Source organism: Streptomyces sp. 5-10 (assembly GCF_014712245.1).
Classification (GTDB): domain Bacteria; phylum Actinomycetota; class Actinomycetes; order Streptomycetales; family Streptomycetaceae; genus Streptomyces; species Streptomyces violaceusniger.
Genome location: NZ_JACVYG010000003.1, coordinates 1 through 57,671 on the forward strand (window position 1 = coordinate 1; position 57,671 = coordinate 57,671).

A 57,671-nucleotide genomic window follows, 5' to 3' on the forward strand; every position below is an offset into this window, starting at 1 on the left:
CTCATGGCCGCCGAAGCGGCCGAGGCCGATGACGGCGAAGCGGGTGGGCAGCTCATCGCCCCAGGTGTCGCGGACGGCGGCGCGCAGGGCCCCGGCGAGGGTCGCGGCGTTCAGATCGGAGAGGGCGTCACCGACCATGTCGACCAGCGCCCCCGGACCGGCGGGCTCCTCGGGCAGCGCCGTACGGTTCGAGAGGCGGACCGGAAGGTGGGGCGCGCAGTCGCGCAGCGCGCTGGGCACCTCCACCGCGGGCCGCACGCCGCGCGGGAAGCGCGCCGTCGGCGGGATGGCCGGGGCGCCGCAGCCGCCCGGCGGCGGCCAGCTCACGGTCGGCTGGGCCACCTCGTTCAACAGCCGCGCGCTCGCGATCACATCCGCGGCCGCCGTACGGAACATCTCGCGCCGCCGCACCCCGCGCACCACCGCCAGTGCCTGCTCGGCGCCGTCGGCGCGGCCGACCGCGGCCAGCACCTCCTGCTCCAGATGGGCCCGGCCGCGTGGCCGCAGCCCCTCCGGGGCACTCAGCACGGCCACCGCCTCGGGGGCGCGCAGCAGAAGATCCGGGGCGAGCCGCCCGGCCGACAGCACCCGGGCCAGGTTCTCCGCGGCGGCGCCCTCGTCGCGCAGCAGCCGCAGGTACCACGGCGTCTTGCCCAGCGCGTCCGACACCTTCCGCAAGCCCAGCAACCCGGCGTCCGGGTCCGCGGAGTCGGCGAACCAGCCCAGCAGCACGGGCAGCAGCGTCCGCTGGATCGCCGCCTTACGGGTCACCCCGGACGCCAAGGCCTCCACATGACGCAGAGCGGCGGCCGGGTCCGCGTACCCCAGCGCCTCCAGCCGCTGCTCCGCCGCCTGCCGGCTCAACCGGACCCGGCCGGACTCCAGCCGGGCCACCGCGTCCAACAGCGGTCGAAAGAACAGCTTCACATGCGGCCGCCGCACCTCACGCGCGTACCGTCGCCACGCCGCACCCAGCTCGCTCACCGGATCGGCATGACGGTCCCAGCCGTAGACGGCGCCGAGCGAGCGCCCCAGCCGCCGCAGATCCGCCTCGTCCCGCGGTACACGACGGGTACGGCGCAGCAGGTACAGCTGGGTACGCTGTTCCACCGAACGCAGGAAGCGATAGGCCTCGCTCAGCGCGGCCGCGTCCGAACAGCCCACGTAGCCACCCGCCGCCAGCGCCGCGAGCACCTCCAGCGTGGTACCCCCGCGCAGCGACTCATCCGACCGGCCGTGCACCAACTGCAACAGCCGCACGGTGAACTCGACGTCCCGCAGGCCCCGGGTGCCCAGCTTCAGCTCGCGGTCGGCCCCGACGCCGGGGATGTCCCCGCCGGGGATGTCCCCCACCGCACAACGGCACACCTGCCGCACGTACGACACCAAGTCCTCGCGCCCCACCGCCCGCCACACCAATGGGCCCACCGCGTCCACATACGCCTTCCCGAGCGCGCTGTCCCCCGCCACCGGCCGGGCCTTCAGCAGCGCCTGGAACTCCCCGATCCCGGCCCGCCGTTGGTAGTACGCCAGATGGCCGGAGAGCGTCCGCACCAGCGGGCCGTCGCGCCCCTCCGGCCGGAGGTCGGCGTCGACCGGCCAGATGGTGCCCTCGATCGTGACGTCCGAGCAGATCCGCGTCAGCCGGGAGGCCAGCCGGGTGGCCGCCCGCACCGCCTTGGCCTCCTCCGTCCCGTCCACGGCCTCGGCGACGAAGACGACGTCCACGTCCGAGGCATAGTTCAGCTCGCGCCCGCCGCACTGTCCCGTACCGATCACCGCCAGCCGGCAGGACGCGGCCTCCTCGGGCCGTTCCTCCGCCGCGATCTGCAGCGCGGCGCGCAGTGTCGCCGTCGCCAAGTCCGTCAACTCGGCGGCGACTTGGGTGACATCGATGGTGCCGCACACATCGCGCGCGGCGATGGCCAGCAGCGCACGACGGTACGCCACCCGCAGCGCGTCCGGCCGCGGCAGTCCCGCCCCCGGCTCGCCCCAGACCCCCTCGGCCAGCGCCCGCTCGAAGTCGCGGGTGGTCGGAGGCAGGTCCGCCGCCTTGTCCGTCACCAGCGCCTGCCAGTGCCGCGGATGCCGGGCCAGATGATCGCCCAGTGCCTCGGACACCCCCAGCACCCCCAGCAGCCCGTCACGCAGCGGCCCGTCGGTGATCAGCGCGTCCAGCAGCGCCTGCCGCGAGTCGATGCGCTCCTTGTCGCCCCCGTCCCCCGGAATCTCTGATATCTCCGAAGTCTCCGGAACCTCCGGAAGCGCCTCCACCAGCCGCACCAGTCCACGCAACGCCAGATCAGGATCGGCAGTCGCCCCCAGCCCCTCCAGCAACACCGAACCGCTGCACACCCCGGCCAGCTCAGGCGCGTCCAGCAGCCGCCGCGCGACCGAGACGTCAGAGAAACCACACCGCAACAGCCGACTGACTTCGCTGCTCCTGCGCCCCTGCGGTAGGGCCATGCGTGCCGCCTCCGTCCCTGTCATTGCGGAATCCCCTTATCCCGAATTCATCTCATATCGATTGGGCCACATGGTCGCGTTTTACAGGGCCATCCGGCCCTTTACACGAGGCGAGCCGACGGTTGCCCCGCCCACCTTTGCCTCGTTGGCAAAAGTGAGGCCCCAGACGGCCTTGAGATCTTCTTCATCGCATCCTCTTCTTGATTTTTGCGGCAGACGTTCCCCGTTCCCCGAATCAGGTGGAACGCCTCAATCCGGCGGCAAAAAAGTAGGAGGCCCAGTCGATAGCGGTCAAGGCTCAGGCAATAAAACCTTGAGTCATACATTGATGCGCGAATCGGGACAAAATGGATGCGCTCGACACTCCATCCACGAGGTTCTGGCCAGCACATTCCTCATGGACTACCCCCACTTCCCGGCGGCTCTTTTAATCAACATTCACCAGGCATTTATCTGTATTTTAATTTATGGCGGAAGTAGTGGCCGGCTCCGAGTCGACTGCCCGCGTTAGTTCCCCATGAGCGGTCAAGTGATCCCCATCGCGGTAAAGAGATCCCCATCGCCATGACCGTGATGACCCAGGTTCGGCAGGGACCGAACTGACGAGTTGGCCGGAAAGCGAGGTGCGAGACATGGCGCAATGTGAACGCGCCATCAGTGCCTCTCAGGGAGTGGATGTCGTTGATCAGCGCGTCGGAGCTGGTGAAGTCGCCGGCCGAGGTGTTGTCGGTGCGCAGGACCTCGCCTCGCACGGTGACGGTGGCACTGTCGGGCACACCCTTGAGTTCGAGGTAGCGGAAGCCGTGGTAGCCGAAGCGCGGGTGCCAGGTCTCGCTGCCGCCGCCGCGGGTGGGGTAGAGCGCCAGCTCGTCGAAGGTCTTCGCCGTCTTCAGGTCGAGAGTGAGGGTGATGGGCTCGCCGGAGACGTCGGCGCCGGGGTGTGCCCCGCTGGAGTAACCCGCTGCGGTCTGCAGGGCGCTGTTGGTCAGGCCGTCCACGGCCAGGGCGGGTTCCCAGGTCTTGCGGACCGTGTTGCTCTCGGAGGCGGTGACCGCGGCGCCGCGGGCGAGGCCGGTGGTGGAGGTAACGGAGTCGCGCACCCTTGGACCGGAGGTCGGCAAGCTGGCGATCCACCAGGTCGGGGGTGACGGGACCGTTCCGGTACCAGTAGGCGGTGGGGCGGCTGTCGCGCGCGGGTTCGACAAGTACGGCGAGGACTCCGCCCCCGAGCAGTGGAAGGGCGCCGTGTGGCCACCGATGAACGCCACCGTGTACGACGGCGTCAAGCGGTACGGCTTCGACGACGCCGCCGGCCGGTTCGCCGCCCGGAGCACCGCGATGTACCTCGACGCCTGGGACAAGGAGAACTGATTCCCCGAGTCCTTCGACCCCGTCCCCGGCCAGTCCGTCATGGCCTCCGCCGTCGACACCGCCTGGCGCACCTACTCCTGGTCCAACGCGATGGCGGTACAGGGCCTGCACGAGCTCATCTCCGACAACCCCTGGGACGGTGACCCTTCGGCCCTCATGTTCGGCGGTCTCGGGCTGCCCGGCACCAATACGGTCGCCAACGTACAGCTGCGGGGACCACCTGCACCGTCACCGCCGGACCGGACAGGACCGCGCTCGTCCGGGACGGCCGGACCGTGTTCCGGGCAACCGGTGCCCGCGTCGCGGTCCGCGATTTCGTGCTCCGCGCCTCCGGTGCCTCCTTCGACATCAACGCCGGCGGACCCGCCCGCGTCGAGGTCCCCGGGCGGGGCGGCGGCTCCCGCGAACGGAAGGTGCCCGCCGGCCGCAGCCACGTCGAACTCTGAAGTCACCTCGATCGATTGTCAGTGGTGGGTGAGAAGGTAGGAGCATCGACAGGGAAAAAAAGGGGGAGCGGTCATGTCCGGAAACCAGAACTACATCAATCACGTTGCTCTCGTGCTGGATGCCAGTTCGTCCATGTCACACCTGAGCGGCAAGGTTGTCGAAGTCGCCGACCAGCAGATTGCGTATCTGGCTCGCCGATCGAAGGAACTGGACCAGGAAACCCGCGTCACGGTGTACGTCTTCGCGGACAAGGTGGAGTGCGTCATCTACGACAAGGACGTGCTGCGGATGCCGTCCCTGAAGCAGCTTTACCGGGTCGGGGGAATGACGGCTCTGCTGGCGGCCACACTGAAGTCGCAGCGGGAGCTCGCGCAGACCGCTCAACTGTACGGCGACCACAGCTTCCTGACGTTCGTGCTGACGGACGGCCAGGAGAACGCAAGTCATCGCTGCCCGGATGCCCTTACCAAAAACCCGCGTGAACTGGTCCAGGCCGTGGCCAAGATGATGGGGTCACAGGAGGACAACTGGACGCTGGCCGTCCTTGTGCCGGACCAGATGGGCAAGCGCGAGGCCATGCAGTGCGGCTTCCCGAAGGACAACATCGCCATCTGGGATGCCACGAGCACACAGGGCCTGGAGGAGGCAGGGCAGGTTATCCAGCAGGCCACCGAGAACTTTATGATGGGCCGGGCCCAGGGCATTCGGGGATCGCGGGCGGTGTTCTCCACGGGCGCGGAGGCGGTCAACAAGGACACCATCAAGGCAGCCGGCCTCACACCGGTGGACCCGTCGGAATACCAGCTGATTCCGGTGGCCCGCGAAGCGGCGATCCGGGACTGGGTCATCGAATGCGGGCACACTTTCCGTACCGGTTGTGCGTTCTATCAGCTGAGCAAGTCGGAGAAAATCCAGGCGCGGAAGCAGATCGCGGTGCTGGAGAAGAAGACGGACCGGGTGTACACGGGGCCGGAGGCGCGATCCCTGCTCGGCCTGCCGGACACGGAAGTTCGCGTCAATCCGGACCGCAACGACGACTTCACGATATTCGTGCAGAGCACCAGCGTGAACCGGAAACTGGTACCGCACACGCGGCTGCTGCTCATGATCTGAGGCCTTGGAGGCCCCGCCGGTCCGGCTTGGCGGGGCCTCCTCCCCATGCGTCACAGCGGCCGGCTGCCCTGGCAGACGGCGGCCCGGTCCTGATCGCCTTGTACGGGCTCCGGGGCAGGTTCATACCGGCGAGCCGGTGCCTGGTTGGAGGATGCCGCGGGACGGACACCGGCGCGGGTGGCACCGACACTGGCCACGACCACGAGAACCAGGCCGAGTGTCGCGGCCACCCCGGGGCGCTGGCCGAGAACGAGGAGACCGACCATGAGGGCGATGGCGGGCTCAAGGCTCATCAGAGTGCCGAACGCGGACGTGGTCAGATGACGCAGGGCGAGAAACTCGAGGGCGAAGGGGATGACGGGGCTGAGCACCGCCAGAGCCAGCATGGTCCACAGCGGTGTCCACGCGAGGCGTTCGGCGAGGTCCGGGGCGGCGACGGCCAGCCCCACCACCGCGGCGACCGGCATGGAGACGGCCAGTCCTTTCAGGCCGGTGACGCGATCACCGACCCGTTGGGTCAGCAGAATGTACGCGGCCCAGCACCCCGCGGCGAGCAGCGCGCTCCCTACCCCCACGAGGTCGGCGCCGCCGTGCCAGGGCTCGGTCAGCAGTACGACGCCCGTCGCCGCCGCGGCCGCCCAGACGAGGCGTCCCTTCCTCGGCCCGAAGAGGGAGACGGTGAGCGGTCCCAAGAATTCCAGTGCGCTTGCGGTCCCCAGCGGGAGGCGGGCGATCGCCAGCATGAAGAAGACCATCATTCCGGCGGTCACAAGGCCGAGCCCCATGCAGGCGAGAAGGTCCCGGGAGGTGAAATCACGAGGCCGGGGACGGATGGCCACCAGCAGAATCAGCCCCGCCCAGCCCAGGCGCAGCCCCGCGGTTCCCAGCGCGCCGAGCTGTCCGAACAACGGAACCGTCAGAGCCGATCCGAGCTGCACGGTGCACATCGAAGTGGCAGCCATGAGGAGACCGGCCCCGGCGCCGGCATGGCGCGGGCGATGGGAAGGACGAGCATCAGGCGGTTCGGGAGCGTTCATGGGCTCCAGTACAGATCCTCGACACCGTTCACGTCCACGTGTCGATCCCGAATGATTCGTTCGGCATTCATGGACAATGGGCCGGATGGAAACACGTCGCCTGCAGATGCTGGCCGAGCTGGCCCGGCGAGGCTCGATGCGCGCCGTGGCCGAGGCCACCGGCGCTACCACCTCGACGGTCTCTCAACAGATCGCCGCTTTGGCTCAGGACATGGGCACGGCACTGATCGAGCCGCATGGGCGCAGGGTCAGGCTCACGCCGGCGGGCCGTCGTCTGGCGGAACACGCCGTGACCATCCTTGCGGCGGTCGAGGCCGCACGGCGGGACTTGAGTCCCGACGCCCCGCCGACCGGCACGGTGCGCGTGGCAGGCTTCGCCACGGCTATCCGAGCCCAACTGCTGCCCATCATCAGCAGGTTGTCCACCAGCCATCCTCAGCTCAGCATCCTGGTCCGCGAACACGAACCCGCCGAAGCCCTCCATCTGCTGGCGAACGACGAGGCCGACCTCGCGCTCACCTACGACTACAACCTGGCACCGGCCGAGCCGGACCCCGCGGTCGCGGTCACCCCACTGTGGACCGCTCCCTGGGGTCTGGGCATCCCTGACCGCGCCGCCCGTCCCTCAGCACCGGGCGCCCCGGAGGTCTTCCGCTGGTTCCGCACGGCGGATTGGATCGGCAACTCGCGCAACACCGGTGACGAGACCGTCATTCGGACACTCGCCTCCATGGCCGGCTTCACCCCCCACCTCACTCACCAGGCGGACAACCTCGACCTCGTCCAGGGCATGATCGCGGCAGGAATGGGCGTAGGGCTGCTGCCGATGGGCACCTCCACGTTGCCCGGTGTCCATCTGGTGCCGCTCACCGCGCCGGACGTTGTCCTGCGCGCCTTCGCCGTCGCCCGCCGGGGGCGCGACAGCTGGCCTCCGCTGGCCCTGCTGACCGACCTGATCATTCGGCAATCAGCGCAGCGCGCATAGCCTCGATCGCCGTGTCGGTGTGCTGCTCCGGACAGGGCCTGTGAGTGTCGGTGGCCTCATCAACGGGTGCGCCTGCGGGCGGCTGATTCGGACCGGCGTGGACGCTGCGCCGGGGGCGTGGAACGTCATGGCAATGACCCGTCCGGACTCTGTGCGCCCTCCCCTGGGCCACGGGACGCGGCAATGATGAGCGGACCGCGCGTGATCCACACGACTCCGCACACCTGCCCCCTGGGCAGAGGGCATGCGGTGGAAGGAATCCACGTTGTTGCTTCTCATCTCCCCGGACAGCGTCGAGGAGGCCCTCGACTGCGCAAAGGCGGCGGAACACCTCGACATCGTCGATGTCAAAAAACCCGACGAGGGCTCGCTCGGCGCGAACTTCCCCTGGGTCATCCGGCAGATCCGCGACGCGGTCCCGGCGGACAAGCCGGTCTCCGCCACCGTGGGAGACGTCCCGTACAAGCCCGGCACGGTGGCCCAGGCGGCGCTGGGCGCGGCGGTCTCCGGAGCCACCTACATCAAGGTCGGCCTCTACGGATGCACCACACCCGAACAGGCCATCGACGTCATGCGCGGGGTCGTCCGGGCCGTGAAGGACTACCAGCCGGAGGCGTTCGTCGTCGCCTCCGGCTACGCCGACGCCCACCGGATCGGCTGCGTCAACCCGCTCGCGTTGCCCGACATCGCCCGCCGCTCCGGCTGTGATGCGGCCATGCTCGACACCGCGGTCAAGGACGGGACACGGCTGTTCGACCACGTTCCGCCCGACGTCTGCGCGGAGTTCGTCCGGCAGGCGCACGAGGCCGGTCTGCTCGCCGCCCTCGCGGGCAGCGTCAAGGCCGCGGACCTCGGCGCGCTCACCCGCATCGGCACCGACATCGTGGGGGTGCGCGGCGCGGTCTGCGAAGGAGGCGACCGCGACGCCGGAAGGATCCAGCCGCAGCTGGTGGCCGCCTTCCGGGCGGAGATGGACCAGCACGCCCGGGAACACGCGGCGTCCGTCGCCACCGCGGGCTGAGGCCCGGCATGCCCACACCCCGGCCCCGTCGGGCGCCCGGGACCCACGGCGGGTGCTTCGCGGTCCTCGACCCGGCCACGGGCGAGGACTTCGACGCGGCCCCCGACCAGGGCCCGGACGAGCTGGACACCATCGTGGGCCGGGCCCACCAGGCCTGGCGCCGCCGGCGCGCCGATCCCGCCGCCCGCACCACCGCGCTGCTCGCGGCAGCCGACGCCGTGGAAGCGGCCAACGACACCGGCTTCGGGCTGGGCAGCTCGGTATGGGGACCGACCTGGACCGGGCCGAGGCGGTGGCCGGCCGACTGGAATGCGGGACGGCGTGGATCAACCACCACGCCGAAACCTCCCTCGCCCAGCCCTTCGCGGGCAGCAAGGACAGCGGTGTCGGCGTGGCGGGCAGGCCGTGGGGGCTGTACGGGGACCTCAGCCCGTTCGTCGTGCACCGCCCGGCTGAAGGGTGACGGATGAGGTTCACCGCGGCGGTACTGCGCTCCTACGAGAGCCGGTTCACCCTCGAGGAGGTGATGCTGCGCGCGGGGCCGGGCGACGGCGAGATCCTGGTGAAGATCGCGGGCTGCGGGATGTGCCGGACCGATCTCGCGGTCCGGCACTCGGCCGGCCGCTCACCACTCCCGGCGGTGCTCGGCCACGAAGGGGCCGGGATCGTGGTGGAGACGGGTGGCCCGGACACCGGCCTGAGCACCGGTGACCACGTCGTGCTGAGCTTCGACTCCTGCGGCCACTGCCGGAACTGCATGAGTGCGGCCCCCGCGTATTGCGACTCCTTCGCCACGCTCAACCTCTTCGGAGGACGCGAGGAACACGCGGCGCGCTTCACCGACGCGGGCGGAAGCGCGTTGGCCCCCCGGTGGTTCGGCCAGTCCTCCTTCGCCGAATACGCGATGGTCCCCGCCCGCAACGCCGTCCGGGTCGATCCCACACTGCCCATCGAACTCCTCGGACCGCTCGGCTGCGGCTTCCTCACCGGCGCCGGAGCGGTCTTCCACTCCTTCGGCGTCGGCCCCGGCGACACCGTCGCGGTCTACGGCGCCGGAGCGGTCGGCCTGGCCGCGGTGATGGCGGCCACCGCCGCCGGGGCGGTGACCGTGGCCGTCGACCGGCACCCCGAGCGGCTGGCCCTGGCCGAGCGGCTCCACGCGATCCCGCTACACGCCGCACCGGCCGACCTGCCCGACCTGCCCGACCGCATCCAGCACCTGACCGACGGCGGTGCACACTACGCGCTGGACACCACCGGCTCCCCCCAGCTGATCAACCACGCCCTCCGGGCCCTGCGCCCGACCGGCCACCTCGGCCTCGTAGCGCGCCTCCGCACCCCGCTGCCACTCGAACCGGGGACCTTGGACCGGGGCCGGAGGATCTCCCACATCTGTGAAGGGGACGCGGTGCCGGGGCTGCTGATCCCTCGGCTGACCAGGCTCTGGCAGGCCGGGCGGTTCCCCTTCGAGCAGCTGATCCGCACCTACCCCCTCGCTGACATCAACCAAGCCGAACGCGACTGCGACGCGGGCCGCGTGGTCAAACCCGTCCTGATTCCCGCGGGAAAGGGCCGATGAGCCATGACCGACACAACGCATCACAACACCGGTGTGGAAGGCGTGGAAGGGGGTGTCGGCCTGACCGCTCTCATGGTCGCCGCAGCCCGGGCGATCGAGACCCACCGCCACGACAGCCTGGCACAAGACATCTACGCGGAGCACTTCGTGCACGCCGCACCGGCCTCCGCGGACTGGCCGGTGCGCATACACCAGGTCGAGGACGGAGACGCGAACCCCCTGTGGGGACGCTTCGCCCGGTACTTCGGCCTGCGCACGAGGGTCCTCGACGACTTCCTCCTCCACTCGGTACGCGCGAGAGGAGCCCGCCAAGTGGTCCTGCTCGGGGCGGGGTTGGACGCACGGGCGTTCCGGCTCGATTGGCCTCCCGGCTGTGTGATCTTCGAGATCGACAGGGAAGGCGTGCTGGCGTTCAAGCACAAGGTACTCGGCGGACTGCCGACCACCCCGAAAGCGGCCCGCGTACCGATCCCGGTCGACCTGCGCGCCGACTGGGCCGCAGCACTGACCGACGCCGGCTTCGACCCCGCCGCACCAAGCGCCTGGCTGGCCGAAGGGCTGCTGTTCTACCTCCCCAACGCCTCCGAAACGAACCTCATCCACACGGTGGACCGGCTGAGCGCAGGAGGAAGCTCGCTGGCCTTCGAGGTCAAACTCGACAAGGACTTGCTCGAATACCGCGACAGCCCCCTCTACACCGCGACGAAACACCAGATCGGCATCGACCTGCTCAACCTGTTCAGCCGAGAACCACGCCCCGACTCCACGGGCGACCTCGCGGGCAAGGGCTGGACCACGACCGTCCACACCCCCTTCGAGTACACCCACCAACACGGACGCGGCCCACACCCCGAACACAACGACGCGCTAGCAGGCAACCGATGGGTCTTCGCCCACAAGCCCCGCCCCTGACCCCGCCGCCAACCCGCTGGGCGGCGGCGATGGCACGGCACGAACGGGGTACCGGCGGCCCCATGCCTGCCACATCGAGTCCGACGAAAACCCGCACCGCGCTCCGCCCGTCACCTGGCCACTTGGCCTCGGCCTGCTCCTCACCACCCTGACCTGGCCCCGGCCACGGTGTCGGTCACATATCGGTGGCTGTCGGTCCGTTGTCGGTGGCTTTTCGGCGGGGCCTGGAACCTTTCACGCAGCCATTGCGTGCGAACGGACAGTCATAGGCCTGGCCACGCGCTCGGTCTCGCCTCGGCCCGAGTAGTCCCCACCGGACGTTTCCGTATATGGATCCCGAACCGGACTGGAGTACTAGGAGCGGGTCCGGCACAGTTCCCGGCCCACGAGTGTGCTCATGGCCTGCTGGGTGTCCTGGCCGCCGTCGCTGGTGGTGTACACCACGGCGGTCCGGGTGCCGTCTCGGGTGACGCCACCCCAGGTGTGATAGCCGAGCAGTTCGCCCGGGTGTCCGAAGTAGCTGCCGCCACAGGGCAATGGGATCTCGCCCAGCCCGAGGCCATACCTCACGCCCAGCTCGGGCGCGGGCGTGGTGGTCGTCATCTCGTCGAGCTGCGCCGGAGCCAGCAGACGGCCGCCGAGCAGTGCGGTGTAGAACCGGTTCAGGTCGTGTGTGGTGCTGATGATCGAGCCGGAACCGACGGCCATGCTCGGATTGAGCGCCGTGGCGTCAATGCTGGTGTCGGTGTCCGAACGCGGCGTAGCCCTGGGCGTGCGGGCCCAGGATGAACGGGAAGGTGCCGGGCGTACTGGTGTGCTCCAGGCCGAGCGGGCGGATGATCCGGTCGTTCACCTCGTGTGCCCAACTCCGGCCGGTGACCTCGTGGATGATCATCGCGGCGAGAATGTAGTTGGTGTTGGAGTACGACCAGCCGGCGCCCGGGGAGAATTGGGGCGGGTGCCGCATCGCCAGCTCCACCAGCTCCTCGGGGGTGTAGGTGCGGAACCGCTCGGCTCGATAGCCGTCCGCGCTGTTCAACGCGGGTATCTGCGGCAGGACGTCACGGATCCCGCTGGTGTGCTGCAGCAGCTGCCGCACGGTGATCCAGCTGCCGTCGTTGCCGTTGCCCTGGACCACTCCCGGAAGCCACTGCTCGACCGTGTCCTCCAGGGACATGCGTCCCTCGCCGACGAGTTGCAGCACGACCGTGGCGGTGAAGGTCTTGGTGGCGCTGCCGATCCGGAACCTGCCGTTGTGCGGCATCGGCCTCCCGGTGCTGCTCTCGGCCGTCCCGGCGCGCGCGCTGTCACGTGTGCGCGGTGACGTCACCTCGGCGAACACACCGACGGCCCCGGTGTCGTGGATCGCGTCCACCCGCTGTTGGAGCGGATCGGCCTGCTGCGGCTTCGCCGCCGCCCCCGTCAGCCCGGTCGATGCGGCGAGGAGGACCGCGGCCAGGCCGGTCAGGACAAGTGGGCCTCGCCGGCGCGTTCCTGACCCATGCATGGTGTTCCCTTCGCTGTTCAGGCTGCCTGAGCGGTCAGGGACCGCTCAGACCGCGGCCTGCGGCGGTTCCGCTCCCGGAACCAGTGGTCGACGACCATCCCACCAGCGGAGAGGGGATCGGCCCACCCGGCTTTCCCCCTGACGTGCCGATGCGCTGTCCTCAGGGCGGTGCCTGGGGCTATCCCCCCCGGGTAAGGACGCAGCATGGCTCCGCCGCCGGGTGGGCCAGCTCCACGGACCCAGCACGTCACGACGAACCTCGCGATCGAGGTCGACGAACAGGCGGGCACGGCAGTCTCGCGTTCGTACGTGACCGTCTTCCAGGCGCTGCCCGACCTACCTTTCCAGCCCATCGCCGGCGGCCGGTACCACGATCGCTTCGAGCGCCGTGACGGGCATTGGCGCTTCGTCGAACGACGCGTCCGCATCAACCTCGTCGGCGACGTAAGCCGCCATGTGCGTCAGGCCGCCACATGTAGACCGCATCGCGGACCCGATCGCGCTCTACAGGCGGCGGCAGAACGTCATGTGCGACCTGCTCCAGCAGCGCGTCAACCGCGGCGCGCTGAACAACGATGCCGAGCCGAGGCTCTTCGCGGAGGTGCGGACCGACGCGTGGCCGTCTCGGGCACACTCACGGAGTGCGGAAGCCGCGAAAGGTCACGTGCTTCCGGCTCGCGAAGCCGAGCCGTTCGTAGAGCGCGATCGCGCCGGTGTTCGTCTCGGCCACGTGCAGGAAGGGGCGTTCGTCCCGCGCCAGGACGCGGGCGACGAGCGTGCTGACCAGGCGGGCGGCGTGGCCCCGCCCGCGCGCCTCGGGGGCCGTGCAGACGGCGCTGATCTCGGTCCATCCCGGGGGCCGGAGCCGTTCGCCCGCCATGGCCACCAGCCTGCCGCCGTCGCGGATGCCGAGGTAGGTGCCGAGTTCGAGGGTGCGCGGCCAGAACGGTCCCGGCCGGGTCTGTGCCACCAGGTCGAGCATCTGGGGCACATCGGCCGCACCCAGTTCGACCACGTCGGCCCCGGTCACGGCATGAGCCTGGTCGGGGTGGCTGCTGCCGGTCCAGAGCATCTGCCGGCCTTCGAGGACGAAAACCTGCTCCCAGTCCGGAGGTGGGGGCGCCTGGCAGCTGAACATGTCGGCGAACGCGTCTCGGCCGAGGAGCCGCGCGAGACCGGCCCAGTCCGCCGCGTCCGCGTCGGCGGGTACCGCCGAGAAGGTCGCGACTCCGGGCAGGTAGGTGGCAGCCCGGCCGAGTCGGCGCCCGAGAGCCGCGTGGCGGCCGCGCAGCGACTCCCCCACCGGGTCGTCGAGCGCCGCGGTGTCACCGCCGTCACCGCTGTCACCGCTGTCACCGCTCGTCATCGTGATGTGCCTTTCCCACTGTGCGCGGTCGGCCGGGCGGCGCGATACCGCCCGGGCGCGTTCCCCGGTCTGGATTCCCGCCGGCGCGCGTCCGGTCGTGGCGCCGGGGTGATGGAACCATAACCGTCGCCGGGCCAGCCGCTTCGCGAGGGGGGTGGGCCCCCTCCCTGCCGCTCTACGGCTCGTATCGGGGCCTCCGCTCAGGCAGAGGCGATCGATATTGGATCGCCCCAGACGGATGTGTGCTGGCAGGCTGCCCCCATGGATCACGCGGAAGTACTGCTCATCGGAGGGCGGGCCGGAGTCGGCAAGACGACGGTGGGGTGGGAGGTATCGGCCATACTGCGGGCCGCGGCCGTCTCGCACGCGGTCATCGATGGCGACTTCATGGGGCAGGTCCATCCGGCCCCGGAGGGAGACCCCCACTGCTCGGAAATCACCGAAAGCAACCTGACGGCCGTGTGGGGGAACTTCGCCCGACGCGGCTACCGCCGACTGATCTACACCAACACCGTGAGTGTGCTTCCTGAGTCCACGGGAATGTTCGAGCGGGCTATGGGAGCGGGGGCACGGATCATACGGGTTCTGCTCACCGCCTCCGATGCCACCGTCCGAGAGCGGCTGGTGCGCCGGGAACTCGGCTCGGAGCTGGAGCACGAACTGAAAGGCAGTGCTCGCAAGGCACGGCTGCTGGACCAGCAGGTCGGCGCGGAGACCGTGCGGGTGATGACGGACAAGCGTGGTGTCGTGGATATCGCGCGCGACGTGGTGACCGCCACCGGCTGGGCCACGCCACACTCCGCCGGCCGACCATGACAGCTGCGGCGAGTCACACATCGCGGCGGAATGCTCAACCGCACCGCTTTGGTTGGGACGTGAGTTCAGGAGCCGCTGGTCGCCGTGACGAGTCCCAATTCGTAGGCGCTGATGACCAGTTGCGCACGGTCGCGCGCCGCCAGCTTGCTCAGCAGCCGGCCGATGTGTGTCTTGACGGTGCCGTGGCTGAGGTGGAGGTATTCGGCGATGTCGGTGTTGGAGAAGCCGCGGGCCACCAGCAGCAGAACCTCTCGCTCGCGGTCTGTGAGGTTCTCCAGCGAGGAGCCGGGCGTCGGGCAGGCGTGGGGAAGGCGGGCGAACGCGGCGATCAGGCGCCGGGTCACCGAGGGTGCCAGGAGGGACTCTCCGGCGGCGACGGTGCGGATGCCGGCCAGCAGGACCTCGGGTGAGGTGTCCTTCAGGAGGAACCCGGCCGCCCCGGCCCGCAGCGCGCCGTACACGTACTCGTCGAGGTCGAAGGTGGTCAGGATGAGGATGCGTGTCTGGGCTGTCTCGGGCGACCGGGCTATGTGCCGCGTGGCCTCGATCCCGTCCATGACGGGCATGCGGATGTCCATGAGCACCACGTCCGGGCGCAGCCGCCGGGTGCTCTCGACCGCTTCGGCGCCGGTGCCGGCCTCGCCCACCGTGGTCAGCCCGGGTGCGGTGTCGATGAGCACCCGGAAGCTGCCCCGGAGCAGGGACTGGTCGTCGGCGACCAGGACCCGGATCGGTTCGGTCACGCGGTCGGCTCCCTTCGGTCCGGTGCGGTGCCGTGCGCGGGTTCGGCCGGGAGGCGGGCCGAGACGGCGAACCCGCCGCCGGGCCGCGGCCCGGTCTGAAGTGTCCCCCCGTACATCATCACCCGTTCCCGCATCCCCACCAGTCCATGACCGCCCCTGAGGTCCGCCCGGCCGGGCCCGGGCGCCCTGCCCGCTCCGTCGTCGACCACTTCGATGTGCACCTGACCGCGCGTGTCCGCGGTGATGGTGGCCTCGCAGTGCGTTCCGTCGCCGGCGTGCTTGATGACGTTGGTCAGCGCCTCCTGCACGATGCGGTAGACGGTCAGCGCCGTCCCCGCGGGGAGGTCGGCCGCCAGGCGGGTACGGAGCCTGGCGCGGATGCCCGCCTGCTCGGCGCGCCGGATCAGGGCGGGCAGGTCGTCCAGTCCGGGAGGGGGTGTCAGCTGCGCCGAGCCGGCACCTGGCGTGGGCGGTGCGGCGTCGGCACCTGGCGTGTGCGGTAGGGCGGTGTCGCCGCGCAACATGCCCAAGGCGCGCCGCATCTCGGTCAGCGCCTCCCGGCCGGTCCGCTCGATCGCGCCGATGGCATCGCGGGTCTCCTCGGGGCGTTCCTTGGCCACGTGGTTGGCGACGGACGCCTTGACGACGATCACGCTGAGGCTGTGCGAGACGATGTCGTGCAACTCCCGGGCGATCCGCAGGCGTTCCTCGGCCAGCGCCTCCTCGGCCAGGCGCCGCTCCCGCCGCACCGCCCGGGCCCGCAGCTGGCGTACGGCACGGCCCGCGGCCCAGGCGCCACCGGCCACCAGCCACACCAGCGCCGCGGTTCCGACCGCTTCCGGCCACGGGCCGGACGGGGTCAGCACCGCCTCCCCGGTGACCACGGCGGCCGCCGAGACGACCAGGGTCAGCGCCAGCGCCGCCACGGCCCGGCGAGGCGGCGCCAGGAGAGCCACCGCGTAGAGGGCCAGGGCCGAGGAGAGGTAGGGGTCGCGGGTGATGTCGAAGAGCGTCGCCGCTGCCGTGGCGCCCAGCACCACCGCGAGGGCAGACAGGGGCCACAGGCGCCGAACGGCCAGCGGTACTCCGACACCCGCCGCCACCAGCCAGCCCGCCCATGCCGGGCCGGAGAACCGGGGCGACCCGTCGGGCCCGCCCTGCCCGGCCAGCGCCACATACGCTGCCGTCACCACGCCCGCCACGCAGGCGTCGACGGCCAGCAGATGCGGCCCGGTCCGCGGGCGCCACCGCACAATGCGCACCGCACGACAATACCGAGCGCTCATCCCGCCCGCCCGAAGCAGAACATCGCGGTGCCCACCACACTCACCAGCACGAGCCTCCCAACGACCGTGGCCGCTCGTGGAGTCGGCCCTGTGCGCCACGCGGCCACGCCCAGCGGAACGAGTGCCACGCACAGCCCCGCGGCAGCCGCGACCGACCACGCGGTCGTCCCCTTCAGCACCCCCAGTGGCATCACCGATACCAGGCCCAGGGCCGCCGCACGCAGGGGTCCGAGCACCCGTGCGCGGTAGGCGCCGACGGCCAGCAGGATCCAGCCGCCCATGATGGCGGCGTTCAGCGCGCTGAAGACGTGGAAAGCGCCATAGGTCTCACTCACGGTCCGGGCCGCCGACGCCGCGCCATGGGCGGTCACCAGCTGGAAGTCCGCGTGGTCCACGCCTGCGTGAAACGCCCGGGCGAACAGGCCCAGGACCGTGAGAACACCGCCCCACACAGCCAGCTCCCGGAAACGCGTACCGATCCGGTCGGCCAGGAGCACCACTCCCGGCCAGAGCAACACCCACCCCGCCGCGACAAGGCTGTACGAGGCGGTCATGAGATGCGGATGGCGCTCGTAGGCGTTCAGTTGGGCGGGAAAGAAGAAGCTGAAGCGCACCCGGAGCAGCACACCGGCGAGCACCAGCAAGGGCCCGGCGACGAGGGATGCCGCGCCCACCCAGCGTCCCGGAAAGAAAGCCCGCGGCGCGGCGATTGACGAGGAAGTGACGGTCATGAGGCAACGATGTCGCCACCGCACACGCCATGTCGTCGGAGCACGGACCACACTTCCGGATCGGACCGTGGTCGTACCTCCCCTGCCGCGCCTCTGCCCCTGGTCCGACCGCGTGGTCATGGCCGGCCTCGGCACCAAGACCACGACCTTCTCCAACGGCAAGGTCCGCGGCCGCCTGATCACCCGCCCGACGGGCTGGCCTCGGCCTCGTCGCTGATCGTCCGGAGCGCTCGCACCGCTGGGCGCGGTGGGCCACGACGGTCTGCGGCACCGCTCCCGGTCACGCGGAACGGGAGAGCTGTTCGCGTACCCATGCGGGGTCGGGGTTGGTGTGCGACTGGCCTGCCACGACGACGGTCGGTACCGTCTCGTCGCCGTCGTTGGCCGCCCTCACCGCTGCCGCTCCGGCCGGGTCGCGCCAGATGTTGACCCAGTGCACCTGGCGGGCGCCGCGGCCCAGGCGGATGCGCAGGCGGAGGCAGTACGCGCAGCCCGGCCGCCAGAAGACGACGGGGCGGCCGTCTGCCGCGCTGCGTCGTTGTGCCTCCGGTGCGCTGATCGACCTCGGGAAGATCAGCGGCGAGTTCACGCCCGCGAGCAGTACGAACACCAGCAGGAGCGCTGCGGCTGCGCCGGGGTTTCCGCTGGAGATCAGCCCGGTGGCAAGGGCTGCGCCGCTGAGAACGAGGAGTGTCGGCAGGGTCCAAGCGCGCGTCATAGCGGCCCAGGCTACCGGTGCGTCGGGCTCCGGCTTCGCGGGCTACGAGGTCAGCGAAAAGTCCCGCTGCACGACGGGCAGGGCCACCGTCACCACCAGACCGTCGAGGACGACGAGGAAGTTGGTGACGGCCGCCAGCGCGGTCAGCGGGCGTGCCCTCGGCGCTCCGGCCCCTGGGGCATCGCGGTGGGGGCTTGACGTCATCCGGCCAGTGTCGGCTTCCGGTGCCGGCCGGGGGCCGCGGGTGTCGGCGTGTCGCCTCATGAGGCCTCGAAGTGACGACCGCCGGCCTCTTGCTCATGACGTCGGCTTCCCGGTCTCTCGACCGCCGACGTAGGTTGCCACCACCTCGATGTCCCCGATACGCGATGTATCGACACGCCGGGGGTCGTCGCCGAGCACGACCAGGTCGGCGAGCTTGCCCGGGGTGAGGCTTCCCAGGCTGTCCTCCCAGCGGCAGGCGAACGCGCCTGCGACCGTGTAGGCCCGCAGGGCCTCGTCGAGGGTGATCCCCTCGTCCGGGCCGATCACCTGACCGGACTCGGAGGTGCGCTCGACCATGAACTGGATGGCCCTCAGCGGGGATCCGTCCGTGACGGGACGGTCGGAGCTGCCGACGAGCGGGATGCCGTGGTCCAGGAACGCCTTGCCGCGGTAGAGCCACGGGGCCCGTTCCTCGCCCATGATCGCCGCGTAGTCGTCGCCGAAGTAGCGCAGAAAGTTGGGCTGGACGACCGCGCTGATGCCCAGTCGCGCGAAGCGCGGAAGCTGGTCGGGGCGGATCAGGCCGGCGTGCTCGATGCGGTGCCGGGCACCGGGGCGTGGCCGGAGGCGCTGGGCCCGTTCCAGGGCGTCCAGGGCCACGTCAGCGGCGCGGTCGCCGATCGCGTGGACCGCGAGCTGCCACCCGGCCAGGTGGCCGTCCACGATCGTGTCCGCGAGCACCTCCGGGTCGTCCTGTAGCTCACCCATGTGATCCAGCCCCTCGTACGGGCGGCTGAGCGCGGCGGTCCGGGCCATCATGCCGCCGTCTGTGTAGACCTTCAGCGCGCCCACGGAGAGCCGGTCGTCGCCGAACCCGGTACACAGTCCGAGGTCGAGGGCTCGGGGAATGCCGTCGGCTTCGTGTGCGGCGACCGGGTGCAACCGGTCGGCGGACACCATGACCTGTACGCGCAGCGGCAACAGGCCGGATTCGCGGGCGAGTTGGTAGGCGCCCAGCTCGACCGGGCTGTGGCCGAAGAGGGCGCCGCCGATGCCCGCCTCGGCGCAGGCGGTGACGCCCTCGGCCAGGCAGGTGCGGGCGGCGCGGGCGATCGCCTCGGCCAGTTCCCGCTGGGAGTACGGGAGGCGCAGCGCGCGGGCGGCGCCCATGGCGCCCTCGGCGAGGAAGCCGCTCTCGTGCGGGATGTCGGCGGGGAGCAGGTCGAGGACGGCGGAGTTGACGAGGCAGCCGTGCCCGGAATCGTGCATCACCAACAGCTTGCGCCCGTGGCTGACCTTGTCCAGTTCGGCGGCGGTCAGGTGGCGTCCCAGGGCTCGCTGGTCATAGCCAGCGATGCTCACCCAGGCTCCGGGCGAGCCGTTCCGGGTGACGGCCTCCTCCACGGTGGCGAGCACGTCGTCGATCCGAGTGCGCCCCGCGATGCTCGGGGTCTTCTGCTTGAACCCGGTCCAGGCCAGGTGCACATGGGGATCGATGAACCCGGGCAGCACGGTGGCGCCCTGAAGGTCGATCACCTCGCGGGCGGGCAGGGAGGCCACGGCCTCGTCCAGGCCCACGGTCCGGCCCCGCCAGATGCCCAGCTCGTGGGCGACGGGGTGGTCCGGGTCCATGGTGAGGAAGCGGGCGTTCGTCAGTCTGGTGCAGAGCATCTGCCAGGGCTCTCCTCGGTGCCTGGGCGGCTTGCGACGACGAGGGGTCGCCTCCTACGAATCCCCGACTTAGGTTAGGCTCGCCTAATTGGCGGGAGTTTAGCTCTGTCCCTTCCCTCTCACAAGGAGACGTTCATGCGCCTGGGCGCGGTCGATGGGGAGAACGCCTTCGTCGGGTTCGGGTTGCCCGGCGCACCCGGCACCGACGAGTTCTGGGCGGCGGCGAGGACACCCGCGTCGGTGCCCGCCGACGGCGGCGGTTGGGTGACCTTGTTCCTGTGGCGCGGGTCCGAGGCGAGCATCGGCTTCGAGAGCTGGTCGGAGCCGGTGCCCCTGCGCCGGTGGGGTGATACGGACTGCTGGTACGCCGAGGTGCGCATGCCCGAGCGGTTGCGGGTGACCTATCAATTCCTCGTGGGCGACGCGGCGCACGCCGACCCGTTCAACCCGGTCGGTGCGGGCGGTGACCGGTCCATCGCCGCGACCCCGGACGCTCCGGTCCAGCCGCACTGGCCCGTCATCGGCGCCGGCTCCGACGCCGTACTGCCACTCCCCCGCACCCGGATCCGCTGGAGCAGCGAACGGCTCGGCGGGCGGCGCACCGTGCGGGTCCACCCGGCGGGCGGTGGCGGACCCGTGGTCCTGCTGCTCGACGGGGACGACTGGCTGTATCTGCACCCGGCCATGACCGCGTTCGAGTCGGCCGTCGCCAGTGGCGCGATGCCCGCCGTCACGCTCGTCTTCCTGCCGAGCAGGGACAGGGAAACCGAGTTCGGGTGCGGACCCGCCCTGTGGGAGGCGATCCGGGACGAACTGCTGCCACTGGTGGCGGAATCCGGCGTACCCGCCGATGTGGACCGGCTGGTGGTCGCCGGGCAGAGCATGGGCGGCCTGAGCGCGATGTACGCGGCGCTGGAGTTCCCGGACCTGGTGTCCCGCGTCGCCTGTCAGTCGGGGTCCTTCTGGTGGACACCCGACGCCCCGGACCTGCCGGACCCCTTGGGCGGCCCGGTCGGCGGCACCGTCGCCGCGCGTCTGCGGGAGCATCCCGACCTGTCCGGTCTGCGGGTCGCGTTCGACGTGGGGGAACACGAGACCCGGATGCTCCCCCACTGCGAGCTGATCGAGACCCTGGCGACACGAACCGGCGCGACCGTACGGGTCTCACGGTCGGCGTCGGGCCATGACCGGGCGGGCTGGCGGCACGCCCTGCTCAGGGATGTCGCCTGGGCACTCGACGAGCAGGCATTGCGTTAGCCGGTCGGTTCACCGGGCCACCGCCGCGCAGTAGTCCTCGTTCGTGGCGAGGAGGTTGCGATGGGTGTCCTCGGCGGTGATGACGCCGTCGTCCAGTACGAGGACACGGTCGGCGGCGTCCAGGAGGGCCGGGCTGCTGGTGATCACGATGGTGGTCCGGCCCCGGCGCAGCTTCGCGACGTTGCGCGCGATGAGCTGCTCGGTGACCGCGTCGACGGCCGTCGTCGGGTCGTGCAGGACGAGGACATCGGTGTCGGCGGCGAGGGCGCGGGCCAGGGAGAGCCGCTGGCGCTGGCCCCCGGAGAGGTTCGCACCGCGGTCGCGGACACCGTAGTCGAGTCCTTCGCGGTGGAGGGCGACCACGTCGGTCAGCATGGACGCTTCGATGGCCTCGGGGACCATCCGGCTGGTGCCCAACGGGTCGATGTTCGTACGGAGGGTGCCCGCGAAGATCTCCCCGTCGTACGGGTTCACCAGCAGGTACGCGCGGACCGCCTCGACCGACAGGTCCCTGAGCTCCTGCCCGCTCACCCGCACCGCTCCCTCGTACGTGTCCGGCGGGACGGTCATGGCCAGGATCGACGCCAGGTCGGCCGCCGCGCGTGGCTGGTAGGCGGCGATCGCCACGAACTCACCGGCGCTCACCTGGAACTTCAGCTTGCGCAGGGAGCCGTACCGGACACAGTCGATGTCGAGGTCTCCGCCCGCGGCCGGGTGCTCCGACCCCGAAACCGTCACCGGCGGCGCGGCCAGCACCAGCGCCATCCGCTCGGCCGACGCGCGCGCCATCATCACGTACTTCGGCATCTCCGAGAACAGCTTGAGCGGTTCCATGATGAACTGCGCCAGCCCCACCGCCATGACGAGCTGGCCGATGTTGATCCGGCCGCTCCACGCCAGCGAGCCCGCCGTCAGGGTCACGGCGGCGGCGAGGACCGCGTTGAGCGCCAGCGCGGTGCCCGCGTACACGCCGTTGACCTTGGCGACCGTGATCGCCTGGTGCTTCGCCTCCGTGCTGACCTCACGGTAGGACCGGAACGCCGCGTGGTTGCCGCCGAAGCCGTGCAGCGGGCGCAGCCCGGTGATCAGGTCGGCGACCTTCGCGCCCGCCCGCGCCACCCTGGCCTGCTGTTCGCGGGTGCTGGAGCCGATCCGCTTGGACAGCACGCTCAGGGCCGACAGGATCGCGACGGTTCCCACGATCACCAGCAGGCCGAGCCGCACGTCGGCCATGCCGAGGGCGACCGCCGCGACCAGCACCGCGACCAGCGAGCTGATCAGCAGCGGCACCACCTCGATGATATCGGCGGTCTGGTCGGCGTCCTCGGTGGCGATGGTCAGCACCTCGCCGGACTTGAGGTCCACGTCCCTGGCCACCGGCTGAAGGCCACAGGCCGCGACCTTCACCCGCCAGCGGTGTGCCTCGGTCGTGTTGGCCTTCTGGAGGATGCGCATTCCGAACCGCCACGACAGCGACACCGTCGTGATGATCAGCGCCAGTGCGGCGATCGACAGGCCCAGCGCGCCGAGGCTCCGGTGGCGCATCGTGTGCTCGACGATCAGGCCGAGCGCGATGGGGAAGGCCGTCTCACCCGCCTGGTACAGGCCCATGAGGACGGTGCCCCAGGCCATGGCACCGATGTTGCGGCGCAGGGCGGTCCGGAGGATGGCGGACCCCGGTCGGGGCCGCCGCGGGTCAGGAGTTGTCATCGAGGACTCGGGCATCGAGGTGGCGGGCCATCGCTTCCGGGGTGCGCAGGGTGAACAGGTCTCGGATGGTGATCACCGGACCGTACTCGCGGCGGAGCAGCCCGATCAGCCGCACCGCCAGCATGGAGTGCCCTCCCAGGGACACGAAGTCGCTCACCGCGCTCACCTCGTCGTCGTCCAGGTCCAGTGCCTCGGCGAAGAACTCGCACACCACGGTCTCGGTCGCGGTCGCGGGCCCCCGCTCTCCCGCTGTGGTCAGCGCGCCCAGCGGCTTGGCCTCCGGCAACGCCTTGGTGTCAGCCTTCCCGTTCACCGTCAGCGGGATGCTGTCGACCTGGGCGTAGTGCGTCGGGCGCAGGAAGTCCGGCAGTCCGGTGCCCACTTCGGTGGCCACCGTCGCCAGCTCCGCGCCCTCCAGCACCAGATAGGCGGCCAGCCGGTACGCGCCGTCGACCTGCGGATCGGGCTGGGCGACCGCGGCGACGAACCGGACCGCGGGGTGTGCCGCGAACACGGCCTCGACCTCGCCCAGTTCGACCCGGTGTCCCCGGATCTTGACCTGCTGGTCGGTGCGGCCCAGGTACATCAGGTGGCCATCGGGCCGGCGGACCACCAGGTCCCCGGTGCGGTACATGCGCTCGCCGGGTTCGCCGAACGGGCACGCCACGAAGCGGTGCGCGGTCTGGTCGGGCTGCCCGAGATAGCCACGCGCGATGCCGATGCCCGACACATACAGCTCGCCGGGCACTCCGTCCGGCAGCGGCCGCAGCCATGGATCCAGTACGTAGACATCGGTGTTGTCGATGGCCACACCCACCACCGGGTCCTGACATTCGAAGGTGCCGACGCCGAGGGTGTTGATGGTGTACTCGGTGGGTCCGTAGAGGTTGTAGCCGACCGTCCCCTCGGTCTCCGCGAGCCGCTGCCACAGCGCCGGGGTGACGGCCTCGCCGCCCAGCAGCACCAGCGCCGGCCGCCGTTCGGGGTTGTCGAGCAGGCCCTCGGCCACCAGCTGCTGCGCGTAGGTCGGGGTCACGTTGATGACGTCGATGCCGTGCTCGAGGCAGTACTCGACCAGCCGGGGCGCGTCACGGCGCAGCTCCTCGTCGCAGATGTGCACCTCGTGGCCGTCGGCGAGCCACAGCAGCTCCTCCCACGACATGTCGAAGGCGAACGACACGGTGTGCGCGATCCGGAAGACGCGGTGGCCGTGCTCGGCCAGCACCGGTTCGAAGATCCGGCGCTGGTGGTTGATCAGCATGTTGGTGAGCCCCGCGTACTCGGTCACCACACCCTTGGGCTTCCCGGTCGAACCGGAGGTGTAGATCGTGTACGCGGGATGCCGCAGCCGGTCCGGGTCGTCCGGCGCGAACGTCACGTACGGCTTCCCCTCGGGGAGGGGCCGGTCCAGTTCGATCAGGTCACCGGTGAGCCGGGGCGACACCGCGCTCACGGTGAGGATGACGTCCGGGCGGGCGTCCGCGACGATCGCGGCGATCCGCTCGTCCGGGTGGTCCAGCTCCAGCGGAACGTACGCGGCGCCGACCCGCAGCACCGCGAACAGCGCCACGATCGAGTCGAGGGAGCGCGGGATCGCGAGGCCCACGGTCGTCTCGGGGCCGATGCCGCGCCCGGCGAGCACACCGGCCACCGCGCGGCTGCGGTCCCGCAGCTCGGCGAAGGTCATGGTCGAGCCGTGGGCGACCAGCGCCACCCGCCGCGGGTCGCGGTCCGCCGCCTGGTCGAACCGGTCGACCACGGTGTCCGTGCCGATGTCCGTACGCTCGCTCCGCGCAGGCTCCGGTCCCAGCCCCCGCAGCGCGCCGACCGGCCCGGTCGACCGGGCCAGGTCTTCGAGCACACGCAGGTAGTCGTCGAGGAGACGGCGGGCGTTGCCGGTGTCCTCGTCGCGGTACTCCAGCTTGACCGTGAGCCGGTCGCCGGGCGTGACGACCCAGGTGAACGGGTAGTGGGTGGAGTCATCGGCCGACACCGAGGTGATGCCGTGCCGGGCGTTCATCTCGGCGAACGCGTCCATGTCCAGGAAGTTCTGCAGCACGAACAGGTTGTCGAACAGGGTGTCGTGCCCACTGGCTCGCTGGATCTCCCCGAGTCCCAGGTGCTCGTGGTCCATCGCCGCGACCCTGGCCGCCTGTACGGCCGACAGATACGCGCCGACCGTGGCGTCCGGCCGGGCCCGCGTCCACATGGGCACGGTGTTGAGCAGCACCCCGACGATGCCGTCCAGGCCCTCGCCCTCCCGGCCGGAGACGGTCACGCCGAACACGGCGTCGCCGCGGCCCGTGTGGGCGCCCAGCAGGAGGCCGAACGCGCCGGTCAGCACCGTGTTCAGCGTGACGCCGTGTGCTTTGGCCGCCTCCCTGAGCGACTCCGACTGTTCGGCGGACAGCGTGTGCACGAGCGCGCGCGGCAGGTCGTCCGAGAGGGAGGGAGCCGGTCCGGCGAGCAGCGTCGGGCCGGGGAGACCGGCCAGGTGCTCCGCCCAGAAGCGCTCCGATACGGCGGAGTCCCTGGCGTCGAGTGCCCGGGCGTGGTCCTCGAAGCTCGGCGTGGCCGGGGCCGGGGCGGGCAACGCGCCCTCGAGAGCGGCCTGGTAGGCGTCGAACAGGTCCCGCAGCACGATCTCGCGGGACCAGCCGTCCCACAGCAGCAGGTGGTAGCTGAGCAACAGCCCATCGCGGTCGTCGGGCAGCCGCACCACGGTCATCCGGATCAGCGGTGGCTCACCCGGGTCGAATCCGGTGTCGCGGTCCCGGGTGCGCAGGACGTCGACCTCCGCGTCCGTGGAGAGGGCGACCGTGCGGACATCGACCCGTCGGCCCACGCCCAGGACCTGGACCGGGTTTCCGTCGTCGTCGGTGGTGAATCCGGCGCCCACGACCGGGTGCCGCGCGATCACGTACGCCATCGCCTCGGCCAGCGCGTCGGTGTCCAGGCGCCGGTCGAAGGTGAACCAGCTCTGCGCGACATAGTGTCCGGCCGGGCCCGCCATCTGTGCCTGGAAGAACAGGCCCCGCTGGAGCGGGGTGACCGGTGCCGTGCGCTCGGCCGTCGCGGAGGCGTCCGCGATGTGTTCCAGTGCGCGCCGCCAGTGTTCGATGATCTCGTCCGGGATGCCCTCGGCGAGGGTGAAGTCCGCGTGCAGGCTTCCGGTGGGGGCGTCGGTCCAGGCGTTGACCTCGACGGCGTACGGGCTGCCCTGATCGCCGCCGGTGAGGCGCGGCGCCTGGGACTCGTCGCCCCGGCCGAGGTAGTTGAACAGCACCTGGGGACGTGCGGTGAGCAGCGGGGCCGTCTGCGGGTTGAGGTATCTGAGCTGCCCGTACGCGATGTGTCCGCGCTCGTCCGGCTGGCGCTCGGCCACCTCGTACGCCGCCGCGACGGGGTCGGTGTGTGCCGTGAGCCGTACGGGCGCGATGGCGGTGAACCAGCCGACCGTGCGGGTGTAGTCGTGGTGTTCCAGCGCCGGGACCCGGCCGTGCCGCTCCAGCTCGATCGCGAGATCGGTGGGCGATGGCTGGACGCGGGTCAGCGCGGTGCGCAGCGCACCGCACAGCAGCTCGGTGAGGCCGACGCCGAGTGCGGCGGGCGCGGTACGCGTCACACGGTCGCTCACGTCGGGGGCGAGCACGACGGTGGTATCGCGCAACGCGCCGACCGCCGACAGCAGTTGGGGCGCCTGGAGGGTGGTGACCCAGTGTCCGAGGTCGTCGATGGCATGGGTGGCCCCGAGGGCCAGCGCCTCGGCGTACTCGGCGTACGACGTGGTCGGCGGCGGCAGGGTCTCCCCGCGCAGGGCGGCGACCAGGTCCTCCAGCAGGACCAGCCAGGACACCGAGTCGACAGCGAGGTGATGCACGGTGACCACCAGGGTCCGGCTCGCCTCCAGCCACGAGAACGCGACCACGTCCCCCGACTCGGGATCGAGCCGTCCGGCGGCCTCGTTCGCCACGGCCGTCGCGTCGGCCGTGTCCGCCCGTACGACCGTCATCTCGTGGGCGGGCTCGGTGCGCAGGGCCCACACTCCATGCTCGACGCGCAGCCGCAGCCGGAGGGCCGGGTGCGCGGCCACGACGGCGTTCGCGGCGCGCTCGACGTCGGCGAATCCGGTACCCTCCGGGGCCACCAGCGTTCTGGCCTGGGCGAACCGGGCGAGCGAGCCGCCCAGTTCCCGCTGGCGCAGGATGATCGGGGTCGGCGTCAGCGGGCCGTCCGCGCGGCGGGCGGGCGCGGGCGCCGGGGCGGCAAGCGGTGTGCGCCTTCCCAGGTGCTCGGCAAGCGCACGCGGTGTCCTGAACAGGAACACGTCCCGTGGCACGATCGCCAGGCCGAGCGCCCTGGCCCGGTTGATCACGGTGATGGCGACGATGCTGTCGCCTCCGGCGCGGAAGAAGTCGGTGTCGGCGTCGGCAGCGGCGCCTGGCAGCGTCTCGGCGAAGATACGGACCAGCGCGTCGAGCGCGGCGTCTTCGGCCGCGGGTGCGCCCCGCAGGGGCGCGGGGAACTGCGCGCCCAGCCACGACGCACGGTCAGACGGAGAAGGCCCTGTCGCGGCGCTCTCTGTCAACGCTCTCCGGTCGAGCTTGCCGTTGACGGTCAACGGCAATGCCTCGACCGGCAGCACCCGCCCCGGCACCATGTGCGCGGGCAGCTTCGTGGACAACAGCTCGGTGAAGTCGTCCGGCACCCGGCCCACGATGTGCGCGACCAGGTGGTCGCCGCTGTCCGCCACGGTGACGGCCACGTCGACCACACCGTCGAGCTCCCTGACCGCCCCTTCCACCTCGGCCAACTCGATCCGGAATCCCTTGAGTTGGACCTGGTCGTCGGTGCGTCCGGCGAATTCCAGCTCACCGTCGAGGGTGCGGACGGCGAGGTCGCCCGTGTGGTACATGCGGGAGCCGTCGCCCAGGAACGGGTTCGCCACGAAGCGGCCCGCGGTGAGCCCCGGCCTGCCCAGGTAGCCGAGCGACACCTGGTCGCCCGCGACGTAGATGGCGCCCACTCGGCCCGGCGGCACCGGCCGGAGCCGGTCGTCGAGCAGATAGCAGACCAGGCCGGGGATCGGGCCGCCGATCGGGCTCACGTCGTCACCCGCGCCGAAGTCCTCGTCGGTCAGTACCCGGTGGGTGACATGGACGGTGGTCTCGGTGATGCCGTACATGTTGACCAGCTCGGGCGATCCGGTGCCGTGCCGCTCGATCCAGCCGCGCAGCCGCCCGAGGTCCAGCGCCTCGCCGCCGAAGATGATCCGGCGCAGCGCGGGCAACGGCTCGCCCGTCTGCCGGTCGGCCTCGATGAACTGGTAGAACGCCGACGGGGTCTGGTTGAGCACGGTCACTCCGCGCTCGCGGACCAGCCGGTGGAAGTCGACCGGCGAGCGGGTCAGCCCGTACTCCGGCACCAGCAGCTCACCGCCGTTGGCCAGCGCGCCCCACAGCTCCCAGACCGCGAAGTCGAAGGAGAAGGAGTGGAACTGGACCCATACGTCGTGCGGTCCGAAGTCCATGTCCGGCCGGGTGTTCGCGAGCAGCGTCACCACGCTGGAGTGCGGGACGACGACACCCTTGGGCCTGCCGGTCGATCCGGACGTGTAGATGACGTACGCGGGGTCGTGCCACCTCACCTCCGGCCCGGCCTCCGTATCGGCCGGCGGCAGCTCGTCTCCCTGTACGAGCACACGGGCCGGCACGCCCGCCCGGGCCAGCAGCCGCGTGAAGCGGTCCCGCTGCGCGCGGTCCACGAGAAGGACCTGCGGAGCGGCGTCGGCGAGGATGTACTCCAGCCGTCCGTCCGGGTACGCCAGGTCCAGCGGTACGTACGCGCCGCCCGCGGTGACGACCGCGACCGAGGCGACCACCTGCTCGACGGAGCGTGGGAGGGCGATGGCGACCCGCTTGCCGGGCCGGACACCTGCGGCACGCAGGGCCCGGGCCAACTCGTCCTTGGCGTGGGCCAGTTCACCGTAGGTCAGTGATCGGGTACCGCCGTCGAGGGCGCACTGGGTCACGGCGGTGGCGGCCGGGCCGCGGTGCGCGGCGGCGTCGAACAGTGCTCCCAGGGTCGTCGGGGTGATCCGCTCGGGACGCCGGTCGCTCTCCGGTGTCAGGTCCTCCACGGGGACGTCCGGCCGGGTGAGCAGGCGGGAGAACGTGTGGGCGAACGTGCGCAGGATCGCCCGGGCGCTCGACTCCCGCAGCAGTTCGCCGTCGTAGATCAGGTTGAAGCGCGGACGGCCGTCCAGTGCGCGCTCCACCACCAGCGTCAACGGGTAGTGCGGGGCGCCCTCGTTGACGATGTCGGTGATGACCAGCGTGTCGCCGGGCCGCCGCAGGGCGTCCACATCGGTCGCCACGTCAAACACCACCAGGGTGTCGAACAGGGTGCCCAGGCCGGTCTGGCGGCCGATCCTGGCCAGCGAGACGTGCTGGTGCGGCAGCACCGCGCTCTGGTGTTCCCGCACGGAGGCGAGCAGATCACGCGCCGTGGTGGTGCGGGCCCAACGGGCCCGCACGGGGATGGTGTTGATGAACAGGCCCACCATGTCCTCGATGCCGGGCACCTCGGCATCGCGCCCGGACACCGTGGAACCGAACACCACGTCGCTGGCGTGCAGGATGGAGCCCAGGGTTACCGCCCAGGCGCTGTGCACGGCCACGCTCAGCGGCACGCCGGCCGCCCGGACGGCCGCGTCGATGTCGTCCTCCGGCTCCACGGCGGTGTCGGCGAACCGGTCGGACGGGCTGTGGCCCTCGGCGACCAGCGAAGGGCCGGGCAGCCCGGCGAGCTCTTCGCGCCATACGCGGTCGCTCTCGTCGTCGTCACGTCCGGCGAGCCGGCGCACGTATTCGGAGAAGCCGACGACCGGGTGCACGGTCCCCGGCGCGTGGTACTCGGCGAGCAGCGCCCGGAGCATGGGCGGCACCGACCAGCCGTCGGCGATGATGTGGTGCACGGTCTGCACCAGGACGTTGCGGCCGGGGCCCCCGCGGATGAGCGTGTACCGCATCAGCGGACCGTTGGCCAGGTCGAACCCGGCTCGTCGGTCCCGCTCGGCCAGGTCGCGGATCTCGTCGTCGGTGATGCCGGGGCGGTCCACCGTGCTGAAGGGCGCTTCCACACCGCTCTCCAGGATGGAGACCACACGGCCGTCGGCGAGGGCCACGAACCGCGCTGCCAGGTTCGGGTACAGCGTGAGCACCCGGGTGGCCGCCGCCGCGAGCCGGTGGGCGTCCACCGCGCCGTCCAGTGTCAGCAGCTGCTGTTCGACGTAGGCGCCGGCCGAGTCGTCGTCGAAGACGGAGTGGAAGTACAGGCCCTCCTGCAACGGGGTCAGCGGCAGGATGTCGCGCAGGGCCGGGCCGTCCAGGGCATCGACGTCGGCCTGCGTGAGGGGCACGAGTGCGAAGTCACTGGGAGAGTGGCCGCCCCGGTCGAGCGAGGCCAGCCCGGTCAGGGCCGTCCGGAAGTACTCGCCGAGGGTCGCGATGTCCTCGTCGGTGAACATGCCGTCGGGCCAGGAGATCGTGGTGACCAGCTCGTACTCGCCGGTGGCGGCGGGTTCGGCGATCGCGTTGAACTCCAGGGGGCGCGGCAGCCGCATCCTCGGGTCGCGCTTTTCACCCAACTGGGCTGTGCTACCCGCGAGTTGCCAGTCGCCGGTGGCTCCCGCCTCGAAGCGGCCCAGGTAGTTGAAGAGCACCTGTGGTGCGGGCGTGTCGAATTCGACGTGGGTCAGGTACCGCAGGGCGCCGTAGGAGACGCCGTTGTCCGGCACGCGGGCGAGGTCCTCCTTGACCGCCTTGAGCGCGGCGGTCAGGTACTCGGGGGCGGTGAAGTCGGCCGCCGCGCCGGGATCCACGGTCACCGGGAACAGGGTGGTGAACCAGCCCACGGTCCGCGACAGCGCGGGCTCGAAGCCGGCCGAGTCCGCCACGAACTGTCCTTCGCGGCCGTGGCCCTCCAGCTCGATGTGGGCGAAGGTCTGCTCCTGCCCCAGGTCGCGGCGCCACCGGGCCAGGGCGACGGCGAGTCCGGTCAGCAGTACGTCGTTGACACCCGCGTGGAACTTCCCGGGGATCTCGCCCAGCAGCGCGGCCGTGACCTCGGGGCCGACCGAGACGGCCCGGAGCCGCTCCGTCGCCACGGTGTCGGCCGTGGAGAGCGCGCGCCGGCCCAGCGGCTGGTCCTCTCCCGGCAGGGGACGCCAGTAGAAGGAACTGTCCGCGTCGAACGCCGCGCGCTCCAGCAACTGCGTCCAGCGCCGGAACGACGTGCCCACCGGGGGCAACTCGATCGGCGCACCCGAGGCGAGCTGCCGCCATGCGGTGGCCAGGTCGTCCATCAGGATCCGCCAGGACACTCCGTCGATCACCACGTGATGGGCGATCAGAACCAGCTGCCGCGCCGCGCGGCGCCAGACCGCACGCAGCATCACGCCGCCCTCCGGGTCCAGCCCCTCGGTGGCGAGCGCCACACACTCGTCGAGCGACCGGTCGCTCTCCTGCCATCCCAGGGTGGCCTGGTCCGCCTCCGGGATGTCGAAGCTCCAGCGCTCGCCGCGCACCAGCTTGGCGCGCAGCATGTCGTGCCGCTGGATCAGGGCGGTGAGGATCGCGTCGAGCGCGTCGGCGGTCAGGTCCGCCGGGGTGTTCAGCACGACCGACTGTACGAAGCCACGAATCGCGTCCGTGGTGTCGCCGAGCCACCGCACGATGGGCGATCCCACGACGGAACCGGTGGCGACATCGCGGTGGTCCACGGTGGAGACGTCTTCGCGGCTCGCCACCGCGGCCAGTGCCCCCACGCGGCTGTGGGTGAAGATCTGCCGTGCCGTGACGTGGAGCCCCGCGTCGCGCAGTGCGCTCAGCAGGGAGATCGCCAGGATGCTGTCTCCGCCGAGTTGGAAGAAGTCCTGGTCGACACCGACCTCGTCGAGCCGCAGCACCGCCGCGACGGCCGCGCACACCGCGTGCTCGTTCTGGGTGGTGGGTGGTGTGAGCGAGCCCGCCGGGACCACGGGCTCCGGCAGCGCGCCCCGGTCGAGCTTGCCGTTCGCGGTGAGCGGGAACTCCGTCATCACGACGATATGGGTGGGCACCATGTACTCCACCAGGTGTTCGGTGGCCCACGCCTTGACCTCGTCCGCCCGCAGTTCCTCGCTTCCGGCGGCCGGGATCACGTATCCCACCAGGTAGGTGCCGCCGGTCGCGTTCTTCTTCGCGACGACGCAGGTGTGCCGTACTCCGGGGTGCTCCGCGAGACCGACCTCGACGTCCTCGATCTCCAGCCGCATACCGCGGATCTTGATCTGGTTGTCGGCCCGGCCGAGGAAGTCCAGCGATCCGTCCGGGGTGTACCGCGCGAGGTCACCGGTCCGGTACAGCCGGGACCCGTCCGCGGCGAAGGGGTTCGCCACGAACCGGGACGCCGTCAGGCCGGGCGCGCCCACGTATCCGCGTCCCAGCAGGAACCCGCCCACGTAGAGTTCGCCGCCGACCCCGACCGGGACCGGGCGCAGTTCATCGTCCAGCACATACAGCTGGGTGTTGGGGTTGGCCCTGCCGATCGACGTCGACAGCCGTTCCGCCGCCCCCCGGTAGATGACGTGCGAGACACCGATGGTCGTCTCGGCCGGGCCGTAGCCGTGGTACAGGGGGATGTCGAGCGTGGTGCGGAACCTCTCGTACAGCTCCGGGGTCAGCACCTCCCCGCCGCACCACACGTGCCGCAGGCTGTCCAGCCTCCCGGAGTCGCCCGCGATCTCCAGCAGCACGTCCATCATGGACGACACCAGGTAGGTGAAGGTGACGCGCTGTTCGGCGATCACGCTCAGCAGGTGGTGCGGATCGCGTTCGCCGTCGGGCCGCAGGATCACCAGCCTGGCGCCGGACACCAGCGGCAGGAAGATCTCATTGATGGAGATGTCGAAGGACAACGGCGCCTTGAACAGCGACGCGTCGTCGTGGCCGAAGCCCAGGATCTCGTTCATCTGCCACAGCAGGCGTTCGCTGATCGCCGCGTGCCGGATCATCGCGCCCTTGGGCCGCCCGGTCGAACCGGACGTGAAGATCACGTATGCCAGGGCGTCGCCGGGGACGGTGACCCCGGTGTCCTCGGTGGGGTGGGAACCGAAGCGCCAGTCGCCGAGGTCGACGGCCACGGCGTCCGGTTCGGCCGGGTCGTGTTCGCCCGAGTCGTTGAGCTGCATCACGACCTGGGCGTCATCGATGACGACGGCCCGGCGCGCGGCCGGCCACTTCGGATCGAGCGGCACGAACGCGCACCCCGCCTGGAGTACGGCGAGCAGCCCGATCACCATGTCGGCCGAGCGGCGCAGTGAGATGCCGACGACCTGTTCGGGGCCCAGTCCGCGTGCGATGAGGTGGTGGGCCAGCTGGCCGGCCAGCCCGGCCGCCTCACGGTAGGTCAGCGACCGGTGCTCGTCGACGATGGCGACGGCGTCCGGCCTGGCCCGCGCCTGCTCATGGAACATCTCCACGATGGTCGGGCGGACCCGGTCGGCCTCGGTGTCGTTCCACCCGGCCAGGGCCTCGAGCCTCGCCGCCGCGCCGTCCGGGCCGATGGTGCCGATGGGCCGGTCCGGGAAATCGGCCAGGTCGTCCAGCGCGAGCTGCGCATCGGCCGGCCCGACGCCTCCCGGCAGGACGATGCTCCGCCCGTCCGCGCCGATCTCCCAACCGTCAGGCGCCGTACCGCCGTTGTCGGCCCATCCCAGGACGTCGGCGAACAGCGTGCCGGGGGTGAGGTCGATGCCGTCGGGGCTCCGGCCCGACGCCCAGTACGACAGCCCGATGGCGCACGCTTCGGCGATGGTCCGGTCGGAGAAGTCACCCATCCGCCGGCGTACGCCGGCGATATGCGTGGGAGAAAGCAGTACGCGACGAGCGCCCGGTTCCACCATCGAGGACTCAGCATCCCTTCCGCGTCATGAAAAGCTCATCCGAAACAGGGGTGGCTAACTGCCTTCTCGCCAGGCCCGCCACAGTCGCGCGTACCGGCCGTCCAGGGCCACCAGTTCCTCGTGGGTTCCCTGCTCCACCACGCGTCCCGTATCCAGCACGGCGATCCGGTCCGCCGCCATCGCCTGGGTCAGCCGGTGCGCCACGAACAACGTGGTCCGGCCCGAGCACGCGGCCAGCACGGCCCGCTCCAGCTCGGCGGCGCCCTCGCTGCCCGCCTCCGCGGTCGACTCGTCGAGCACCACCACCGGCGACCGGGCCAGCACCAGCCGGGCCAGGGAGATCTGGGCGACCTTGGTGACGTCCAGCCGCTCTCCGCCCTCGCCGACCATGGTGTTCAGCCCCTCGGGCAGCGCGTCGACCCACCCGTCGGCGCCGACCGTACGCAACGCGTCCATCAGCTCGGCGTCGGTCGCCTCCGGCGCGGCCAGCCGCAGGTCGTCGGCGAGCGGACCGGAGAACACATGCGTGTCCTGCGTCAGGATGCTCACCATGGCTCGCGCCCCGGCCTCGTCCAGACCGGCGAGGTCGGTCGGCCCGATGCGCACCGACCCGGCCTGCGGGGTTCCGATGCCCGCGATCAGCGCGGCGAGCGTCGTCTTGCCCGCGCCCGTCGCCCCCACCAGCGCGAGCGAGCGGCCCGCCGGGATCGTCAGGCTGACGTCCCGGAGGACCGGCTCCTCGGCGTCGGGATAGCGAAACGTCAGCCCCTTCACCGTCACCGGGTACGGCCCGGCGTCCACCGGTGCGACGGCCGCGTCGCCCACCAGCCGGTCCTCCGCGGCCTCCCCGGCCACCCCGACCAGCCGGGTCAGGCTCGCGCCCGACTTCTGTGCCTCGTCGAAGGTGAACATGATGGAGCCCAGCGGGGTGAACAGCCGGTGGAACATCAGCGGGGCCGACGAGACCTCGCCCAGGCTGGCGGCATCGGCCTCCAGCAGGGCGTAGCCCACCACGATGATGAGCACCAGCCCGATGAACTCGGCGCGGTTCTCCCTGCCGACGAACCGGCCGAAGAACCGGAACACCTCGATACCGAAATCGCGCACTCGCCACGACTCGCTGGTGACCTGCTCGCGGAAGACGCCCTCGAGGCGGTACGCCCGGACCGTGTCGATCCCGTTCAGGCCGCTGATCAACGCCTGTGCGCGGTCGGCCTGGGCCGCCCGCTGCTTCTGGTAGAGCGGGGCGGACCGGGGGAGGTACCAGCGCAGGGCCAGCGCGTACGCGGGCAGCGCGCCGGCGCCCGCCAGGCCGAGCCGCCAGTCCAGTCCGAACATGCCGACCGTCGCGATGAGGACCAGCACTCCCGCCGAGAACACGGTGGGGACGGCGGTGCGGATGCCCTTGGACAGCACCGCCACATCGTCACCGACCCTGGACAGCACGTCTCCCCGGCCGACCTGCTCGATCCGCGTGCTCGGCATCCCCAGCACCGCGCGGACGGCGCCTTCCCGCAGCCCCGCGAGCAGATCCGCGCCGAGCCGCCCGATGAGATAGGTCGACACCGCGGTGGCCGCAGCGCCGAGCAGCGCGGCGGCCCCCATCAGCACCCCGATCGTGACCAGGGCCGAGCGCGGTTCGCCCTCGACCACACCGTCGACCACCCTGCCGAGCAGCAGCACCGGGAGCACCTGGAGCGCCGCCCCGGCCACCGTGGTGAGCACGGTGGCGGCCGTCAGCCAGGGCACCTCGCGGCAGTGCGCCGTGACCCATCGGGTGGCCACGCGCCCGGTCGCCGTGCGCAGGGTTGCCGGGGTCGGGGTGACACGCGCGTCGGTGGTGCTCACCCCCGGCCGACCGACGTGACAAGTTCGTCGATCGCGTACGGAAGGGACAGCAGGGTGCTCTGGGAGATGGCCGCGCCGACGGCCGGGCCCTCGCTGTCCAGCAGATACGACACCTTGTCCTTCTGCACGGCGTCCAGGTTGCCGAACAGCTGGAATTTCTTCAGCGCCCGCTGGTCCGCCTTGTCGTTGATGACGAAGACGCGGTCGACGTCGACCAGGTCGACGCGCTCGGGGGAAAGGACGGTGAAGAACTTCCCGTCCGCCACCTTGTCGATCTTGGTCTGGTAGGTGAAGCCGATGCCCGTCACCAGCCGTCCGCGCACATCGGTGGAGGTGAACGGCGCCACCGAGTTCTTGTACCAGGACACCACGACGGCGGTCTGGTTCGCGAACTTCGGATGCGCCTTCTTGGCCGCGTCGAGCTTGTCCTGGATGCCCTGCACCAGCTTGGTGCCCTCGTCCTCCTTGCCCAGAGCCTTGGCGATCTGCACGGCGTTGTCCTGCCAGGGGGCGCTGAACGGCTCCTTCTCGCCCTTGGTGCGGCCGACGGTCGGTGCGATCTGGGAGAGCTTGTCGTAGGCGGCCTTGTCGATCTCGGAGTAGACCGCGACGATCAGGTCCGGCCGCAGGGCGGCGATCTTCTCGTAGTTGGGGCCGGAGTCGCCGTTCTCCATGACGACCTCGGGCCGGGTGTCGCCCCACTTGTCCTTCACCCAGGGCCACTGGGTGTTGATGTCCGGCTTCTTGCCCGCCGGGTTCGGGTACTGGTCGACCATGCCGACCGGTCTGACACCGAGCGCCAGCATGGCCTGGTCGTCCGTGTAACCGACGGAGACGACCCGCCGGGGAGCCTTGGTGATCTTCGTGGTTCCGAACGCGTGCTCCACGGTGACCGGGAACGCGCCGGAGGCGGCAGCCGGGGCGTCGTCACCCGCTTCGTCCGCCGAGTCGGAACCACATCCGGCGAGAAGGCCGACACCGAGGGCCGCCGCGGACAGCGCCGCCGCTAACCGCCGCCATGGCGTCATACGCGTCGTTCGATGGAGAAGCATCCGGAATCCCTTGCTATCGCGCCGCCCGTTGCACCCCTAACTAAGGGCAGCCAAACCTTATCCCGTGTAAGTGAGGCTAGCCTAGCCTTACTTGTGAATTCCTTCCCGGAACCTGGCCGAGCCGGGCATGGGTACGGCCGATCGGCACGATGAGCGGCCGGTCGCCCACCGGGTCGTCAATGACCGTGGCACGCAGCCCGAATGCCTCGTCCAGCAGCTCAGCGGTGATCACGTCACGCGGGTGCCCCTGTGCCAGGATCGAACCCGCCCGCATCACGATGAGGTTGTCGCTGTACCGCGTGGCCAGATTGAGGTCGTGCAGCACCATGACCACGGTGCGGCCCGACTCGTGCAGGTCGTCCACCAGGTCGAGCACGTCGATCGCGTGCGCCAGGTCCAGGTAGGTGGTCGGCTCGTCGAGGAGCAGCAGATCGGTGCCCTGGGCCAGGGCCATCGAGATCCAGACCCGCTGGCGCTGCCCGCCGGACAGCGAGTCGACCGGGCGGTCAGCCAGATCCGACACTCCGGTCATGGCCAGCGCGCGCTCCACGACACCGGCGTCGTCCGACGACCACTGCCGCAGCCAGCTCTGGTGCGGATGACGCCCCTTCGCGACCAGGTCGGCCACCGTCAGCCCCTCCGGCGCGACCGGCGCCTGCGGCAGCAGGCCCAGCTTCTTCGCCACGTCCCTGGTCCTGAGCCCCGCGATGTCCTCGCCGTCCAGCACGACGGCCCCCTTGGCCGGTTTGAGCAGCCGGGTCAGGGTGCGCAACAGGGTGGACTTGCCACAGCCGTTGGGACCGATGATCGTGGTGATCACGCCGGGCGGGATCGTCACGTCCAGATTGTCGATGACGGCCCGGCCGCCGTACCCGACCGTGACGCCTCTGGCCGCGAGCCGCGCATGGCCCTGGGCCGCGGACTCGTTGTCGGTGATGCGCTCGGCGCTCACAAGCCCCCCTGTGATCGAGGTTTTGCCTGACGTTGTTGGCAGCTATCTGAGGTTCGCCCGCACCAGCAGATAGACGAGGAAGGGGCCGCCGATCGCGGCGGTGACCACGCCGACCGGGAGAGTGACCGGCAGCGCCGTGCGCGCGACCAGGTCCGCACCGATCAGCAGCAACGCCCCCACCAAGCCGGAGGCCGCCATCGGCGGCGTCGGGCACCTCGCCAGACGCATCGCCGCCTGCGGCGCCACCAGCGCGACGAACGGGACCGGGCCCGCGGCGCTCACCGCCACAGCGGCCAGCAGGACCGCGCACAACAACAGGACCGCCCGCACCATCGAGTACCGGACGCCCAGGCCGGCGGCGACCTCGTCGCCCAAGTGCATCGGCTTGAACTGGAACGCGGCACAGGACACGACGACCAGGAGGACCAGCGTGCACCACAGCGCCACCCGGACGTCGCCCCACGAGCGGCCCTCCAGCGAGCCGACCAGCCACGCCTGGGCCCGGGCCACGTCCTTGATGTCGGCCGTGGCCAGCAGCCATGTGGTGATCGCCTCCATCACGGCGCTCACCGAGATGCCGATGAGGATGAGCCGGAAGCCGTCGATACCGCGCCGCCACGCCAGGAAGTACACCAGCAGCCCGGTTCCGAGACCGCCCGCGAGCGCCGCCGCGGACAGGCCCACGGCGCTGACGACCGCCGCGGCGGTCCCGCCCGACACCGTCACCAGGAACACCGCGACCGCGCCGGCGCCCCCGGTGATCCCCAGAATGTCCGGGCTGGCCAGCGGATTGCGGGCGATGGACTGCGTCAGCGCCCCGGACACCCCCAGCGCGACCCCCACGATGAGCCCGGCCAGGGCACGCGGCATCCGCAAGTCCATGATCACGAACTCGTCGACCCGTTCGCCCCCGCCGAGGATGGTGGCGATCACCCTGGACAGGCCGATGGGGAAGTCCCCGACGCCGATGGACAGGCAGAACACCAGGAAGGTGGCCGCGGCCAACAGCAGCGTGACGCCTACCAGCCAGGGCCGCCACACGAACGACACCTGGCCGAGCCGCACGCCCGGTGCCACCGATCGCTTCACATCCGTCCCGCTCATGTGTTCTTGAACTTTCCGAGCCACACCAGGGCCGCGAAGAACGGAGCGCCCAGGAGAGCTACGACGACTCCCGCGTCCAGCTCACCCGGCCGCACCACCAGGCGCCCCACGATGTCGCAGACCAGGAGGACAACGGCCCCGAGCAGACCCGCGTACGGCACCAGCCAGCGGTAGTCCGGCCCGGTCAGATACCGGGCCACATGGGCGACCATCAGCCCGAGAAACGCGATGGGGCCGCACGCCGCCGTGGCCGCGCCCGCCAGCAGGGTGATGGCGAGGATGCCGACGGTCCGGCTCAGCGCGATGTTCACGCCCAGCCCCCGCGCCACGTCGTCACCCAGGCTGAGCAGGTTGAGGGCGGGCAGCGTGGTCAGCGCCAGTACCAACCCGACGGCGATGAACAGGGTCACCGGCCGGATGACGTCGAATCCGACACCGGCCACGGAGCCCGCGTTCCAGAACCGCAGCGCGTTCAGCGACGCCTGGTCCGACAGCGCGACCGCCGTGGTCATCGCCGCCAGGAACACCGTGATCCCCTGTCCGGCCAGCGCGAGCGTCAACGGGTTGCCGGCCCCCCGGCCGATGCTCGACAACCCGAACACCACCACACCGGCGACCGCCGCCCCCAGGAAGGCGAACCAGACATACTGGAACGGGTCGGTGAACCCGAACAGGGCGATCACCGACACCACGGCGAACGAGGCGCCGGCGTTCACCCCCAGCAGGCCCGTGTCGGCGATCGGGTTCCGCGTGTACCCCTGGATCAGCGCCCCGCCCACTCCCAGGGCGATGCCCGCCACGATCGCGAGCACCGTCCGGGGCACCCGCACGGTCCGCACGATGAGCCTGATCTCGGTGAGCCGCTGGTCGGAGTCCGGCGCCGCGAACAACCCGTGCCACACCTCGCCGGGACTCAACGCGCGCGCACCGACGGCCAGCGACACCGCCCCCGCGATCACGAGGAGCGCCACGAGCGTGCCCATTCCCACAACCCGCCGCCGTCGGGCCTCTGTCGTGCCCCTGGCCAAGGGGCGCTCAATCGCAGTCGTGCCCATGTCTCAGTACGTCATCCCTACCGGGCGGTGCAGCCGACGCCGTCGGCAGCCGACCGGGCCTCCTCGGACGCGGATGGGATGCCCCTGTCGATGAGCGAGTCCAGGATCTCGCCGACCCTGATCGCGGTGTTGGACAGCAGGGACGAGGTGATGCCGTGCGTGTGCTCCGTGCCGCCTTGCAGATAGATGCCGCAGCGCAGCCCGGGGTCCGTCACGACGCGGTAGTCACGCTCGACACGGATGCGGCCCTCGTCGTCCCTGAGGCAGCGGTCGGCGACTTCGCCGAGGAGGCCCAGGGGGTCGGCGGGGCTGTAGCCGGTGGCGAACACCACGACGTCCGCGTCCAGAAGCGTCTCCTCGCCGGTGACGAGGGATTTCACTGTCGCACGGACCTGCGCCGGCGTCTCCTTGACGTCGGCGAGCCGGGACACGTTGAGGAAGCGCAGCCGCTCGACGCCGAGGACCTTCTCCTGGTACATCTGCCGGTAGAGGTCGTCGATCAGGTCGATGTCCACCACGGAGTAGTTGGTGTTGCCGTGGTAGTCCATCAGCCGGCGCTTCACGTTCTCAGGCGCGGCGAAGTACTCGTCGACCGCCCCGGGGTCGAAGATCCGGTTGGCGAAACCACTGTCGTCGGCGGGGCTGTAGCCGTAGCGGGAGAAGACCGCGCAGACCTCGGCCCCGGGGAAGCGGCGGTGCAAGTAGGCGACGTTCTCGGCGGCGCTCTGCCCGGCGCCCACGACGATGAACCGGGAGGGCGAGGTGCCCTCCAGCTCGTCGGCCTTCGCCAGTAGTTCAGAGGTGTGCCAGACGCGGTGGCCGCGTTCCACGCCCTCGGGCATGAGGGGACGCAGTCCGGTACCGATGACGAGGTTGCGCGCCCGGTGGACGGCGAGCCCCTCCCCCGACCGGACCGTCACGTCCAAGTACTCCACGGCTCCGTCGCGGACGACAGGCACGATGCCGACGACCTCGTGGCCGTAGGAGACCATGTCCTCGACCTTGGCCGCGGCCCACTCGAAGTAGTCGTGGAACTCCACCCGCAGCGGGAAGAGGTTCTTGTGGTTGATGAAGTCGATCAACCGCCCCTTGCTCTTCAGATAGCAGAGGAAGCTGAACTCACTGGCGGGGTTCCGCAGCGTCACCAGGTCCTTGAGGAAGGACACCTGCATGGTGGCGTCGTCGATCAGCATGCCTCGGTGCCAGCCGAAGCGTGGCTGCTGCTCGAAGAATTGAGCGGTGATCGCCTCTCGCCCACCGACGCGTGCGTTGTGCTCGCTGAGTGCGATCGCCATGGCCACATTGGACGGCCCGAAGCCGATGCCAATGAGGTCGTGGACCAGTAATGCGTCACCAGGAAGAACCTGTGACATGTCACTCCCATCGTGCGGGGCAATCGCCTGTCAGGCATGGGGAAGTCGCGGTGGCCACGCCGACGGAGCGGCATGCCAGCAACTTAGGTGAGCCTAAGCTAAACCCGCGAGCCTGTCGATAGGGTCGCTCAAGCGGCCACACACGCCAACTCAGAGATCAGATCGGCCCGTTGCGGGCTAAGGTAAGCCTTGCTTTACTTGCTGCTCGGTCATCCCCTGCCCCAAGGAGGAACCCCATGCGGGTCGTCATGTTCGGCTACCAGACCTGGGGGCACCGCACCCTGCAAGCCCTCCTGGACTCCGAACACGACGTGGTCCTGGTCGTGACGCACCCCAAGAGCGAGCACGCGTACGAGAAGATCTGGAGTGACTCCGTCGCCGAGCTCGCCGAGGAGCACGGCGTCCCGGTGCTGCTCCGCAACCGCCCTGACGACGACGAGCTGTTCGAACGCCTCAAGGAGGTCGACCCGGACATCATCGTGGCGAACAACTGGCGGACGTGGATCCCTCCGCGCATCTTCGGCCTGCCGCGCCACGGCACGTTGAACATCCACGACGCGTTGCTGCCGAAGTACGCCGGCTTCTCCCCGCTGATCTGGGCCCTGATCAACGGCGAGCCCGAAGTGGGCGTCACCGCGCACATGATGAACGAGGAACTCGACGCCGGCGACATCGTCCGGCAGGAGGCGGTTCCGGTCGGACCGACGGACACCGCCACCGACCTCTTCCACAAGACCGTCGACCTCATCGCCCCGGTCACCATCGGCGCGCTCGGCCTCATCGCCGCCGGGCAGACGGAGTTCACCAAGCAGGACCGGTCCCAGGCGACCTTCTTCCACAAGCGGTCCATCGAGGACAGCCGCATCGACTGGACCTGGCCGGCGGAGGACCTCGAACGCCTGGTCCGCGCCCAGTCCGAGCCGTATCCCAGCGCCTACACCTTCCACAAGGGCAAGCGTCTCGACATCCTGGCCGCGGTCGTGTCCCAGGGCCGGTACGGCGGCACTCCCGGCCGCATCTTCTACCGCGAGGGCGACGGCGTGGCCATCGTCGCCGGAGCCGACGCCCGCACCGGCCGCAACCACGGTCTGGCGATCACGCGCGTACGGACCGAGGACGGCCGCGAGATGGGCGCCACGGAGTACTTCACCTCCATGGGCGGCTATCTGACCAGCCGCCCCTGACGTATCGGCCCGCCACGGTCCCGTCGTTGCCCTTCAGCGTCCGTGGTGGTGCATCACGTGCTTGTGCGGCTCACCGACGACCAACGCCCCTACCTCGCCGACGAGTTGCTCGACGAACCGCTCGGCGACCGACTCGTGGACGAGGACCCGGCAGGCGGCCCCGCACTCCTGCCCCGAGTTCCAGAAGCCGGCGACGCGCAGGGACGACGAGGACGGCCTCGGCCTCTTCGGTGCGCCCCTTGTTCCCCCAGCCGGCGCGGGGACTCGGGCGTGCCCAGCCCCAGCAGCACGATGAAGGTGGCGGGCAGCGTGGCACTGGCGAGCGTCCACCGCCGGCCGCCGTCACCGGCCGACAGGAGAGGTCCGGGCCGCCGCCCGGGACCGCGATCATGTGCGTATCCGCGAAGTCGACTGCGCATGTTCGTCACGGTGCCGCGGATGGACTACGGCCAGGCGTGCGACGCCATCACCGGCGAGGACACCGCCGCCTTCGACGCGTTGCGCAACGCGACGGCCAGGCGTCGCCTCAGATGGCGGCGCGAATGGCCCGTTCGAAGCCCTCGACGTGGCTGTGGGCGAGCTGTGCCGCCTTGTCGGGGTCACCGGCGACGACCGCCTCGATCAACGGTCCGTGCTCTCCGACGTGACCGGCCATGTCGGAGAGACGGTCGATGAACAGGCACCAGATGCGGGTCGCCAGGTTGTCGTGGCGGACGAGCGTGTCCTCCAGGTACGGATTGTGCGTGGCGGCGTAGATGGCGCGGTGGACCTGGAGGTCCAGGCGCATCAGCTCGGCGGCGTCGCGCCGAGGTGAATCCGCGCCCTCCAGCTCCCGCAGGACGGCCGTCAGGGTCGCACGGTCCGCGGCCGTGGCGCGCCGCGCGGCCAGCGCGGCGGCCAGGGGCTCCAACTCCTGGCGCACCTCGGAGATATGGGCCAGGTCGGTGATGTTGACGTCGGTGGCGAAGGTGCCGCGCCGGGGGTAGGTCGTGATCAGGCGCTCGTACTGGAGCCGCTTGAGCGCCTCGCGCACCGGTGTGCGCCCGACGCCGAGGGACTGCGCCAGCTGGTCCTCGTTGATCGGCGCGCCCGGGCGGATCTCGAGCATGACGAGCCGGTCGCGGATGGCGCGGTAGGCGCGCTCGGCGAGGGAGAGCTCCTCGCCCGCGGGTTCGGTCGCCACCTGCTGCATGAATGCCCCCTTGACCTGTCTCGCGAGCTCTCATACCTTACCGTAGAGGCTGATATATCAGTTGCCCATTAGTTGGCTCCCAGGATGGTGCACAGATGGCAATGAACCCGTCGACCAGCACATTCGCCTCCCCCCTCGCCCTCCCGCTCAGCGAACTCGACCCGGACGTCGCCGCCGCGGTGGAGGCCGAGCTGCACCGCCAGCAGTCCACGCTCGAGATGATCGCCTCGGAGAACTTCGCCCCGGCGGCGGTCATGGAGGCCCAGGGCTCGGTCCTGACCAACAAGTACGCCGAGGGCTACCCCGGCCGCCGCTACTACGGCGGCTGTGAGCACGTCGACGTGGTCGAGCAGATCGCCATCGACCGGGTGAAGGAGCTCTTCGGCGCCGAGGCGGCCAACGTCCAGCCGCACTCCGGCGCCCAGGCCAACGCGGCCGCGATGTTCGCCCTCCTCTCCCCCGGCGACACCATCCTCGGCCTGGACCTCGCGCACGGCGGCCATCTGACCCACGGCATGAAGATCAACTTCTCCGGCAAGCTGTACAACGTCGTGCCGTACCACGTGCGCGAATCCGATCTGCGCATCGACATGGACGAGGTCGAGCGGCTCGCGCTCGCACACCGGCCCAAGATGATCGTCGCGGGCTGGTCGGCCTACCCCCGCCGGCTGGACTTCGCCGCGTTCCGGCGGATCGCCGACGAGGTCGGCGCGTATCTGATGGTGGACATGGCGCACTTCGCCGGGCTGGTGGCCGCGGGCCTCCACCCCAACCCGGTGCCGTACGCCGACGTCGTGACGACCACCACGCACAAGACCCTCGGCGGCCCGCGCGGCGGGGTGATCCTCAGCCGTGCCGACCTGGCCAAGAGGATCAACTCGGCGGTCTTCCCGGGTCAGCAGGGCGGCCCGCTGGAGCATGTCATCGCGGCGAAGGCGGTGGCCTTCAAGGTGGCGGCGGGCGAGGAGTTCAGGGAGCGCCAGCGGCGCACCCTGGACGGCGCCCGCATCCTCGCCGGGCGGCTGCTGGCCGACGATGTGGCCGAGGCCGGGATCACGGTGCTCACCGGCGGCACCGAAGTGCATCTGGTCCTCGTCGACCTGCGGAATTCCGCGCTCGACGGGCAGCAGGCCGAGGACCGGCTGCACCGCGTCGGCATCACCGTCAACCGCAACGCGGTGCCGTTCGACCCCCGCCCGCCGATGGTCTCCTCGGGCCTGCGGATCGGCACTCCGGCCCTGGCCACCCGCGGCTTCGGCGAGACGGAGTTCCGGGAGGTCGCCGACATCATCGCCCAGGCCCTCGAGGACGAGCGGCTCGACGACGAGCGCGCGGGCCTGCTGCGCGACCGGGTCGACAAGCTCGCCTCCGCCTTCCCCCTCTACCCCCGCCTGAACGGAGACGCGGCATGACCGCCCAGCCGCCGCCGGAGCACCCGGACTTCCTCTGGCGCAACCCCGAGCCGCGCTCCTCGTACGACGTCGTCATCGTCGGCGCGGGCGGCCACGGCCTGGCCACCGCCTACTACCTCGCCCGGAACCACGGCATCACAGGCGTCGCCGTCCTGGAGAAGGGCTGGCTGGCCGGCGGCAACATGGCGCGCAACACCACGATCATCCGCTCCAACTACCTGTGCGACGAGAGCGCGGCGATCTACGAGCACGCGCTCAAGCTGTGGGAGGGCCTGCCGGAGGAGCTGGACTACGACTTCCTGTTCAGCCAGCGCGGCGTCCTCAACCTCGCGCACACCTTGCAGGACGTCCGCGAGGGCGTGCGCCGGGTGGGCGCCAACCGTCTGGGCGGCGTGGACGCCCAGTGGCTGGCGCCGGAGGAGGTCGCCGAGGTGTGCCCCATCCTCAACGTCTCGCCCCGCACCCGGTATCCGGTGCTCGGCGCCACCTTCCAGCCGCGGGCCGGTATCGCCAAGCACGACCACGTCGCGTGGGCGCTGGCGCGCCGGGCCGACGCCATGGGTGTGGACCTGATCCAGGGGTGCGAGGTCACCGGCTTCCTCAAGGACGGCGACCGGGTGGTGGGCGTCGAGACCAGCCGTGGCCGCATCCGCGCCGGCCGGGTCGGCCTCGCGGCCGCCGGGCACAGCAGTGTGCTGGCCGAGCTGGCCGGTTTCCGGCTGCCGGTGCAGTCCCATCCGCTCCAGGCGCTGGTCTCCGAACTGCACGAGCCGGTGCACCCGACCGTGGTGATGTCCAACCATGTGCACGTCTACGTCTCCCAGGCGCACAAGGGCGAGCTGGTGCTGGGCGCGGGCATCGACTCGTACAACGGCTACGGGCAGCGCGGCTCCTTCCACGTCATCGAGCAGCAGATGGCCGCCGCCGTCGAGCTGTTCCCCGTCTTCGCCCGCGCGCATGTGCTGCGGACCTGGGGCGGCATCGTCGACGTCACCCCGGACGCCTCCCCCGTCATCGGCACCACCCCCGTCGAGAACCTCTACGTCAACTGCGGCTGGGGAACCGGCGGGTTCAAGGCCACCCCGGCCGCCGGCTGGACCTTCGCGCACACCATCGCCACGGGCGAGCCGCACCAGCTGAACGCCCCCTTCGCCCTCGAACGCTTCGCGACGGGCGCGTTGATCGACGAACACGGCGCCGCGGCCGTGGCCCACTGAGGACACGCCGCGGCCGTGGCCCACTGAGAACCGGCCGAGCGCCCGCGGAGCCCGCCGAGAGCCTGAACCGAGAGCCCGCTGAGAGCCCGCTGAGAGAAGGACACCGTGCTGCTGATCACCTGCCCATGGTGCGGTCCTCGCGACGAGGCCGAGTACCACTACGGGGGACAGGCCCATGTCCCCTACCCCGAGCGCCCCGCCGACCTCGACGACGAGCAGTGGGCCGCGTACGTCTTCTACCGGGACAACCCCAAGGGCCCCTTCGCCGAGCGGTGGATGCACAGCACCGGCTGCCGCCGCTGGTTCAACGTCCTGCGCGACACCGTCAGCTACGAGGTGCTGGCCTCCTACCGGCTCGACGCGCCCCGCCCCGAACTGCCCAAGGCCGGAGGAAACCGATGACCGACCAGCCCGACCAGCGCTGTCGGCTCCGGCAGGGGGGCCGTATCGAGCGCGGCACCGTGCTGCGGTTCACCGTCGACGGGCGGGAGCTGACCGGGCACCCCGGAGACACCGTGGCCTCGGCGATGCTGGCGAACGGGGTCGTCGAGGTCGCTCCGTCGATCTACCGCGGCCGCCCGCGCGGCATCGTCGCCGCGGGTGTCGAGGAGCCCAACGCCCTGGTGCGGATCGAGGGTTCGTGCTCGGAGGGCATGCTTCCGGCGACGGCCGTGGAGCTGTACGACGGCCTGTCCGCCACCACGCTGTCCGGGAGGGGGCGGCTCGACCCGACCCCTGACCCCGCCGTCTACGACAAGAAGTACGTTCACACCGACGTCCTGGTCGTCGGCGCGGGACCGGCCGGGCTCGCGGCCGCCGCCGCTGCCGCGGGCTCCGGCGCCCGCGTGATCCTCCTCGACGACCAGCCGGAGCCCGGCGGTTCGCTGCTCTCCGGGCGCGCCGAGCGGGTCGGCGCGCAGACCGCCCTCGGGTGGGTCGCCGAGGTCCGCGCGGCGCTCGACGCCGCCCCGGAGGCCGTCGTCCTGCACCGCACCACGGCGTTCGGCGCCTACGACGACAACTACGTGCTGGCCGTGCAGCGGCGCACCGACCACCTCGGAGCCGACGCGCCCGACCCCTCCGAGGGCGTCTCGCGCCAGCGGCTGTGGCACATCCGGGCCCGCCAGGTGGTCCTGGCGACCGGCGCCCACGAGCGTCCGCTGGTCTTCGCCGGAAACGACCGGCCCGGAGTGATGCTCGCCGGGGCCGTGCGCTCCTACCTCAACCGGTACGCCGTGGCTCCGGGTTCGCGGGCGGTGGTGAGCACGACCAACGACAGCGCCTATGACACGGTCGCCGATCTCCACGCCGCCGGGATCGACATCGCCGCCGTCGTGGACGCGCGCCCCGAGCTGTCCCGCCGGGCCGCCGAGGTCGCCACGGCGACCGGGGTGCGGGTGCTGACGGGCAGTGCGGTGGTCGGCACCGCGGGCGGCGGCCGGCTCACCGGCGTCACCGTCCAGGCCCTCGACGAGGAGGGTCAACTCACCGGCTCTCCGGAGTCGTTCGACTGCGACCTGCTCGCCGTCTCGGGCGGGTGGAGCCCGGTGGTGCATCTGCACAGCCAGCGCCAGGGCAAGCTGCGCTGGGACGAGGACCTGGTCGCCTTCGTCCCCGATGGCACCGTACGGAACCAGCGGGTCGTCGGTGCGGCCCGTGGGCGTTACGACCTCGACGGCTGTCTGGCCGAGGGGGCGCGGGCCGGTGCCCGGGCCGCGACGGACGCCGGGTTCCCGGTCCCCCCGCCGTCGCCGGACGAGGCGCGGGCCGCAGGCGGCCCGACGCGCGCGCTGTGGCTGGTGCCCGCCCCCGAGGGCGGGCCCGGCGGGTGGGACACCCACTTCGTCGACCTGCAGCGCGATGTCACCGTCGCCGACGTCCGGCGGTCCACCGGCTCGGGCATGCGCGGTGTCGAGCACGTCAAGCGCTACACCTCGCTCGGCACGGCGAACGACCAGGGCAAGACCTCCGGCGTCAACGCGATCGGTGTGATCGCCGAGGTCCTCGGCGCGGGCGCGTCACCCGGAGAGATCGGCACCACGGCCTACCGGGCGCCGTACACGCCGGTGGCCTTCGCCGCCCTGGCCGGGCGGGAGCGCGGTGAGCTGTTCGACCCGGAGCGCATGACCTCCCTCCACAGCTGGCATGTCGCTCACGGGGCGGAGTTCGAGGACGTCGGGCAGTGGAAGCGCCCCTGGTACTACCCCCGGCCCGGTGAGGACATGGACACGGCCGTGGCCCGCGAGTGCCGAGCGGCCCGGGAGGGGGTGGCCTTCATGGACGCCTCCACCCTCGGCAAGATCGAGATCTGGGGCAGGGACGCCGGGGAGTTCCTGGGCCGCGTCTACACCAACGGGTTCAAGAAGCTGCGGCCCGGCATGGCCCGCTACGGCGTGATGTGCAAGCCCGACGGCATGATCTTCGACGACGGCGTGACGCTGCGCCTCGAGGAGAACCGCTACTTCATGACCACCACGACCGGCGGCGCCGCCGGAGTCCTGGACTGGCTGGAGGAGTGGCTGCAGACCGAGTGGCCGGAGCTCGACGTCCACTGCACCTCGGTGACCGAGCAGTGGGCGACGATCGCCGTGGTCGGCCCGCGGTCGCGCGAGGTCGTCGCCCATCTCGCCCCCGACGTCGACGTCTCGAACGAGGCGTTCCCCTTCATGGCCTTCCGCGAGACCACCCTGGCCTCCGGAATCCCGGCCCGCATCTGCCGGATCTCCTTCTCCGGCGAACTGGCCTACGAGATCAACGTCTCCGCGTGGTACGGCCCGGCGGTCTGGGAGGAGGTGTACGCGGTGGGCCGACCGTACGACATCACCCCGTACGGCACCGAGACCATGCACGTCCTGCGGGCCGAGAAGGGCTACATCATCGTCGGCCAGGACACCGACGGCACCGTCACCCCTACGGACGCGGGCATGTCCTGGGTGGTCTCCCAGCAGAAGGACTTCATCGGCAAGCGCTCGCACTCCCGCCCCGACACCGCCCGCACCGACCGCAAGCAGCTGGTCGGCCTGCTGCCGAGCGATCGCGTCACCCGGCTGCCCGAGGGCACGCAGCTCATCGCGCCGAACGTGCCCGTCACCCCCGAGGCCGGGCCGGTGCCGATGCTCGGCCATGTCACCTCCAGCTACCACAGCCAGGCCCTGGGCCGGCCGTTCGCCCTCGCCCTGGTCGCCGCGGGCCGGGACCGCGTCGGGGACACGCTCCTCGCCCCGGTCGGCGACGACCTCGTCCCCGTCCAGGTCACCGAACCCGTGCTCTACGACCCCGAAGGGACCAAGCGAGATGGCTGAGCCGATCGACGCGGGCCCGGTGGCGCTGCGCACCAGCCCCCTGGCACATCTGGCGGACCGGATGCGCGCGGCCGCCGTCACCGGCGCCCGCGGCGTCACGCTGGCCGAGCGGCCGTTCATCACCATGGTGAACCTGCGCCTCGACCCCGCTTCGGAAGCGGCCGACCGCGTGGAGAAGACCCTGGGGGCGCCACTCCCGCGAGAGTGCGGCCACACCACCGCGTCCGGCCCCCGGACGGTCGTCTGGCTCGGCCCCGACGAGTGGCTGGTGCTGTCCGAAGCGCCCGTCGACACCGCCGAGTTGCGGCAGGCACTCGCGGGAGACCCGGGCTCGGTCGTGGACGTCTCGGCGAATCGCACCACGCTGGAGCTGAGCGGTCCGGCCGCCCGGCAGGTGCTGGAAAAGGGCTGCCGGCTGGACCTGCACCCCCGGGCCTTCGGCCCCGGCCGGGCGGTGTCGACCACGGTGGGCCCCGTCCCGGTGCTGCTCTGGCAGCTCGACGAGGCGCCGACGTACCGGCTCCTCCCGCGGTCCTCGTTCGCCGACTATCTGGCGCGCTGGCTCATCGACGCGATGAGCGAGTTCCGCGGGCCGGAGGTGCCCTGACAAGGGCTCGGCGCGGCCGTGTCCACCGGACGTCCAGTCCTCGTCCAAACGTACGACGCAACCTGAGGAGGAGCACGCACCGAACCCGTCCAAAGGGGAGGAACTCCGATGAAGATCAAGCTGGCGTATGTGGAGCCCAGTGTCACCGTGCTGGGCACGGTCGAGGAACTGACCGGATGGCTGACCATCGGGCAGACCTTCGACAACGTCATCACCACGCACCGGCGCCTCAGCTGACGGCGGCCGATACCACCCGCTCCGCTCCCGCCTCCTTCGGGCGGGAGCGGATGCCGCTCGGCCCCGCCTGACAGCGGCGGGGCATCAGGTACCGGCTGGACCAGATGGCGAAAAGGGGTGCTCTGTTGCTGGTCGGGGACTTTCTCGGAATCTCCGGTCGGGTGGATTTCGACGCCGCCGACGCGGACATCGGGCTCGCCCACCTGTCCTTCGCAAGCCGGGGAACACCGCCGTCCCCTCACCGGGCGGTGCGGCGACTGGCCCCGAACGCTTCCCTCCGGCCGGTGGAGACCGGCCCCGGGGAGCATCTGCTGCTGTCCGGTCCGGTGACCCGTCCGGCGACGGACGGATGGCAGCGGCGGATCGCGGATCTGGTCCGCGAGGGCCGCCATGCGGAACTCGCGCGGCTGCCCGGTGAACTGTGCGGGGCCCTGGTGACCCCGCACAAGGTGACGCTGTTCCGGAACCTCGTCAGCACCGAGGGGCTGCTGTACCGCAAGGACGGCCCGGTGGTGCGGTGGTCCACCGACCCGGCCGACCTGCTCCACCGGGAACGCGAGGAGTTCAGCCGGCAGGCCATCTGGCGGTGCTGCCGCGGCGACGAGGTCTTCATCTACCACGGGCTGACCCCCGTGCGCCCCGGCGAGCTGGTCGTCGCCGACCGGAAGACCCTGTCCACCGTCCGTTTCGACGCTCTCGCGCCGCTGGACCTGCCACGCCGCACCCCCCTGGCCCAGTACGCCGAGCTCGCCTACGAGATGCTGCTGCGGGAGGCCCGGGCGTACGTCGGAGCGGGGCGGGTCGGAGTCATGGTCAGCGGCGGGCTCGACTCGGCGGCCGTGCTGTGCGCGCTGGTCGAGGCCGGGGCCGATGTGGTCGCCTACCACCATGTGGTGGACGACCCGCTGGCCGACGAGTCCGCGTACGCGCGCACGATCTGCGACCACCTGTCCGTCCCGCTGGAGATGGTCAAGGCGGGCTACGACAGCGACTTCCCACCGCGCGAGCGCTCCTTCTCCCACCCCTTCCTGAACGTGGGATTTCCCTGGCTGGAGCAGCTGGCGGAGCGGGTGAGCGGCGACGGCATCAGGCTGCTGGTGTGGGGCAGGGACGGCGACCTGCGGTTCGGCCCGCTCCGCTACGGTCTGCACGACGCCCTGGCCGGAGACATCCCGTTCCGCGAGAGGGCGGCGCTGTGCGCGGGTCTGATCAGCTCCCGCTGGGAACTCCCGCGGATCGTCCGCACCGCCTCCCGGTCCCGCTCGCTGTTCGACGACGTCCGGACCGGCGGCGGCCTCGCCCGGGCCACGGACTTCCTCGAACCCGTGCCGGGCGTCCCGGACGACCCGTTCGCGGACGTACCGGCCGAGGACGACTACTCGGTCAAGGACGCCTGCGCGCATCTGACCTCGTGGCGGCCGCGCGGAATCATGATGTGCAACCCTCTGGGCTCCCGGGACCTGCGCGGGCTGGCCGCGCGGATGCCCGACGCGTATCGGATGATCCCCTACCAGGGGCAGGTGATCACCAAGCCGGTGCTCCGGCTGCTGCTGTCCACCCGGCTGCCCGCTTCCGTATGGCGCCGGTACGGACGCCTGTGGATGTCCTCCGCGCACAAGCACCGCGCCCTGGCGGACGCGGGCGTCTTCCACGAACTGATGGGCGGACCCGACTCCCGGCTCGTCCGCATGGGTGTGGTGAACCCGGAGCGGCTGGCCGAGGTGCTGACCGACCCGCACCGCAGGCGCCGCAACGCCGAAACGCTGGTCCACGCCGCCATGACCGAGATCTTCCTGCGTCACTACGAGGGAAGGACCCCTTGACCGTGAACCCCGCTCCTCTGCTGCGCCTGGCCGACCACGCCGTCTTCGACCCGACCGACGAGGCCGGGGTGATCCTCGACACCCGCAAGGATATCTATCTGGCCCTGAACGCGACCGCGACGCTGATGCTCGGCGCCGCCCTGCGGTTCGGCACGCTCGAGGAGGTGGCCGCTCACCTCGGGGAACTGGTGGAGGCGCCCATCAGCACCCTCGAGGCCGGCGTCACCACCCTCGCGCACCAGCTCGCCCAGCACGGCCTGCTCGCCCCCGCCGAGGAGGGGCGCCCATGAGAGCCCTCACCAAGCCCCTGGCGGACTGGGAGTTCTTCCTGGCGGACCCGGCCCCGGACGCGGCGCCACCGCCGGGCGTGCCACCGCTCTTACGGCTGCGCGCGCTCCGGGCCACCGCCGTCACGGCATGGACCTACCGACGTCACGGCTGGGGCAGGGCCCGCCTGCTCCTCGAGGGAGCCCGGCCGGCCCCGGGCGCCTGGCATCCGCGCGAACTCCCCCCGGCCGTGAGTGTCCACCTGGCCCGGCGACAGGTGTTCTGGTCCCAGTCGGTGCTGCGGGTCCTGATGCCCCGGGCGGACTGCCTGCCCCGTTCCCTGGCCCTGGCCCGTTGTCTGTCGGCTCTGGGACTGCCCGCCGAGGTCTGTGTGGCCAGGGCGCTGACCAGCACGTTCGAGAAGGACACCTTCCACGCCTGGACCGAGATCCACGGCACCGTGCTCAATGACAACCAGGACGTCACCGTCGGATATCGCGTGCTGCGGCGCATCGGCTCCTCCCATCTGACGGACGCTCCGGCGGCGCCCGGGCGGCGACCGGGGCTCGCCCCGTGAGCAGCGCACCCGGCCACCGGCCGTCCCGCCTGTGGCCGTACCTCGCCCCGCACCGTGGCCCGCTGCTGGCGGTCATGGGGCTTTCCCTGGTCTCGGCGGCCGCGGCCCTCGCCCAGCCGCTGCTGGTCCAGCGGACACTGGGCGCGGCGAGCGGGGGCTCCGGCCTCGGCATCGCCCTCGCCCTCCTGGTCGGTGTGGTGGTGACGGCCGCGGCCCTGGAGGGAGTCCAGCGCTATCTGCTCCAGCGCACCGCGGAGGGCGTGGTCCTCATGGCCCGCCGCACCCTGGTGGAGACGCTGCTGCGGCTGCCGGTCGGGGAGTTCGACCGGCGGCGCACCGGAGACCTGATCTCCCGGGTGGGCGCCGACACCACTGTGCTGCGGTCCGTGGTGACCGGCGGTCTGGTGGACCTGGGCTCGGGCGTGGTGGTCGCCCTCGGTGCCGTGGTCCTGATGGGGAGTATCGATCCACCGCTGCTGGTGGTGACCCTGCTGTCGGTGGGGGCCGGCGTCGTCGCCGTGGCCACGGTCTCGCGCCGCGTCCGGCGCCTGAGCGGCCAGGCCCAGCAGGCCGTGGGCGCCATGACGGCCTCCGTCGAGCGGGCGCTGACCGCGGTGCGCACCATCCGTGCCGCCCGCGCCGAGGAACGTGAGGCCACGCAGGTCGGGCGGAGTGCGGCGGCCGCCTACGAAGCCGGGCTCCGCGTGGCCCGCCTGGAGTCACTGGCCGTCCCCTTGACCCATGTCGCGATGCAGGCGGCCCTCCTGTCGGTGCTGGGCTACGGCAGCGCCCGCGTGGCGTCGGGTGCGGTGGGCGTGGCGGACCTCGTCGCGTTCGTCCTCTATCTCCTGCTGTTCGTGCAGCCCATGGCCCAGGCGCTGCAGGCGTACACCACCCTCCAGGCCGGGCTCGGGGCGCTCGCCCGGATCGAGGAGGTGCGGGCCCTGCCCACCGAGCCCCAGGCCGGCCGCGCGGCCGTCCACCGTCCTCTGCCCGTCGGCCCGGCGCACCGGCCGGCCCTCGCCTTCGAGGACGTCGACTTCGACTATCCCGACGGCACACCCGTGCTGCGGGGCGTCAGCCTGGACATCCCGCGGGGCTTCCGGGTCGCGCTCGTCGGGCCCTCCGGCGCGGGCAAGAGCACCCTGCTCGCCCTGGCCGAGCGGTTCTACGAGCCGACGGCGGGCGCCGTCCGCCTCCACGGGGTCGACACCCGTGAACTGCCGCTCGCCGCCCTGCGCGGCCAACTCGGCTATGTCGAACAGGACGCGCCCGCGCTGGCCGGCAGCCTGCGGGACAACCTGCTGCTGGGCGCGCCGGACGCCGACGACGCCACCTTGCTGCGTGTGCTCGGCACCGTGAACCTGTGCGGTCTCGCCCATCGCACCCCCCAGGGGCTGGACGCCCAGGTCGGGGACGGCGGGGTGCTGCTCTCCGGCGGCGAACGCCAGCGGCTGGCCATCGCCCGCGTACTGCTGGCGGCCCCACCGCTGCTCCTGCTGGACGAACCGACCGCCAGCCTGGACGCCCGCAACGAGGCCGCTCTGGCCGAGGCGATCGACTCCGTCTCCGTCAACCGCACCGTGCTGGTCGTGGCCCACCGGCTGTCCACGATCGTCCGCTCCGACCTCATCGTCGTACTCGAAGAGGGCCGGGTCGTCGCCCGCGGTACCCATGCCGAACTCCTCGACACCTCGCCGCTGTACCGGGAACTGGCCGGACGTCAGCTTCTCGTCTGAGACGACGCCTTCCCGTCCGGACCGAAGGCACCACCGGGGGGCGGGAGGCCAGGTCGGCGCAGGGCTAACGCAAGGTGGAGGACGCGTCGGCGGCGTCGCTGTCGCCGCGGGCCAGCGCCGCACCGAGCCGGGCGCGCGCCTGCTCGTCGCGCTCACCGGTGCTCGCCGCGACCGCTTCGGCTCTGACGTGGTAGACGACGGCTTCGCCCGGACGTCCGGCCCCGCGCAGCGCCTCACCGAGGCCGTTGAGCGCGGACGCCTCGCCGTAGCGCTCGCCGATCGTACGGAACAGGCGCAGGGCCTGGCGGTGGTGATCGGCGGCCACGAGAGGCAGCCCCTGCCGCAGGTACACATCCCCCAGGCCGGTCATCGCATATCCCTGGCCCCCGTGGTGGCCGAACCGGCGGAAGAGCTCGAGGGCCTGACCGTGGTGGTCGGCTGCCGCCTCGTAACGGCCTCGGTGGAAATGCACGGTGCCGAGGTTGGTCAGCGTGCGGGCCCGGCCGATCTGGTCGCCCGTCACGCCGTGCAGCTCCAGTGCCCGGCGCTGGTAGGCGTCGGCCAGGTCGTACTCCCCCTGGCGCTGGCACACATTGCCGAGGTTGGTCAGGGTGCGGGCCTGGCCGACCTGATCGCCCAGCTCCTCGTACAGCGACAGGGCCTGCTGGTGGCAGTGCGCGGCGGACGGGTGGTCGCCCGACCGCCAGTGCACATTGCCCAGATTGGACAGCGTACGGGCCTGGCCCGCCCGGTCGCCGGACGCGCGATGGAGGATCAGGGCCTGCCGCAGGTGGACGGCGGCCGATCGGTACGTGCCGAGCCGCCAGTGGGCGACGCCGAGGTTGGTCAGCGCGTGGGCTTGACCGGCGCGGTCACCGATGTGCTCGGCCGCGCGCAGCGCGTGGGTGTGGAACGACAGCGCCTCCATGTGGTGGCCGCCGTCCAGGTGGCGGAAGAGCACGGCGGCCAGACCCACGGCGTATCCGGCCCGGTGTCCGTCCGCGGCCATGGCACAGACCGAGCTCATGACGGGGATCTCGGCGGACAGCCAGGCCCGGGCCGCCGCCTGGTCCCGCATCGGCGGGACCGGTGCCGCCGTGGGCGCGGCGCCGGGGCGGTGGTGCCGCTCGGCGGGGTAGAGCGTGTCCATCGCCGCGGTGGCACCGGCCAGGTAGTGGTCGAGCAGGCGGGTGCCGGCCGCTCGGCGGTCCTCCTGCTTGTCGCACATGAGCGACAGGCGGTCCGCGTAGGCGCGCAGGAGGTCGTGCATGGCGTACCGCCCGGGCCCGGAGGACTGGACCAGATGGGCCCGGGTCAGCAGGGCGAGCCGGCGGCCGGCCCGGTCCGCGTCCTCGCCGGTGAGGGCGGCGGTGGCGGGCACGCCGAAGTCCGGGCCCGGGTGCAGTGCGAGCAGCCGGAACGTCCGGGCGGCCGCGGGAGGCAGATGTCGGTAGGACCAGAAGAACACCGACCGCACGGTGGCACGGGAGTCCCCACCGGCATCCAGCAAGTCGAGCCGCCGTTGCTGGTCGCTCAACTCCGCCACCAGCTCGGACAAGGTCACTCCCGGGCGGGCGGCGGCCAGTTCGGCCGCCACCCGCAGCGTCAGCGGCAGCCGGGCGCACTGCTCGGCCAGTACCGCGGACGAGGTGTGGTCCGCCTGGGCCCGGTCGCCGATGAGCAGGCGCAGCAGCGCGGTCGCCTCGGCGGGGAGCAGCGGACCGAGTTCGATCCGCCGGGCGCCGTGCAGCGCCACCAGACCGGCCAGGCTGTCCCTGCTGGTCACCACCACCGCGCAGGAGGGCGTACCCGGCAGAAGCGGGCGCACCTGCTCGACCGACAGGGCGTTGTCCAGCACGATGAGCATCCGGCGGTCGGCCATCTCGGTGCGGTAGCGGCTCGCCCGCTCGTCCGGGTCGAGAGGTATGTGCCGGCCGCTCAGCCCCAGGGCGCGCAGGAAGCGGGTGAGGGCGTCGCCGGAGGACAGCGGCCGGTCCGGGTCGTAGCCGCGCAGATTGACGTACAGCTGCCCGTCGGGAAACCGGTCGCGTGCCCGATGCGCCCAGTGGACGGCCAGCGCGGTCTTCCCGGCGCCGGCGGTGCCGGAGATCACCGAGATCGTCATGGTCGTGGGGCCGGGCGTCCGGCCCTCGGGCCGCTCGTCCCCGGCCCAGGGCCGGTCGAGCGCGGACAGCTCGGCGGACCGGCCGGTGAAGCCGTAGACGTCCGCCGGGAGTTGGGCGGGCGGGGCGGGAGCGGGGGTCGGGGCGGTTGGGTCCGGGCTCGTCGCCTGATCGTCACCGGGCCGCCGGGGTCCGGGTTCGGCTTCGGGTCGGGGTCCGGGTTCGGGTCGGGGTCCGGGTTCGGGTTCGGGTCGGGGTTGGGGTCGGGATCCGCGTCCGGATCCGCGTCCGGGTTCGGGGACGTCCGACATGACGTCGGCCCCACGGGAAGGCGCTCCCGTGGGGCCGGCCGCACGGGCGCCCGGTCTCCCGGCCGTCTCCCCCAGCAACGCGGTGTACGCCGCGGTCAGTTCGGCGCCGGGCTCCACACCCAGTTCGTCGGCGAGTCTGCGCCGGCTGTCCAGATAGATCGCGAAGGCCGTGTCCCGCTGTCCGACGGCACCGTGGGCCCGCATCAGACGGGCCTGCGCCCTCTCGTCCAGCGGGTGTGCGGCCGCGGCCTCCGCCAGAACGGACAGGGCCTCTTCGGCCGCGCCCGCGGCGATCATCGCATCGCCGTACTTGGCCACCGCGGCCCGCCGCTCCTCGGCCAGCGCGACCACCGCGGGATGAGCTGCCAGGAGGGGCAGATCCGCCATCGGCGGGGACTGCCACAGCCGGAG

42 protein-coding genes and 3 pseudogenes (1 of these 45 running past the window's edge) are annotated in these 57,671 nt (G+C 71.3%); 23 read left to right on the plus strand and 22 right to left on the minus strand.

Annotation, left to right across the window (positions count from 1 at the left end; all coding sequences use genetic code 11):
- Positions 1–2,466 (minus strand): bifunctional [glutamine synthetase] adenylyltransferase/[glutamine synthetase]-adenylyl-L-tyrosine phosphorylase (locus tag IEJ02_RS04510; RefSeq protein WP_191063481.1); only part of this gene is annotated, 2,466 nt, incomplete at its 3' end.
- Positions 2,467–2,915: 449 nt separating this feature from the next.
- On the minus strand, positions 2,916–3,566 hold the full coding sequence (locus tag IEJ02_RS04515; protein WP_191063482.1) for a family 78 glycoside hydrolase catalytic domain: 651 nt from the start codon (positions 3,564–3,566) through the stop codon (positions 2,916–2,918).
- Here IEJ02_RS04515 and IEJ02_RS50245 point away from each other — a divergent pair.
- The 3 genes from IEJ02_RS50245 (at position 3,541) to IEJ02_RS04530 (ending at position 5,397) form a co-directional block, all read left to right on the plus strand.
- Complete coding sequence (locus tag IEJ02_RS50245) at positions 3,541–3,837, plus strand: hypothetical protein (RefSeq protein WP_191063483.1); 297 nt, start codon at positions 3,541–3,543, stop codon at positions 3,835–3,837. The genes IEJ02_RS04515 and IEJ02_RS50245 overlap by 26 nt on opposite strands.
- Before the next feature lie 275 nt (positions 3,838–4,112).
- Complete coding sequence (locus tag IEJ02_RS04525) at positions 4,113–4,283, plus strand: hypothetical protein (protein WP_191063484.1); 171 nt, start codon at positions 4,113–4,115, stop codon at positions 4,281–4,283.
- Between the two features lie 73 nt (positions 4,284–4,356).
- Positions 4,357–5,397, plus strand: a complete 1,041-nt coding sequence (locus IEJ02_RS04530; RefSeq protein WP_191063485.1) for a vWA domain-containing protein — start codon at positions 4,357–4,359, stop codon at positions 5,395–5,397.
- A 50-nt stretch (positions 5,398–5,447) separates the two neighbouring features.
- Here IEJ02_RS04530 and IEJ02_RS04535 read toward each other — a convergent pair whose 3' ends face one another.
- Positions 5,448–6,344: an EamA family transporter gene (locus IEJ02_RS04535; protein ID WP_223863419.1), complete on the minus strand. Its 897-nt coding sequence runs from the start codon at positions 6,342–6,344 to the stop codon at positions 5,448–5,450.
- A 175-nt stretch (positions 6,345–6,519) separates the two neighbouring features.
- Between IEJ02_RS04535 and IEJ02_RS04540 the strand changes: the two genes are divergently transcribed.
- The 5 genes and pseudogenes from IEJ02_RS04540 to IEJ02_RS04560 all read left to right on the plus strand — a co-directional run bounded on the left by IEJ02_RS04540 (position 6,520) and on the right by IEJ02_RS04560 (position 10,931).
- Positions 6,520–7,419 carry a LysR family transcriptional regulator gene (locus tag IEJ02_RS04540; RefSeq protein WP_191063486.1) on the plus strand — a complete coding sequence of 300 codons (900 nt, stop codon included), beginning with the start codon at positions 6,520–6,522 and terminating at the stop codon, positions 7,417–7,419.
- Between the two features lie 244 nt (positions 7,420–7,663).
- Positions 7,664–8,440 (plus strand): (5-formylfuran-3-yl)methyl phosphate synthase, encoded by a 777-nt coding sequence (locus tag IEJ02_RS04545; protein WP_191063487.1) that lies wholly within the window; start codon positions 7,664–7,666, stop codon positions 8,438–8,440.
- Between the two features lie 212 nt (positions 8,441–8,652).
- A pseudogene (locus IEJ02_RS04550) lies at positions 8,653–8,903 on the plus strand (aldehyde dehydrogenase family protein); the annotation flags it as partial.
- 3 nt (positions 8,904–8,906) lie between these two features.
- Positions 8,907–10,019: an NAD(P)-dependent alcohol dehydrogenase gene (locus tag IEJ02_RS04555; RefSeq protein ID WP_191063488.1), complete on the plus strand. Its 1,113-nt coding sequence runs from the start codon at positions 8,907–8,909 to the stop codon at positions 10,017–10,019.
- Positions 10,020–10,022: 3 nt separating this feature from the next.
- The gene (locus IEJ02_RS04560; protein WP_191063489.1) at positions 10,023–10,931 is read left to right on the plus strand and encodes a class I SAM-dependent methyltransferase; all 909 of its coding nucleotides are present in this window, start codon (positions 10,023–10,025) and stop codon (positions 10,929–10,931) included.
- A 354-nt stretch (positions 10,932–11,285) separates the two neighbouring features.
- On the opposite strand, the pseudogene IEJ02_RS04565 reads toward IEJ02_RS04560, so the two are convergent.
- Positions 11,286–12,438: pseudogene (locus IEJ02_RS04565) on the minus strand (serine hydrolase domain-containing protein).
- Between the two features lie 204 nt (positions 12,439–12,642).
- Between IEJ02_RS04565 and IEJ02_RS04570 the strand changes: the two are divergent.
- Positions 12,643–12,807: pseudogene (locus tag IEJ02_RS04570) on the plus strand (nuclear transport factor 2 family protein); the annotation flags it as partial.
- A gap of 265 nt (positions 12,808–13,072) precedes the next feature.
- Here the strand turns inward: IEJ02_RS04570 and IEJ02_RS04575 are convergent.
- Positions 13,073–13,804: a GNAT family N-acetyltransferase gene (locus IEJ02_RS04575; RefSeq protein ID WP_191063490.1), complete on the minus strand. Its 732-nt coding sequence runs from the start codon at positions 13,802–13,804 to the stop codon at positions 13,073–13,075.
- Between the two features lie 261 nt (positions 13,805–14,065).
- On the opposite strand from IEJ02_RS04575, the gene IEJ02_RS04580 reads away from it, so the two are divergent.
- Complete coding sequence (locus IEJ02_RS04580; protein ID WP_191063491.1) at positions 14,066–14,620, plus strand: P-loop nucleotide/nucleoside kinase family protein; 555 nt, start codon at positions 14,066–14,068, stop codon at positions 14,618–14,620.
- 65 nt (positions 14,621–14,685) lie between these two features.
- On the opposite strand, the gene IEJ02_RS04585 is transcribed toward IEJ02_RS04580, so the two are convergent.
- From IEJ02_RS04585 to IEJ02_RS04595, 3 genes are read right to left on the minus strand one after another with little or no spacing between them, the layout of a single operon-like run.
- Positions 14,686–15,363 carry a response regulator gene (locus IEJ02_RS04585; protein ID WP_191063492.1) on the minus strand — a complete coding sequence of 226 codons (678 nt, stop codon included), beginning with the start codon at positions 15,361–15,363 and terminating at the stop codon, positions 14,686–14,688.
- On the minus strand, positions 15,360–16,625 hold the full coding sequence (locus IEJ02_RS49705; RefSeq protein WP_191063493.1) for a sensor histidine kinase: 1,266 nt from the start codon (positions 16,623–16,625) through the stop codon (positions 15,360–15,362). The genes IEJ02_RS04585 and IEJ02_RS49705 overlap by 4 nt, the downstream gene beginning before the upstream one ends.
- Positions 16,626–16,645: 20 nt before the next feature.
- A complete protein-coding gene (locus IEJ02_RS04595; protein ID WP_191063494.1) occupies positions 16,646–17,380 on the minus strand; it encodes a hypothetical protein in 735 nt (244 codons plus the stop codon).
- 67 nt (positions 17,381–17,447) lie between these two features.
- Between IEJ02_RS04595 and IEJ02_RS04600 the strand changes: the two genes are divergently transcribed.
- Positions 17,448–17,597: a hypothetical protein gene (locus IEJ02_RS04600; protein WP_191063495.1), complete on the plus strand. Its 150-nt coding sequence runs from the start codon at positions 17,448–17,450 to the stop codon at positions 17,595–17,597.
- A 63-nt stretch (positions 17,598–17,660) separates the two neighbouring features.
- Here IEJ02_RS04600 and IEJ02_RS04605 read toward each other — a convergent pair whose 3' ends face one another.
- The 3 genes from IEJ02_RS04605 to IEJ02_RS04615 form a co-directional block, all read right to left on the minus strand.
- Positions 17,661–18,098, minus strand: a complete 438-nt coding sequence (locus IEJ02_RS04605) for a glutaredoxin domain-containing protein (RefSeq protein WP_191063496.1) — start codon at positions 18,096–18,098, stop codon at positions 17,661–17,663.
- Between the two features lie 42 nt (positions 18,099–18,140).
- Entirely contained in the window at positions 18,141–18,302 is a 162-nt protein-coding gene (locus IEJ02_RS04610; RefSeq protein WP_191063497.1) for a hypothetical protein, read from the minus strand.
- A 93-nt stretch (positions 18,303–18,395) separates the two neighbouring features.
- Entirely contained in the window at positions 18,396–19,973 is a 1,578-nt protein-coding gene (locus IEJ02_RS04615; RefSeq protein WP_191063498.1) for an amidohydrolase, read from the minus strand.
- Positions 19,974–20,108: 135 nt separating this feature from the next.
- On the opposite strand from IEJ02_RS04615, the gene IEJ02_RS04620 reads away from it, so the two are divergent.
- Positions 20,109–21,230 carry an alpha/beta hydrolase-fold protein gene (locus IEJ02_RS04620; RefSeq protein WP_191063499.1) on the plus strand — a complete coding sequence of 374 codons (1,122 nt, stop codon included), beginning with the start codon at positions 20,109–20,111 and terminating at the stop codon, positions 21,228–21,230.
- A gap of 9 nt (positions 21,231–21,239) precedes the next feature.
- On the opposite strand, the gene IEJ02_RS04625 is transcribed toward IEJ02_RS04620, so the two are convergent.
- The 8 genes from IEJ02_RS04625 to IEJ02_RS04660 form a co-directional block, all read right to left on the minus strand.
- On the minus strand, positions 21,240–22,940 hold the full coding sequence (locus IEJ02_RS04625; RefSeq protein WP_191063500.1) for an ABC transporter ATP-binding protein: 1,701 nt from the start codon (positions 22,938–22,940) through the stop codon (positions 21,240–21,242).
- A complete protein-coding gene (locus tag IEJ02_RS04630; protein ID WP_191063501.1) occupies positions 22,927–33,885 on the minus strand; it encodes a non-ribosomal peptide synthetase in 10,959 nt (3,652 codons plus the stop codon). Before IEJ02_RS04630 ends, IEJ02_RS04625 begins: the two co-directional genes overlap by 14 nt.
- A 54-nt stretch (positions 33,886–33,939) precedes the next feature.
- Positions 33,940–35,733, minus strand: coding sequence for an ABC transporter ATP-binding protein (locus tag IEJ02_RS04635; RefSeq protein WP_191063502.1), 1,794 nt, complete (start codon positions 35,731–35,733; stop codon positions 33,940–33,942).
- Positions 35,730–36,785: an iron-siderophore ABC transporter substrate-binding protein gene (locus tag IEJ02_RS04640; RefSeq protein ID WP_191063503.1), complete on the minus strand. Its 1,056-nt coding sequence runs from the start codon at positions 36,783–36,785 to the stop codon at positions 35,730–35,732. Before IEJ02_RS04640 ends, IEJ02_RS04635 begins: the two co-directional genes overlap by 4 nt.
- 76 nt (positions 36,786–36,861) lie before the next feature.
- Positions 36,862–37,737 (minus strand): ABC transporter ATP-binding protein, encoded by an 876-nt coding sequence (locus IEJ02_RS04645; protein WP_191063504.1) that lies wholly within the window; start codon positions 37,735–37,737, stop codon positions 36,862–36,864.
- 42 nt (positions 37,738–37,779) lie between these two features.
- On the minus strand, positions 37,780–38,841 hold the full coding sequence (locus IEJ02_RS04650) for a FecCD family ABC transporter permease (protein ID WP_191063505.1): 1,062 nt from the start codon (positions 38,839–38,841) through the stop codon (positions 37,780–37,782).
- Positions 38,838–39,896, minus strand: coding sequence for a FecCD family ABC transporter permease (locus tag IEJ02_RS04655; protein ID WP_191063506.1), 1,059 nt, complete (start codon positions 39,894–39,896; stop codon positions 38,838–38,840). The genes IEJ02_RS04650 and IEJ02_RS04655 overlap by 4 nt, the downstream gene beginning before the upstream one ends.
- A 17-nt stretch (positions 39,897–39,913) precedes the next feature.
- Positions 39,914–41,269, minus strand: coding sequence for a lysine N(6)-hydroxylase/L-ornithine N(5)-oxygenase family protein (locus IEJ02_RS04660; protein WP_191063507.1), 1,356 nt, complete (start codon positions 41,267–41,269; stop codon positions 39,914–39,916).
- Between the two features lie 236 nt (positions 41,270–41,505).
- Between IEJ02_RS04660 and IEJ02_RS04665 the strand changes: the two genes are divergently transcribed.
- On the plus strand, positions 41,506–42,453 hold the full coding sequence (locus tag IEJ02_RS04665; protein WP_191063508.1) for a methionyl-tRNA formyltransferase: 948 nt from the start codon (positions 41,506–41,508) through the stop codon (positions 42,451–42,453).
- 33 nt (positions 42,454–42,486) lie between these two features.
- On the opposite strand, the gene IEJ02_RS50255 is transcribed toward IEJ02_RS04665, so the two are convergent.
- Positions 42,487–42,783 (minus strand): aldehyde dehydrogenase family protein, encoded by a 297-nt coding sequence (locus IEJ02_RS50255; protein ID WP_317985718.1) that lies wholly within the window; start codon positions 42,781–42,783, stop codon positions 42,487–42,489.
- A 196-nt stretch (positions 42,784–42,979) separates the two neighbouring features.
- Entirely contained in the window at positions 42,980–43,645 is a 666-nt protein-coding gene (locus IEJ02_RS04675; protein WP_191063509.1) for a GntR family transcriptional regulator, read from the minus strand.
- A 95-nt stretch (positions 43,646–43,740) separates the two neighbouring features.
- Here IEJ02_RS04675 and glyA point away from each other — a divergent pair, with 95 nt between their 5' ends.
- From glyA to IEJ02_RS04720, 10 genes are all read left to right on the plus strand, one after another.
- Positions 43,741–45,057, plus strand: a complete 1,317-nt coding sequence (gene glyA / locus IEJ02_RS04680) for a serine hydroxymethyltransferase (RefSeq protein WP_191063510.1) — start codon at positions 43,741–43,743, stop codon at positions 45,055–45,057.
- On the plus strand, positions 45,054–46,274 hold the full coding sequence (locus IEJ02_RS04685) for a sarcosine oxidase subunit beta family protein (RefSeq protein ID WP_191063511.1): 1,221 nt from the start codon (positions 45,054–45,056) through the stop codon (positions 46,272–46,274). Before glyA ends, IEJ02_RS04685 begins: the two co-directional genes overlap by 4 nt.
- Positions 46,275–46,379: 105 nt before the next feature.
- Positions 46,380–46,676 carry a sarcosine oxidase subunit delta gene (locus IEJ02_RS04690; RefSeq protein ID WP_191063512.1) on the plus strand — a complete coding sequence of 99 codons (297 nt, stop codon included), beginning with the start codon at positions 46,380–46,382 and terminating at the stop codon, positions 46,674–46,676.
- Positions 46,673–49,576, plus strand: coding sequence for a sarcosine oxidase subunit alpha family protein (locus tag IEJ02_RS04695; protein ID WP_191063513.1), 2,904 nt, complete (start codon positions 46,673–46,675; stop codon positions 49,574–49,576). Before IEJ02_RS04690 ends, IEJ02_RS04695 begins: the two co-directional genes overlap by 4 nt.
- Positions 49,569–50,183 carry a sarcosine oxidase subunit gamma gene (locus IEJ02_RS04700; RefSeq protein ID WP_191063514.1) on the plus strand — a complete coding sequence of 205 codons (615 nt, stop codon included), beginning with the start codon at positions 49,569–49,571 and terminating at the stop codon, positions 50,181–50,183. The genes IEJ02_RS04695 and IEJ02_RS04700 overlap by 8 nt, the downstream gene beginning before the upstream one ends.
- Before the next feature lie 108 nt (positions 50,184–50,291).
- On the plus strand, positions 50,292–50,420 hold the full coding sequence (locus IEJ02_RS49710; protein ID WP_263407905.1) for a hypothetical protein: 129 nt from the start codon (positions 50,292–50,294) through the stop codon (positions 50,418–50,420).
- 161 nt (positions 50,421–50,581) lie between these two features.
- Positions 50,582–52,243: an asparagine synthase-related protein gene (locus IEJ02_RS50260; protein WP_191063515.1), complete on the plus strand. Its 1,662-nt coding sequence runs from the start codon at positions 50,582–50,584 to the stop codon at positions 52,241–52,243.
- 2 nt (positions 52,244–52,245) lie between these two features.
- On the plus strand, positions 52,246–52,533 hold the full coding sequence (locus tag IEJ02_RS04710) for a PqqD family protein (RefSeq protein WP_191063516.1): 288 nt from the start codon (positions 52,246–52,248) through the stop codon (positions 52,531–52,533).
- Positions 52,530–53,087, plus strand: a complete 558-nt coding sequence (locus tag IEJ02_RS04715; RefSeq protein ID WP_191063517.1) for a lasso peptide biosynthesis B2 protein — start codon at positions 52,530–52,532, stop codon at positions 53,085–53,087. Before IEJ02_RS04710 ends, IEJ02_RS04715 begins: the two co-directional genes overlap by 4 nt.
- Positions 53,084–54,826, plus strand: coding sequence for an ABC transporter ATP-binding protein (locus IEJ02_RS04720; RefSeq protein WP_317985719.1), 1,743 nt, complete (start codon positions 53,084–53,086; stop codon positions 54,824–54,826). The genes IEJ02_RS04715 and IEJ02_RS04720 overlap by 4 nt, the downstream gene beginning before the upstream one ends.
- A 64-nt stretch (positions 54,827–54,890) precedes the next feature.
- On the opposite strand, the gene IEJ02_RS04725 is transcribed toward IEJ02_RS04720, so the two are convergent.
- A protein-coding gene (locus tag IEJ02_RS04725) for an AfsR/SARP family transcriptional regulator (RefSeq protein WP_191063518.1) crosses the window boundary here: on the minus strand, positions 54,891–57,671 show its 3' portion. 399 nt of this gene lie beyond the right edge of the window; the window shows 2,781 of its 3,180 coding nt (coding positions 400–3,180); its start codon lies off the right edge, out of view; the stop codon is at positions 54,891–54,893.

Coding starts and splice junctions, on each gene's coding strand:
- IEJ02_RS04575 (WP_191063490.1), bottom strand. CDS start 13,804: ATGACGAGCGGTGACAGCGGTGACAGCGGTGACGGCGGTGACACCGCG.
- IEJ02_RS04665 (WP_191063508.1), top strand. CDS start 41,506: ATGCGGGTCGTCATGTTCGGCTACCAGACCTGGGGGCACCGCACCCTG.
- IEJ02_RS04605 (WP_191063496.1), bottom strand. CDS start 18,098: ATGACGCGCGCTTGGACCCTGCCGACACTCCTCGTTCTCAGCGGCGCA.
- IEJ02_RS04560 (WP_191063489.1), top strand. CDS start 10,023: ATGACCGACACAACGCATCACAACACCGGTGTGGAAGGCGTGGAAGGG.
- glyA (WP_191063510.1), top strand. CDS start 43,741: ATGGCAATGAACCCGTCGACCAGCACATTCGCCTCCCCCCTCGCCCTC.
- IEJ02_RS04540 (WP_191063486.1), top strand. CDS start 6,520: ATGGAAACACGTCGCCTGCAGATGCTGGCCGAGCTGGCCCGGCGAGGC.
- IEJ02_RS04555 (WP_191063488.1), top strand. CDS start 8,907: ATGAGGTTCACCGCGGCGGTACTGCGCTCCTACGAGAGCCGGTTCACC.
- IEJ02_RS04630 (WP_191063501.1), bottom strand. CDS start 33,885: ATGGTGGAACCGGGCGCTCGTCGCGTACTGCTTTCTCCCACGCATATC.
- IEJ02_RS04685 (WP_191063511.1), top strand. CDS start 45,054: ATGACCGCCCAGCCGCCGCCGGAGCACCCGGACTTCCTCTGGCGCAAC.
- IEJ02_RS04535 (WP_223863419.1), bottom strand. CDS start 6,344: ATGTGCACCGTGCAGCTCGGATCGGCTCTGACGGTTCCGTTGTTCGGA.
- IEJ02_RS04700 (WP_191063514.1), top strand. CDS start 49,569: ATGGCTGAGCCGATCGACGCGGGCCCGGTGGCGCTGCGCACCAGCCCC.
- IEJ02_RS04650 (WP_191063505.1), bottom strand. CDS start 38,841: ATGAGCGGGACGGATGTGAAGCGATCGGTGGCACCGGGCGTGCGGCTC.
- IEJ02_RS04640 (WP_191063503.1), bottom strand. CDS start 36,785: ATGCTTCTCCATCGAACGACGCGTATGACGCCATGGCGGCGGTTAGCG.
- IEJ02_RS04545 (WP_191063487.1), top strand. CDS start 7,664: ATGCGGTGGAAGGAATCCACGTTGTTGCTTCTCATCTCCCCGGACAGC.
- IEJ02_RS04610 (WP_191063497.1), bottom strand. CDS start 18,302: ATGACGTCAAGCCCCCACCGCGATGCCCCAGGGGCCGGAGCGCCGAGG.
- IEJ02_RS04595 (WP_191063494.1), bottom strand. CDS start 17,380: ATGACCGTCACTTCCTCGTCAATCGCCGCGCCGCGGGCTTTCTTTCCG.
- IEJ02_RS04530 (WP_191063485.1), top strand. CDS start 4,357: ATGTCCGGAAACCAGAACTACATCAATCACGTTGCTCTCGTGCTGGAT.
- IEJ02_RS49710 (WP_263407905.1), top strand. CDS start 50,292: ATGAAGATCAAGCTGGCGTATGTGGAGCCCAGTGTCACCGTGCTGGGC.
- IEJ02_RS04625 (WP_191063500.1), bottom strand. CDS start 22,940: ATGACAACTCCTGACCCGCGGCGGCCCCGACCGGGGTCCGCCATCCTC.
- IEJ02_RS04615 (WP_191063498.1), bottom strand. CDS start 19,973: ATGCTCTGCACCAGACTGACGAACGCCCGCTTCCTCACCATGGACCCG.
- IEJ02_RS04655 (WP_191063506.1), bottom strand. CDS start 39,896: ATGGGCACGACTGCGATTGAGCGCCCCTTGGCCAGGGGCACGACAGAG.
- IEJ02_RS04660 (WP_191063507.1), bottom strand. CDS start 41,269: ATGTCACAGGTTCTTCCTGGTGACGCATTACTGGTCCACGACCTCATT.
- IEJ02_RS04620 (WP_191063499.1), top strand. CDS start 20,109: ATGCGCCTGGGCGCGGTCGATGGGGAGAACGCCTTCGTCGGGTTCGGG.
- IEJ02_RS04675 (WP_191063509.1), bottom strand. CDS start 43,645: ATGCAGCAGGTGGCGACCGAACCCGCGGGCGAGGAGCTCTCCCTCGCC.
- IEJ02_RS04580 (WP_191063491.1), top strand. CDS start 14,066: ATGGATCACGCGGAAGTACTGCTCATCGGAGGGCGGGCCGGAGTCGGC.
- IEJ02_RS04695 (WP_191063513.1), top strand. CDS start 46,673: ATGACCGACCAGCCCGACCAGCGCTGTCGGCTCCGGCAGGGGGGCCGT.
- IEJ02_RS04715 (WP_191063517.1), top strand. CDS start 52,530: ATGAGAGCCCTCACCAAGCCCCTGGCGGACTGGGAGTTCTTCCTGGCG.